Annotated in this window: 50 protein-coding genes, 2 pseudogenes and 1 riboswitch (2 of these 53 only partly in view); of the genes and pseudogenes, 19 read left to right on the top strand and 33 right to left on the bottom strand. The window is 60.8% G+C overall.

Features of this window, described 5'->3' with window-relative positions; all coding sequences use genetic code 11:
• On the top strand, positions 1–400 hold the end of the coding sequence (locus tag A7X77_RS20010; RefSeq protein ID WP_064684588.1) for a LysR family transcriptional regulator. 497 nt of this gene lie to the left of the window's left edge; 400 of the gene's 897 nt are visible here — the last part of the coding sequence; the start codon falls outside the window, past its left edge; the stop codon is at positions 398–400.
• Positions 401–631: 231 nt separating this feature from the next.
• Here A7X77_RS20010 and A7X77_RS20005 read toward each other — a convergent pair whose 3' ends face one another.
• The 5 genes from A7X77_RS20005 to A7X77_RS19985 form a co-directional block, all read right to left on the bottom strand.
• The gene (locus A7X77_RS20005) at positions 632–1,765 is read right to left on the bottom strand and encodes an ABC transporter ATP-binding protein (protein WP_064684587.1); all 1,134 of its coding nucleotides are present in this window, start codon (positions 1,763–1,765) and stop codon (positions 632–634) included.
• Positions 1,766–1,856: 91 nt separating this feature from the next.
• Positions 1,857–3,062 carry an ABC transporter substrate-binding protein gene (locus A7X77_RS20000; protein ID WP_064684586.1) on the bottom strand — a complete coding sequence of 402 codons (1,206 nt, stop codon included), beginning with the start codon at positions 3,060–3,062 and terminating at the stop codon, positions 1,857–1,859.
• 73 nt (positions 3,063–3,135) lie between these two features.
• Positions 3,136–3,993, bottom strand: coding sequence for a carbohydrate ABC transporter permease (locus A7X77_RS19995; protein WP_064684585.1), 858 nt, complete (start codon positions 3,991–3,993; stop codon positions 3,136–3,138).
• The gene (locus A7X77_RS19990; RefSeq protein WP_064684584.1) at positions 3,990–4,874 is read right to left on the bottom strand and encodes a carbohydrate ABC transporter permease; all 885 of its coding nucleotides are present in this window, start codon (positions 4,872–4,874) and stop codon (positions 3,990–3,992) included. The genes A7X77_RS19995 and A7X77_RS19990 overlap by 4 nt, the downstream gene beginning before the upstream one ends.
• Before the next feature lie 13 nt (positions 4,875–4,887).
• The gene (locus A7X77_RS19985; protein WP_064684583.1) at positions 4,888–6,045 is read right to left on the bottom strand and encodes a Gfo/Idh/MocA family protein; all 1,158 of its coding nucleotides are present in this window, start codon (positions 6,043–6,045) and stop codon (positions 4,888–4,890) included.
• A 331-nt stretch (positions 6,046–6,376) separates the two neighbouring features.
• Here A7X77_RS19985 and yghX point away from each other — a divergent pair, with 331 nt between their 5' ends.
• Complete coding sequence (gene yghX, locus A7X77_RS19980) at positions 6,377–7,264, top strand: YghX family hydrolase (RefSeq protein ID WP_064684582.1); 888 nt, start codon at positions 6,377–6,379, stop codon at positions 7,262–7,264.
• Between the two features lie 59 nt (positions 7,265–7,323).
• On the opposite strand, the gene A7X77_RS19975 is transcribed toward yghX, so the two are convergent.
• Positions 7,324–7,764, bottom strand: a complete 441-nt coding sequence (locus tag A7X77_RS19975) for a DMT family transporter (RefSeq protein WP_064684581.1) — start codon at positions 7,762–7,764, stop codon at positions 7,324–7,326.
• Positions 7,761–8,246, bottom strand: coding sequence for a DMT family transporter (locus A7X77_RS19970; protein ID WP_064684580.1), 486 nt, complete (start codon positions 8,244–8,246; stop codon positions 7,761–7,763). Before A7X77_RS19970 ends, A7X77_RS19975 begins: the two co-directional genes overlap by 4 nt.
• Before the next feature lie 295 nt (positions 8,247–8,541).
• On the opposite strand from A7X77_RS19970, the gene A7X77_RS19965 reads away from it, so the two are divergent.
• Positions 8,542–9,354: a pirin family protein gene (locus A7X77_RS19965; RefSeq protein WP_064684579.1), complete on the top strand. Its 813-nt coding sequence runs from the start codon at positions 8,542–8,544 to the stop codon at positions 9,352–9,354.
• A gap of 249 nt (positions 9,355–9,603) precedes the next feature.
• Entirely contained in the window at positions 9,604–9,828 is a 225-nt protein-coding gene (locus tag A7X77_RS19960) for a hypothetical protein (RefSeq protein WP_064684578.1), read from the top strand.
• Positions 9,829–10,135: 307 nt separating this feature from the next.
• Here the strand turns inward: A7X77_RS19960 and A7X77_RS34290 are convergent, their stop codons facing one another.
• Complete coding sequence (locus tag A7X77_RS34290) at positions 10,136–10,336, bottom strand: hypothetical protein (protein WP_064684714.1); 201 nt, start codon at positions 10,334–10,336, stop codon at positions 10,136–10,138.
• 664 nt (positions 10,337–11,000) lie between these two features.
• Between A7X77_RS34290 and A7X77_RS19950 the strand changes: the two genes are divergently transcribed.
• Together A7X77_RS19950 and A7X77_RS33135 are read left to right on the top strand one after the other, a co-directional pair.
• Entirely contained in the window at positions 11,001–12,143 is a 1,143-nt protein-coding gene (locus A7X77_RS19950; RefSeq protein ID WP_064684577.1) for a helix-turn-helix domain-containing protein, read from the top strand.
• A gap of 114 nt (positions 12,144–12,257) precedes the next feature.
• Positions 12,258–12,411 (top strand): annotated as a pseudogene (locus A7X77_RS33135) (IS30 family transposase); the annotation flags it as partial.
• Positions 12,412–12,490: 79 nt separating this feature from the next.
• Here the strand turns inward: A7X77_RS33135 and A7X77_RS19945 are convergent.
• A complete protein-coding gene (locus tag A7X77_RS19945) occupies positions 12,491–13,087 on the bottom strand; it encodes a TetR/AcrR family transcriptional regulator (RefSeq protein WP_064684576.1) in 597 nt (198 codons plus the stop codon).
• Positions 13,088–13,209: 122 nt separating this feature from the next.
• On the opposite strand from A7X77_RS19945, the gene A7X77_RS19940 reads away from it, so the two are divergent.
• The 4 genes from A7X77_RS19940 to A7X77_RS19925 all read left to right on the top strand — a co-directional run bounded on the left by A7X77_RS19940 (position 13,210) and on the right by A7X77_RS19925 (position 17,437).
• On the top strand, positions 13,210–14,433 hold the full coding sequence (locus A7X77_RS19940; RefSeq protein ID WP_064684575.1) for an MFS transporter: 1,224 nt from the start codon (positions 13,210–13,212) through the stop codon (positions 14,431–14,433).
• A 277-nt stretch (positions 14,434–14,710) separates the two neighbouring features.
• Positions 14,711–15,766: an aldo/keto reductase gene (locus tag A7X77_RS19935; protein ID WP_156668134.1), complete on the top strand. Its 1,056-nt coding sequence runs from the start codon at positions 14,711–14,713 to the stop codon at positions 15,764–15,766.
• The gene (locus A7X77_RS19930) at positions 15,736–16,446 is read left to right on the top strand and encodes a formylglycine-generating enzyme family protein (protein WP_064684574.1); all 711 of its coding nucleotides are present in this window, start codon (positions 15,736–15,738) and stop codon (positions 16,444–16,446) included. The genes A7X77_RS19935 and A7X77_RS19930 overlap by 31 nt, the downstream gene beginning before the upstream one ends.
• 136 nt (positions 16,447–16,582) lie before the next feature.
• Complete coding sequence (locus A7X77_RS19925; protein ID WP_064684573.1) at positions 16,583–17,437, top strand: helix-turn-helix domain-containing protein; 855 nt, start codon at positions 16,583–16,585, stop codon at positions 17,435–17,437.
• A gap of 372 nt (positions 17,438–17,809) precedes the next feature.
• Here A7X77_RS19925 and A7X77_RS33130 read toward each other — a convergent pair.
• Together A7X77_RS33130 and A7X77_RS19915 are read right to left on the bottom strand one after the other, a co-directional pair.
• Positions 17,810–17,920, bottom strand: a pseudogene (locus A7X77_RS33130) (amino acid ABC transporter ATP-binding protein); the annotation flags it as partial.
• A 75-nt stretch (positions 17,921–17,995) separates the two neighbouring features.
• Positions 17,996–18,403 (bottom strand): carboxymuconolactone decarboxylase family protein, encoded by a 408-nt coding sequence (locus tag A7X77_RS19915; protein ID WP_064684571.1) that lies wholly within the window; start codon positions 18,401–18,403, stop codon positions 17,996–17,998.
• Between the two features lie 290 nt (positions 18,404–18,693).
• Between A7X77_RS19915 and A7X77_RS19910 the strand changes: the two genes are divergently transcribed.
• The gene (locus A7X77_RS19910; RefSeq protein WP_064684570.1) at positions 18,694–19,623 is read left to right on the top strand and encodes a TauD/TfdA dioxygenase family protein; all 930 of its coding nucleotides are present in this window, start codon (positions 18,694–18,696) and stop codon (positions 19,621–19,623) included.
• 49 nt (positions 19,624–19,672) lie between these two features.
• Here the strand turns inward: A7X77_RS19910 and aspA are convergent, their stop codons facing one another.
• From aspA to A7X77_RS19850, 12 genes are all read right to left on the bottom strand, one after another.
• Positions 19,673–21,100 (bottom strand): aspartate ammonia-lyase, encoded by a 1,428-nt coding sequence (gene aspA / locus A7X77_RS19905; RefSeq protein WP_064684569.1) that lies wholly within the window; start codon positions 21,098–21,100, stop codon positions 19,673–19,675.
• A gap of 99 nt (positions 21,101–21,199) precedes the next feature.
• Positions 21,200–22,303, bottom strand: coding sequence for an asparaginase (locus A7X77_RS19900; protein ID WP_064684568.1), 1,104 nt, complete (start codon positions 22,301–22,303; stop codon positions 21,200–21,202).
• A gap of 71 nt (positions 22,304–22,374) precedes the next feature.
• A complete protein-coding gene (locus A7X77_RS19895; RefSeq protein WP_064684567.1) occupies positions 22,375–23,847 on the bottom strand; it encodes an amino acid permease in 1,473 nt (490 codons plus the stop codon).
• 192 nt (positions 23,848–24,039) lie between these two features.
• Positions 24,040–24,741, bottom strand: coding sequence for a FadR/GntR family transcriptional regulator (locus tag A7X77_RS19890; protein ID WP_064684566.1), 702 nt, complete (start codon positions 24,739–24,741; stop codon positions 24,040–24,042).
• Positions 24,742–24,793: 52 nt separating this feature from the next.
• On the bottom strand, positions 24,794–25,513 hold the full coding sequence (locus tag A7X77_RS19885; RefSeq protein WP_064684712.1) for a FadR/GntR family transcriptional regulator: 720 nt from the start codon (positions 25,511–25,513) through the stop codon (positions 24,794–24,796).
• 85 nt (positions 25,514–25,598) lie between these two features.
• The gene (locus A7X77_RS19880) at positions 25,599–26,420 is read right to left on the bottom strand and encodes a bifunctional allantoicase/(S)-ureidoglycine aminohydrolase (RefSeq protein WP_064684565.1); all 822 of its coding nucleotides are present in this window, start codon (positions 26,418–26,420) and stop codon (positions 25,599–25,601) included.
• Positions 26,421–26,498: 78 nt separating this feature from the next.
• Positions 26,499–28,334, bottom strand: coding sequence for an ABC transporter ATP-binding protein (locus A7X77_RS19875; protein ID WP_064684564.1), 1,836 nt, complete (start codon positions 28,332–28,334; stop codon positions 26,499–26,501).
• Positions 28,335–28,367: 33 nt separating this feature from the next.
• The gene (locus tag A7X77_RS19870) at positions 28,368–29,564 is read right to left on the bottom strand and encodes an aminotransferase class V-fold PLP-dependent enzyme (protein ID WP_064684563.1); all 1,197 of its coding nucleotides are present in this window, start codon (positions 29,562–29,564) and stop codon (positions 28,368–28,370) included.
• Between the two features lie 69 nt (positions 29,565–29,633).
• The gene (locus tag A7X77_RS19865) at positions 29,634–30,146 is read right to left on the bottom strand and encodes a RidA family protein (protein WP_004672416.1); all 513 of its coding nucleotides are present in this window, start codon (positions 30,144–30,146) and stop codon (positions 29,634–29,636) included.
• A gap of 69 nt (positions 30,147–30,215) precedes the next feature.
• A complete protein-coding gene (locus tag A7X77_RS19860) occupies positions 30,216–31,085 on the bottom strand; it encodes an ABC transporter permease (protein WP_064684562.1) in 870 nt (289 codons plus the stop codon).
• Positions 31,085–32,026 (bottom strand): ABC transporter permease, encoded by a 942-nt coding sequence (locus A7X77_RS19855; RefSeq protein WP_064684561.1) that lies wholly within the window; start codon positions 32,024–32,026, stop codon positions 31,085–31,087. Before A7X77_RS19855 ends, A7X77_RS19860 begins: the two co-directional genes overlap by 1 nt.
• An 80-nt stretch (positions 32,027–32,106) precedes the next feature.
• The gene (locus A7X77_RS19850) at positions 32,107–33,633 is read right to left on the bottom strand and encodes an ABC transporter substrate-binding protein (RefSeq protein ID WP_064684560.1); all 1,527 of its coding nucleotides are present in this window, start codon (positions 33,631–33,633) and stop codon (positions 32,107–32,109) included.
• A gap of 222 nt (positions 33,634–33,855) precedes the next feature.
• On the opposite strand from A7X77_RS19850, the gene A7X77_RS19845 reads away from it, so the two are divergent.
• A complete protein-coding gene (locus A7X77_RS19845; RefSeq protein WP_064684559.1) occupies positions 33,856–34,440 on the top strand; it encodes a DUF1349 domain-containing protein in 585 nt (194 codons plus the stop codon).
• A 49-nt stretch (positions 34,441–34,489) separates the two neighbouring features.
• Here A7X77_RS19845 and A7X77_RS19840 read toward each other — a convergent pair whose 3' ends face one another.
• The 4 genes from A7X77_RS19840 to A7X77_RS34435 form a co-directional block, all read right to left on the bottom strand.
• Positions 34,490–34,954, bottom strand: coding sequence for a hypothetical protein (locus tag A7X77_RS19840; RefSeq protein WP_064684558.1), 465 nt, complete (start codon positions 34,952–34,954; stop codon positions 34,490–34,492).
• 49 nt (positions 34,955–35,003) lie between these two features.
• Positions 35,004–35,405, bottom strand: a complete 402-nt coding sequence (locus A7X77_RS19835; RefSeq protein WP_064684557.1) for a hypothetical protein — start codon at positions 35,403–35,405, stop codon at positions 35,004–35,006.
• 148 nt (positions 35,406–35,553) lie between these two features.
• Positions 35,554–35,901 carry a hypothetical protein gene (locus A7X77_RS19830; protein WP_064684556.1) on the bottom strand — a complete coding sequence of 116 codons (348 nt, stop codon included), beginning with the start codon at positions 35,899–35,901 and terminating at the stop codon, positions 35,554–35,556.
• Between the two features lie 3 nt (positions 35,902–35,904).
• Entirely contained in the window at positions 35,905–36,000 is a 96-nt protein-coding gene (locus A7X77_RS34435) for a hypothetical protein (protein WP_432431346.1), read from the bottom strand.
• A gap of 131 nt (positions 36,001–36,131) precedes the next feature.
• On the opposite strand from A7X77_RS34435, the gene A7X77_RS19820 reads away from it, so the two are divergent.
• A protein-coding gene (locus A7X77_RS19820) for an IS3 family transposase (protein ID WP_156668133.1) occupies positions 36,132–37,219 on the top strand; the annotation gives its coding sequence in 2 pieces (ribosomal slippage) (positions 36,132–36,393 and positions 36,393–37,219; 1,089 coding nt in all).
• Between the two features lie 360 nt (positions 37,220–37,579).
• Here the strand turns inward: A7X77_RS19820 and A7X77_RS19810 are convergent.
• From A7X77_RS19810 to A7X77_RS19785, 6 genes are all read right to left on the bottom strand, one after another.
• On the bottom strand, positions 37,580–37,981 hold the full coding sequence (locus tag A7X77_RS19810; RefSeq protein ID WP_064684553.1) for a hypothetical protein: 402 nt from the start codon (positions 37,979–37,981) through the stop codon (positions 37,580–37,582).
• A gap of 4 nt (positions 37,982–37,985) precedes the next feature.
• Positions 37,986–46,889, bottom strand: coding sequence for a hemagglutinin repeat-containing protein (locus A7X77_RS19805; RefSeq protein ID WP_245293773.1), 8,904 nt, complete (start codon positions 46,887–46,889; stop codon positions 37,986–37,988).
• A 91-nt stretch (positions 46,890–46,980) separates the two neighbouring features.
• Positions 46,981–47,535, bottom strand: a complete 555-nt coding sequence (locus tag A7X77_RS19800) for a hypothetical protein (protein ID WP_064684552.1) — start codon at positions 47,533–47,535, stop codon at positions 46,981–46,983.
• Positions 47,536–47,576: 41 nt separating this feature from the next.
• Entirely contained in the window at positions 47,577–48,044 is a 468-nt protein-coding gene (locus A7X77_RS19795) for a hypothetical protein (protein WP_064684551.1), read from the bottom strand.
• 13 nt (positions 48,045–48,057) lie between these two features.
• Positions 48,058–49,779 carry a ShlB/FhaC/HecB family hemolysin secretion/activation protein gene (locus A7X77_RS19790; RefSeq protein ID WP_064684550.1) on the bottom strand — a complete coding sequence of 574 codons (1,722 nt, stop codon included), beginning with the start codon at positions 49,777–49,779 and terminating at the stop codon, positions 48,058–48,060.
• A 12-nt stretch (positions 49,780–49,791) separates the two neighbouring features.
• Entirely contained in the window at positions 49,792–50,373 is a 582-nt protein-coding gene (locus tag A7X77_RS19785) for an invasion associated locus B family protein (protein ID WP_064684549.1), read from the bottom strand.
• 679 nt (positions 50,374–51,052) lie between these two features.
• Positions 51,053–51,149, top strand: a riboswitch (TPP riboswitch).
• A 42-nt stretch (positions 51,150–51,191) separates the two neighbouring features.
• On the opposite strand from A7X77_RS19785, the gene thiM reads away from it, so the two are divergent.
• The 6 genes from thiM to A7X77_RS19755 all read left to right on the top strand — a co-directional run.
• Positions 51,192–51,995, top strand: a complete 804-nt coding sequence (thiM, locus tag A7X77_RS19780) for a hydroxyethylthiazole kinase (protein ID WP_064684548.1) — start codon at positions 51,192–51,194, stop codon at positions 51,993–51,995.
• On the top strand, positions 51,992–52,627 hold the full coding sequence (thiE, locus tag A7X77_RS19775; protein ID WP_064684547.1) for a thiamine phosphate synthase: 636 nt from the start codon (positions 51,992–51,994) through the stop codon (positions 52,625–52,627). Before thiM ends, thiE begins: the two co-directional genes overlap by 4 nt.
• Positions 52,624–53,433 (top strand): bifunctional hydroxymethylpyrimidine kinase/phosphomethylpyrimidine kinase, encoded by an 810-nt coding sequence (gene thiD, locus A7X77_RS19770; RefSeq protein ID WP_064684546.1) that lies wholly within the window; start codon positions 52,624–52,626, stop codon positions 53,431–53,433. The genes thiE and thiD overlap by 4 nt, the downstream gene beginning before the upstream one ends.
• Before the next feature lie 215 nt (positions 53,434–53,648).
• Positions 53,649–54,128, top strand: coding sequence for a GNAT family N-acetyltransferase (locus A7X77_RS19765; RefSeq protein ID WP_064684545.1), 480 nt, complete (start codon positions 53,649–53,651; stop codon positions 54,126–54,128).
• Positions 54,129–54,152: 24 nt separating this feature from the next.
• On the top strand, positions 54,153–55,175 hold the full coding sequence (locus tag A7X77_RS19760) for a glycoside hydrolase family 3 N-terminal domain-containing protein (RefSeq protein ID WP_064684544.1): 1,023 nt from the start codon (positions 54,153–54,155) through the stop codon (positions 55,173–55,175).
• A gap of 44 nt (positions 55,176–55,219) precedes the next feature.
• A protein-coding gene (locus A7X77_RS19755) for an ABC transporter substrate-binding protein (RefSeq protein WP_064684543.1) crosses the window boundary here: on the top strand, positions 55,220–56,821 show its 5' portion. 45 nt of this gene lie beyond the right edge of the window; only the first 1,602 of its 1,647 coding nucleotides appear in the window; the start codon lies at positions 55,220–55,222; the stop codon falls past the right edge of the window.

Below are 56,821 nucleotides of genomic sequence, written 5' to 3'. Positions count from 1 at the left end.
CGCCAGCCCCGACTATCTCGCCCGCCGGGGCGTCCCGCGTCGGCCGGAAGATCTTGTCAGACATGACGGCATCAGCTTCCAAGGCTTTGCGACCGCGCCGGAATGGCGCTATCGCCGGGACGGTCCGGCCTTCACCATCGAGCCGCGCCCGAAACTCGCGGTCAACACGACGGAGGCGGCCATCCAGGCTGCAATGGCCGGTATCGGCATTATCCGCGTACTGTCTTACCAGATTTCCGATCAGTTGCGCTCCGGCGCTCTGCAGGAATTGCTGACGGAGTTCGCGCCGGAACCGCTGCCGGTGAACGTTCTGCATGGACCAGCATATCCCCTGTCGCTGAAGGTGCGCTGCTTCCTCGACTGGATCGTGCCGCGCCTACGCGCCCAGCTGGCGGACTAAAGCGCTCGTCGCCCGGACGCGTCTCGGTTGATGACAGCAGGCGCATCGGCCCGAATGAGGGCGCGGCTGGCCTTTCCTAGCGCGCCACGTGTCGGCGTTATCGAAAGAGCTGAACAAGCGGCGCAATCCAGCCATACTACCGAAGTCCGCAACCGGCCGAGTCCGGCCCGTGGTAGCCAACACCGAGGGGTCATTTCGGCCAGGCCGAACCGCCGCCGCCGAACCAGCCGCTCAAGCCGCCGTAGGATTGATCACGTTCATATCGATTTCCGTCAGTTCCACGCGCCGCTCAAACGCAATGCCCACCTCGTCGAACAGATGGCAGTCGGCGGCATTGATGCCGGTGGCAACGGGCGCATCGGCGCGGATGCCGACGCTGCCGGGCAGCATGGCGCAGAAATTCTCACCCTCGCCGTTGAGCGAGGCATAGGCGACGGTATTAGCGCCGAGCCGTTCGATGACCGTCGGCGTCACGGTGAAGACGATATCGCCGCCGTTCAGCTGGATATGCTCCGGGCGGATGCCGAGCGTCAGGGTCTTGCCTGATATGCCGTCGCGCGGCGTCACCGGCAGAACGGCGGTCTGGCCGAGATAATCGACTTCGACGCCGGCGGCGCTGACGCCCTTGCAGGTCACCGGCAGGAAATTCATTTTCGGGTTGCCGATGAAGCCGGCGACGAACTGGTTGGCGGGCTTGTGATAAAGCTCCAGCGGCGCGCCGGTCTGCGAGATATTGCCGGCGTCGAGCACGACGATGCGGTCGGCCATCGTCATGGCTTCGACCTGGTCGTGCGTGACATAGATCATCGTCGCCTTCAGCTGCCGGTGCAGCTTGGCAAGCTCGATGCGCATATCGGCGCGCAGCGCGGCGTCGAGGTTGGAGAGCGGCTCGTCGAACAGGAAGATCTTCGGTTCGCGCACGATGGCACGGCCGATCGCGACGCGCTGGCGCTGGCCACCGGACAGCATGCCGGGCTTCTGCTGCAGCCGCTGGTCGAGATGCAGGATGCGGGCCGCATTCTCGACCTTGGCCTTGAGCTTTGCCTCTTCCATCTTCTCGACGCGAAGCGGGAAGGCGATATTCTCGAAGACAGTCATATGCGGATAGAGCGCGTAGGACTGGAACACCATGGCGATGCCGCGCTTGACCGGCGGCAGGTCGTTGACCCTGACGCCGTCGATGACGATGTCACCCGCGGTCGTCGCGTCGAGACCGGCGATCATGCGCAGGAGCGTGGACTTGCCGCAGCCCGACGGGCCAACGAAGACGACAAACTCGCCATTCCGAACTTCGAGCTGCACGCCCTTCAGAACTTCGTAGTCGCCATAGAATTTCTGAACATCGTTGAGAAGGAGCTGTCCCAAAAATCTGTCTCCGCCGGCGGCCTTCGTCGCACATTCGATAGAGGGGAGGGGCCGCGGCTTGTGCCGCGACCCCAGGGAGATTCAGGAGTCCTTACTTGAAGGCTTCGATTTCGCCGGCAGCCTTCTTCAGCGCAGCTTCCGGTTCGGCCTTGCCAGTGACGACCGACTGGATCATCTCGATCATCGAGTTCTGGAAGCCCTTATAGTCGGTGAAGAGCGGCTCGGGACCACCATAGTTGATGCCTTCGATCAGAGGCTTCCAGTAGGGGTCCTTGGCGACGAATTCGTCGACCTTTGCCGAGGGACGCAGCGGGGTGAGGCCGGCGCCGCCCTGCAATTCGTATTCCGACTGAACATCCGGCGAGGTGATGAACTTGGCGAATTCGGTCGCCTTCTCCTCGACGCCGGAACCCTTGAAGATCGCCAGGCTGTCGGTGATTAGCAGCGTGCCCGGGCCCTTGGCATCGGGACCGAGCGGCAGCGTCGTAATGCCCCAGTTGATCTTCGTCTCCTTCAGGCGGGTGGCGGCGCCCGAGCCGGCCTGGATCATGGCGACCTTGCCGTCGAGGAAGATGGCGCGGACTTCGTTCTGCTCGTAGGCCGTCGGGCCTTCTTCGGAGTAGGGGACGATATCCTTGTAGGCCTTGAGCGCAGCGAGAATCTGCGGACTGTCGAGCGTGATGTTGCCTTCGGCATCGATCACCTTGCCGTTGTTCGTGTAAACCCAATGCATGAACTGGTGCATCGTGTTGTCGAAGGTCTTGGCGACGAGGCCGAAGCCCGGAATGCCGGTCTTTTCCTTGATGGTCTTTGCCATCTCGATTTCTTCAGCCCAGGTCTTCGGCGGCTTCTCGGGATCGAGGCCGGCCTGCTTGAAGAGGTCCTTGTTCCAGTAAAGCGCCTTGGTGGAGAAGGCGATCGGAACGCCCCACTGCGTGCCCTCGAAGGTCACCGTGTCGACGATATTGGGATAGTAGCTCTTCTTTTCCTCATCCGTCATCGGCACCTGAACGATAAGGTCGTTCTGGGCGAACTCCTTCAGCGTGCGCGAGCCGACATAGGCCATGGCAACCGGCGTGCCGGCGGCCGCCAGCGTCGTTGCCTTGTCCTGGCACTGCGCCCAGCCGACGACTTCAGGCGTGACCTTCCAGCCGGCGTTCTTTTCTTCCCATTGCTTGATATATTTGGTGTGGACCGGGTCGATCGTGTCGCCGCAATAGATCCAGCTGATTTCCTTGTCGGCCGCATGGGCAGTGACCGCGGTCAGTGCCGTCGAACCGAGCAGGGCGAGCGCCATAAGGCCTGTCTTGATTGTTATGCTCACGTCGTGACTCCCATTGTGGTTGTTAGCTGTTCACTCGTTTTTGCTCTTATTGTTTCACCGCACCGGCGGTCAGACCGCCGACGAGGTAACGCTGAAGGAAGAAGATGACGACCATCGCCGGCGCGATGCCGACGAAGGAAGCCGCCATCAGTTCGTTCCAGATGACCTCCTGCTTGCCGAAGTAAGCAAAGAGCCCCACCGGCAAGGGCATGTATTCGGTCTTCGAGTTGAAGGTCAGCGCGAAGATGAATTGCTGGGCGTAAGCGCCGATGAAGGTGGTGATGGCGACGACGATGATTCCCGGCATCGCAATCGGCAGGATGACGCGGCGAAGCGTGTAGAAGTGGCTGGCGCCATCCATATAGGCAGCTTCGTTCAACTCCTGGGGAATGCGGATCATATAGGTGCGCAGCAGCCAGATCGCCGACGGGATGAGGAAGGCGACGCCCGGCACGATCATGGCGAGATAGGTGTTGAGCACACCCATGTTGCGCATCAGCCGGAAGAGCGGGATCAGGAGCACGGCGCCGGAGAACATGTTCACCGTCAGGAAGGCGCCGAGCAGGATCCCCATGCCCCTGAATTCGAACTTGGCGAAGGCATAGGCGGCCGGGATGACGAGGCAGAGCACGATCAGCGTGACGATGGTCGAGATGAAGAAGGAATTGAAGATATAGCGCGCAAACCCCGGCACGCTGATCCACATCGTCCGATAGGCTTCGAACGAGCCGTTCTCCGGCCAGAAGCGGTAGGGCGAGGAGAAGAGCTGGGCGAGTGGCTTCAGCGACACCAGGAAGCCCTCCACGAAGGGCGCCAGCACGAAGAATAGAAACAAGGCGATGCCGCAATAGATCAGGATGATCTCCCACCAGCGGTAACGGTCGATCATGGCAGCATTGCTCATGCGCGCTTCTCCGGGTTGAGGCGGCGGGTGACGCGGAAATAGGCGAAGCAGAAGAGCGACAGGAAGATGCAGATCAAGACGGCGCGCGCCGCCCCTTCCCCGTATTTCTTCGAGCCGATCGCCGTCTGGTAGGTGTCGATGATCATCGTCGTCGTCTCGCCGCTCGGGCCGCCCTGCGTCAGGATCCAGATAATGTCGAAGGAGTTGAAGGTGGCGATCAGCGACAGCATCGACATGGTGATGATGGCGGGCACCATCAGCGGCAGGGTGATGCGGCGAAAGCGGTACCAGCGGCCGGCGCCGTCGGTCCAGGCGGCCTCGTAGAGATCTTTCGGGATCGACTGGATCGCGGCCAGAAAGTAGATCGTCACCAGCGGCACGCCGATCCACACGTCGGTGACGATCGTTGCCCAGAAGGCAGTGCTGCCATAGGCGAGGAAGGCGACCGGGCCGTCGACGAGGCCGAAGCGCTGCAGCAGGCCCGAGATCATCCCGAACTGGCCATTATACATCCAGCCCCACATGAAGATGCCGATGGCCATCGGCACGATCCATGGCGGCATGGTCAAAAGCCGGAACAAAGAGCGGCCCGGTACGGCGGCATTCAGCATGCAGGCGCCGAAGGTGCCGATCACCATTTTCAGGGCGACGGAGAAGAAGGTCCAGACGAAGGTGCGAATGATGACTTCCGCGAAACGTTCGTTGAAGATCTTCTCGTAGTTGACCCAGCCGACCCAATTGGTGGTCTTTCGCAGCGACGCATCGGTGAAGGAGAGAATGAACGTGTCGACCAGGGGATAGGCGACGATGGCAAGAACATAGATAACGGCCGGAAGGAGAAGGATCCAGGCGAAGATGAAGGCGCTTCTTTGAACACTCATCTTGCCGCCGTCCTCAAGCCGCTCTGGCGTGAAGGGCTTCGTCGAAGCGGTCCCAGATGGGACGCAGGTCGACGACCGTTTTCTTCATCCTCGCTTCGTCCATCGCCAGCGCCAGGATGCCGGCTTCGAGCGCGTTCAGCGTGGACACGGGCAGTTCGAGCCCGGTGCGCACGCTTTCGAGCAGATCGCTCGCCATCTGCTCATCGGCGCCGTAATGCTGGGAGAGCTCGGTGGCGGCATATTTGTTTTCGACGATCTTGTTGCCGGTCAGCTGTTCGTGCACGTCGAGATAGCCGCGGACAAAATCGCCTTCGGCCATGCCGCGCGAGCCCATGATGGCGAAGCGGCGGAACTGGTCGGGCACGTTGAGATTGGTGTGGAAGTTCATGCCGACGCCATTTTCATATTCGACGATCGCCACCTGGTAATCGATGATGTCGGCATCGCTGTCGAAGACCTTGTCCGAGCCCATCCAGCCGCTCGGCTTGCGATGGAACAGCTCGAGGTCGTTGATGCCCTCGCGCGCCGGGTCGTTGGCCGGAATGAAGCTCTTGCGGCCGCCGAAACTGGCCACCCGCTCCGGCCTCGCGCCGACGACACCATTATAAAGGTCTAGATCGTGGCAGCATTTCTCCAGCATGAAACTGCCGGAATAGCGCTCGTAGCGGCGCCAGTCGCGCATGAAGAAGGCGCCGTGATAGGGCTCGATATGCTCGGATGCCTCGATCGAGACGATCTGGCCGAGTTTGCCCTCGGCCTGGATGGCGCGCAGATCCTTGTAAAGAGGAGAATAACGCAGCACCAGGCCGACCATCAGCCGCTCATGGCCGAACTTCGCCATCAGATGGGCAAGCTCGATGCTTTCGGCGATCGTCGTGACGATCGGTTTTTCGCAGAAGACCTTAAGGCCAGCTTGCAGCCCGAGCCTGATGTGACCGAGATGCATGTGATTGGGCGAGCCGATCATCAGCAGATCGAGCTTTTCGGAGGCGATGAGCTCTTCCGGCGAAGAATAGGCCTTGCCGGCGGAAATGCCCTTTTCCGTCAAACCCGTAAGGCCGGCAGGATCGGGGTCCACATAGCCGACGATGTCGAAGCTGCTATCGATCGCTTTGAAGACATAGCCGAGATAGCCGAGCCGGAATCCGAGCCCGATGATTCCCACTTTCATGCCGATCAAGTTCCCAATTTAAGTAATTTATTTTCTTTAAGTTGGGACAAAAATTGGAAGGCGTCAATAGAAAACGGGCCGCAAGACGCGAGCGTGAAATTAATTTTCATAAGTCGGTAGGCGGCTTTCGATTAGCCGGTGTCCACGGCGGGGATGCGAAGCACCTGATGGAATGGGCGCATCGTCAAGCCAAGCGGCGCAGATGCCAGGCAGGAGTGCAACTGGCGGCAATTGCGCCGGCAAGCTCACGCCAATCTCGCGAAATATTGAAAAGTCGAGCGCGCCTGCCTGTGTAGGATGGGGGAGAACCCGAGGCCCAGGAGGAGCCATCATGACCCGCATGACCGCCAAGGATTTCCCACAGGAACTGCTCGAACTCTACGATTATTATGCGCATGGGAAGATTACCAAGCGCGAGTTTCTCGACCGCGCCGCCAAATTCGCCGTCGGCGGCGTGACCGCAGCCGCCATTCTGTCGTCGCTGAGCCCGAATTATGCACTGGCGACCCAGGTCGAGGCGACCGATCCGGATATCTCCGCCGAATACATCACCTATCCTTCGCCGAAAGGAAACGGCGATGTCCGCGGCTATCTCGTTCGCCCCAAAAACGCCACCGGCAAGGTCGCCGCCGTCGTGGTCGTGCATGAGAACCGGGGCCTCAATCCCTATATCGAGGATGTGGCACGGCGCGTGGCGAAAGCCGGCTTCATCGCGCTGGCGCCCGACGGCCTCACCTCGGTCGGCGGCTACCCCGGCAATGACGAAAAGGGGCGCGAACTCCAGCAGAAGGTCGACCCGGAAAAGCTGATGAACGACTTCTTCGCGGCAGTCGAATATCTGATGAAGAGCGACCTCACCACCGGCAAGGTCGGCATCGTCGGCTTCTGCTACGGCGGCGGTGTCGCCAACGCGGCGGCGGTCGCCTATCCCGAACTTGCCGCCGCCGTGCCGTTCTACGGCAGGCAGCCGCGCGCCGAGGACGTGCCGAAGATCAAGGCGCCATTGCTTCTCCACTATGCCGGGCTGGACAAGGGCGTCAACGAAGGCTGGCCGGCCTATGAAGCCGCGCTGAAATCAGCGGGCAAGACCTACGAGGCCCATATCTACCCCGACGTCAATCACGGTTTCCACAATGATACCACGCCGCGCTACGACGAGGCGGCTGCCAAGCTCGCCTGGCAGCGGACGGTCGACTGGTTTACCAAATACCTGGCTTGAGAATGCAGTGACCAGTGGGCGGGGAGCGATCCCCGCCGACTGGCAAACGTCATGTCCGGCTATTGCGAACGGTCGACCTTGCGCCGTCCCCGGCTGACGATCATTCCGCCGACGATGAGGAGAATTCCGCCGGCGTTCGCCCAGAACGAGGCCGGCACGGCATTGATATAATCAAACGCCACCCCCGTGACCATCTGCCCGCCGATGATCAGCAGAGCCGAATTGACCGCGCCGATCCGCGCAATCGCCCAACTGCCGGCCGCCACGAAGACAACGCCGAGCGGGCCGCCGAGATAGGCATACCAGGGCGCCTCGGCGGCGCCCGCCGGAAGCAGCCCTCCGACGAAGAGACCGAGGCAGGTCAGTGCGGCGAAACCTATCGCGTGATTCCAGAAGGATGCGATCAGCGGCGTCGTGGAGATGCTCAACCGCCCATTGAGCTGACGGCTGAGGCCCACGAGCACGCCGCCGAGGCAAGCGAGGAGTACGAAGAGCGTCACGCCGCACCTCGCCCGAACAGGATGATCAGCGCCGCCCCCGCGACGACCAGACTGAGCGCCGCGATATCGCGGGTATCGGGATGCCGCTTTTGCATGCCGAACAGCCCCCAGCTATCGGCCGCGAGGCTGAAGACGACCTGGCCTGCCAGGCCCAAGGCCAAGGTGCCGGAAAGCCCGAGCGGTGAATTGACCGTCGTCGAGGTCAGCATCACCGTTGCCGCGCCGGAGAGCCCGCCAAGATAGGCCCATAGAGGCGCGCGCAGGCTTTGTTCCGGCTTTGGCCTGCGCCGCCGGTGGACCAGCAGGAGAAGAATGACGGCTGCGATGATGCCGGTGCCGTGCGCGGTCCAGGACGAAAACAGCGGATTCCCGTAGCGTGCCAGCTCGCCGTTCAGGTGAACCATGAAAGTCAGGAGGCCGCCCGTGGCAAAAGCGCCGGCAAAGTAGATCGGATGCGGATTTCGTGCGGCGTCGGTGGTCATTGGAGATCCCGTCAGCGAATCGGTTGCGGCGGATTTTTCAGATTGCCACTAGAGCATGATGCCGAAAAGCGTGAGCGGTTTTCGGACGACATCATGCTCTAACTCTTTAATTGAGAACAGGATTCGGATTTTAGGCCGACTTGGCCTAAAATCCGAATCCTGTTCCAGGGCCATTCATCGGCATCGTCAGCAAGACGATTACCACCGTCTGCCCGTTGGCGGTGTTCGAGCCCCGCAGCGCTTCGTGATCGATTGATAGCGGCAGGAGTTCAGCCTGGCAGGCATGGAGGACGCGATGCTGCTCAAGGGCGAACGAACATTCGTGGTGCGGGATGCTGGAGGCTTCGTCGCGCACGTCAACATGCCAGGATGGCTGAAGCCGAAACCGCTTGACCACGGTCACGGCCCTCTCGCCATGGTCGTCGAATCCCTCCTGGTCCCCGGCCGCCTGATCGCGATGCATGAGCACAGGGACGACGAGATCGTCTCCTGGGTGCCGGAAGGCGTGATGCGCCATGACGACAAGGCTACCGGCCGGCTGGTGGTCGACCGCGACCATCTGATGGTGATGAATGCCGGAACAGGCTTCTGGCATTCCGAGGAGACGCTGGCCTCCGATCCGCCGCTGCGGATGCTGCAGATCCTCATCCGTCCGCGAGCGGCCGGTCTCGCGCCGAAAATCCAATACGGCCCGATCCCCGCGGCCGCGGCGAATGTCTGGCGGCATCTGGTCGGCCGGGAAGGGGAGGGCGCGCCGTTTTATGTCCGCAGCGCCGTCGACATCTTCGATATCCGGCTGGACGCGGGCGCACGAGCGGAATTCCCGCACAGGCAAGGCAGGGATCTCTATTTCTACGCCTTCAGCGGCGTCGTCCTTGTCGACGGGCAGAGCTTTGCCGAAAGCGAGCAGGGGCTGCATTTGTCCGATGCCAGACTCCAAGCAGAGGCGAAGAGCTCAAGCCTCCTGGTCGCCTTTCTGCTCGATCCGAACGCGCCGTTCGCCAGGCAGGGAACGGTCGGCGACCACAGGAAGATCCCGCCGGCCATCATCATTCGCGCGTTTCTGAAATGGCGGAAATTTCGCCAGATGTTGCGGCGCGCTTCATAGCAGCGCCCTCTGTTCGATGATTACCGCAAGTCGCTTCCGCTTTCGGCAATTGTGCGGTAGCCTGTGCGTTCGTTCATCGCGCGAAGGTTTCGCTGCGACCGCAGAGACGCCGATGATGGGGCGAGTTGCGACCGTCCGGCGTTCGGAACAGTTTTCGTCAGCCGTGATAAGGCTGAAAAAGCGATTGTGAACGGAACAAGCATGCCTGCAATTGGGTTTCGAACCTTAGCGTTCAAAAGGAGGAGCATTATGCCGACGGTTGCTGCGACACCCATCACTCCGCCCGACCAGCACGTTGTCACCGCCCGCGAAGCCATCGAGCCGCTTTATGAAAAGCTCGAGCTTCAAACGGAATCGCTCGTTCTCTCCGCAGCGCTGGAAGCAGGATGGTCTCCTGATGAGGCAACGGAAGCGCTGGCGGCACTCAGACTGCAGGACGCACTCTCCATCCTCGACGAACGAACCGGCCAGTAAGCTCGAGAACAAATCGACGAGATCGGGTAGTCGATATCTTAGGATCGCGGCTGCTTCCTCGATCTCATTTTATGCGGACGATCATTCCCGCTGGTGTACGACCCGACCGTCGCCACCCATCTCCGGCGCGGCGATGGATGTGATGGAACTCACTGCGGGCCTGACACAGCTGCCGTCTCATTGAGACAGCTGCGATCATTTTTCTAAAGCGCGTCGCATCAAATTTAATTCATGCGACGCGCTTCAGCTCATTGTTTTGAGGCATGTCGTTGTCCCGGAACCGCTGCACATTTCCGGGCGACACGCATCAATGCGGTCGAAGCTTTTTGGTCGCGATCAGCATGACGAGATCTTCGGAGGCATCTGCGAGCGCCAATGCCAATTCAGCAGCCGACCATCCATGTTTCTGCAAACTAACGAGCATCTCAACCATTGCGACTTCGACCTCTCGTCTGCAGCTCGAAAGCGGCTTCAATTCGATATGTTCCTCATCACATGCAGTAGTCATCTTAGCCTCCATTCTGCCACATGGGCAGCGTCGCAAAAATTCGCCAGTGGGTGGATATAGTAAGGGTTGCGTGCAAGCCTCGGGCTCATTACGCATCGACACAGACGGCCTCGGCTGCGCGCAACCCTTCGCGCGCCATCAGTTGCCGATGTCCGGCCTCAGGAGCGTCTCGCATGAATGTGAGCAGGGAAAACCCGCACGACCGGCGATAGGAATTTTTCCTGGCGCCTGCTGGTTGTGCGGAGAAGAACTCCTGTCGCAAGCCGACGATCGCGCAAAGCGCGCACGAATATTGCCCAGATAGTTCACGACCTATCCTCCTGTTCTCGCATTTGTTGTTTTGAATAACTGTCGTTTCACGTTGAGGGTGCTTTGAAACTGCATTGCACCGGCAAGTGAGCTTTTTGGAATTTCCGAACGTTTTCGGAATTAACCATTGCTTAATTAGATACAGCAACAGGACGGAATTGTCGTTATCGCCGCATCCTGAAAATTATCGGTGCGTCCATTTCTGCTCGCATAGGAATATGATAAGTAGCTTATGCACGTAGAGCTTCAGTCGATTCGGTTCCATCGGATGGGTTGCGCGGACGTTTCAACCGCGAAAGCGATTGCTTGCTTCAGTTTCAACAGCCCCGGATCGGCTATGCGCTGGAGGAATTGGATGGTCGCGGAGTCTGGAGATGACCCGGCTGCTGGACGGGAGTGGCCGGCCCATTTGGAGCGGCGGCGCTGGCCGCGCGAACCGTCCCCGCAGAAAGAACATCGGGCGGACGTTCCGCCGGCACTGGTGCCGTTGCAATTTTCGACGCAAGACCTGCCGCCGAAAGAACAGTTCCAGTCCTGGCGATCCCACATGGCGCCGCTTGTGGACGTTCATCTGCCGGACGGAAAATCAGAGGACGACGGTTTTCTTGGGGAACAGACCGGCTGGCATCTCGGCGATATCCTCATCGTTCAGCAGCGCGCGCAGGCATGCAGCTATATTCGCGATCAGGCCATGCTGCGATCGAGCCCAATCGATCACTGGAATGTCGGCATACTGCGCAGCGGCCGGGCCTGGACCGAGGCCAATCGCCATGTAACGGAGACCGGCCCGGGCGAGATATTTTTCAGGTCGCTTGGTTATCCGTACCGCGGGCGGATGACCGATTCAGTCGCTGTGCTCGTCTTCCTGCCCTATGAGCAGTTGACCCATGATGCAAGTCTTCTGCAGAACGCCAACAACACCGTCCTCTCCGGCAGCCTGGCTGAATTGCTCGTCAGCTATATCAACGGCCTGGAAGCGAACCTCAGCAATTTGACGGTGGAGGAGGTGCCGCGGATCATACGGACGATCGGCGATATGGTCGTTGCATGCGCTGCATCGTCCACAAGTTTGGATCGCGCTCAGGAACAGGCCAATATGGGGCTGATGGAGCGGGCGCATCGCTATATTCACCTCAATCTTCATTCCGATAGCTTGACGCCGGAGGTCATGTGCCGTGCGCTGGGCATCTCGCGGACGCGGCTCTACCAATTGTTCGAAACGAGCGGAGGCGTCTTCAATTACATTCGCAAACGTCGATTGCTGCAGGCCTATGCGGATCTCACCAACCCGACCGACAACAGGCCGATCTCGGAAATTGCCGAGGCCGCCGGCTTCGACGTTGCAGCCAATTTCACGCGCGCCTTCAGCCACGAATTCGGGCTCAGCCCGCGTGAGGTCCGAAAGACCATCGCCACCGAGCGCCCTGCCATCCCCGCAACTCGTTCCATGCGACATTTTGGGACAACGATCGGCGATTGGCTGACGCTGAAGCGTTGATGCGGAAACGTGCCAATGTTGTCGAATATTTTCAATGCGTTATGCGGCTGCGTTTGCTTAACGCGTTCAAGTTCCATAAGATAGATTACGCCGCATTGACAATTTAAAGTTGCGCTGCCTGACTGCTATTTGCAGCTGAACCTCGCCGATCGCCGTCGCCTGCACCAGCCTGTGGAACGCAAGGTGCCGGTCAATGAGATGGCGCGCCAACTCGGCCGGCAAGACGCATAGTGGCTACTTCTCGACGGTTGCCGACGATCTCCGCCAGCCCTAGCTGACTTTTCTGGCCTGGGCGCGCCTTTCTGCGATCTGGCTGGCGATCGTACCAACAAGTCGACAGCGCCAGCTTAGTCAATTTTATTGGTGCGCAGGCCTTCCAAAAAGGTTCGAAAACTCTCTACAGCCCGCTTCGCGATGGCATCCGGATTTTCGGCATTAGCGATCCATTGCGCCGCACTGCTGCTGGCAGCGTTGATCAGGCGAGCACCGGCTTCAGGGTCGATATCGACGATGACGCCTTCTTGTTTCAAGGTCTCGAGACTTTGGGCAACCGCGGCGATGCAGCCGTTTGCATTCGGCCACTGCGATGGATCACCGAGGACGGCCGGCCCATCGCGAAACATGATGCGCTGAAGTTCCGGCTCCAGCGCCATTAGGACGTAACCAATATTCTCGTCCACGAATCCCTGCCAGCGCGTCGATGCCATAGAAGAGATCTCGCAGAGTCGGGCCGTCATCTCGCTGTCGATCTCGGCTACGACAGCCGCGAACAGTCCCTTCTTGTCGCCGAAGTGATGATAAAGAGCGCCGCGCGTCAGTCCGGCTTCACCCGTAAAGTCGTCCATGGAAGATTCGGCGTAACCAGAGGCACCAAATGCTCTTCGGCCTGCAGCCAAGAGCTTGGCCCGAGTCTCAGCAATCATTTCATTACGTGACCTGCGCATAGGTCCTCCATCATCCATTCTCATACGCATCGTATGTTAATTGACATACGCCGTGCATTTGATTACACATTTGCATACGTTGCGTATGTACGTGGCGTTTAGCTCTAACACGGAACACGCCGATGCATAATCCATATGTAGAAATTTTCCGCGCGCCCGGAACCAAAGGCTTTTCCGCTGCAGGTTTCTTCGCCCGCCTTCCAATAGCGATGGCGCCGATTGGTATCGTCGCCATGCTTTCTCAAACTCATGGAGAATATTGGCTCGCGGGCGCTGTCTCCGCGACCTTTGCGCTGACCAACGCCGTGATCTCCCCGCAGATTTCGCGGCAGGTGGATCAGTTGGGCCAACGCGCCGTCCTGATCCCCACCACCGTCGTCTCGGTGATCGCATTCGGGACGTTGATCGCGGCCGCAAACCAGGGTTGGCCTTCGTGGACGCTGTTCCTCTCGGCACTCTTTGCGGCAACAATGCCCAGTATTCCAGCAATGCTGCGTGCCCGCTGGACAGAGATCTTCCGCGACAGACCTGAGCTTAATACAGCCTTCGCCTTTGAATCCGCTGCGGACGAACTTGTCTATATCGCTGGCGCATCGCTTTCTGTCGGCCTAGCCGTCTCGCTCTTCCCGGAGGCCGGCATGATCGTGAGCACTCTTTTCATGGCGCTCGGCAGTTTTGCCTTTCTCGTGCAGCGGTCGACAGAACCGAAAGTGCGCCCGGTCGACATGGGCACCAACCATCGGTCGGCAATCTGGTTGCGCCCGGTCCAGATTATCACGCTCGCGTTGGTCTTTGTCGGCTCTACCTTCGCCACGGCTGAGGTCAGCGCTGTTGCAATTACCAAAGAACTCGGGCGGCCTGAAGCGGCCAGCCTCGTCATCGGCGTTTATGCCATTGGCTCTTTCATGGTTGGCCTCATAATCGGAGCAATAAACCCCAAGCTGGCCCTCCAGCGCCAACTGCTAATCGCTGTCGGCGTGCTTGCGCTCACCGCTCTACCACTTCTTGTCGCGAGCAGTTCTGTCTGGTTCCTTGCCTTCGCAGTCTTCGTGAGCGGCATCGCCATCTCACCCGTCTTCATCACCGCCTTCGGGCTCATCGAGCGCCGCGTGCCGGAATCGATGCTGACGGAAGGTGTGACCTGGGTTATGACCGGCATTGGTATCGGTATGGCGCTCGGCGCCTTCGTCTCCGGCTGGGTGGTCGACACTTACGGCCCGAGCAATGGTTTTTGGGTTTCGGTCGCAGCCAGCTTGTCTGCGGTACTGATCGTAGTCGTGGGTCAGCAGAGTCTCACTGGAGACCGAGCAATGGCGCCGCTCCCGCTCAGGCAACCTGCAGAGTGATACAACCGCGTTCCCCGTCTTCGCTTTCGCTCGCCGCGGGTAGAAGTACGCCTTACGGCGAGCAGTCGCACGCCTTGATGCGAATCGAAGCCCTGGTCACGAAGCTCGCTTCTGGTGCGGCAAAGCATGAGGCCGTCCGTGTTCTTCGCGAACAGGATGCCATGCGGCCTGCTGGGTCACAAAATTGGTCAGGATCAGGCAGATGATCAGGATCGGGCGCGCATGGCGTCGCGGTGCAGCTTAACGTTCCTGTTGCGACAACAGGAGATCTTCCGAGATGATGTCAGAATATGCAACAAAACGCCGGACGTTGCTGGCCGGTGCAGCGACCACTGCAGCGGCATCTATGCTTGGCTTGTCGCTCTCGCCGCGACGGGTGGCAGCCCAGCAACCGGCCCGCACTCCGATCCTGCGACCGATCCCAAAAACGGGCGAGATGATCCCGGTGATCGGTCTCGGTACATTCGAGACCTTCGACATTCGCCCTGGCGACCCCCGGGGCGATGTGCGCGAAGTGATCCGGCTGTTCCACGAGAACGGCGGGCGGGTCATAGATACATCTCCGCTCTATGGCATGGCGGAAACCTGCGTCGGCGACTTCATTACCGATCTCGGCATCGCCGACGACATCTTCATCACCAACAAGACGTGGACCACGGGCGACTACCTATCGGACAACAGCCATTCGGAGCGGCAGCTGAGGCAGTCGCGGGAAAGGCTCTGGCGCAACCAGCTTGACGTGCTGCAGGTTCATAGCCTCGAAAACCATGACCAGGTGCGCCATTGGCTCGCCCAGAAAAAAGCCGAAGGCGCTGTCCGGTATGTCGGCATCACCCAATGGAGCCCCGAATATTACGACACGATGGAGCGTCTCGTGAACACAGGTACGCTGGACTTCGTGCAGATCGCCTATACGATCATTACGAGAGCTGCCGAACAGAGGCTCCTCGACGCCTGTGCGGCGAACGGCGTTGCGGTCCAGATCAACATTCCCTTCGAGAAGGCGAGGCTGTTCACGCCGGTCGCCCGGCAGCCGGTCCCGGATTTCGCGCGTGAGATCGGTATTGAGACATGGGCGCAATATTTCCTGAAATGGATCATTTCCCATCCGGCCGTGACCAATGTCATCCCCGCAACCAGCCGGCCGCAGCATCTCCTCGACAACATGGCAGCGCTCTACGGCGACCTTCCCGATCGGGCGATGCGTAAACGGATGGCTGACCACTACACGAGCCTGACAGGCGTCGCGGAAGTGCTTAAACAACCTCCTTATCCCGGTAAGAAATATGGCGGCGTCGTAACATGGCCTTTCCCGCAAGCGCAGCGTACCTGACATTGATCTTGCTCGTAGCACCGGCTGCTGCCATCGCGGGGAGTGATCGGGTATCGATTGCGGGCTTTGAGATAGACCGGAGCGAAGTTACCATTCGTGACTTCGCCGCCTTCACGAAAGCGAAGGGGCTGAAGACGGCCGCCGAAAGCAAGGGCGGCGGACATGAGTGGGGCGACGGCTGGCACCGCCGTTACGGCTGGACTTATCTGTCCCCCTATGGTGAACCACCGCAAAGCATGGATGAGCCCGCCGTCCATGTCAGCTGGCACGAGGCTCGGGCTTACTGTGTTTCGGTCGGCGGCCGCCTGCCGACACGCGAGGAATGGCAAGATGCCGCCTATCGGGAACATGGCGGCGGAACGGCGGCAGGCTTCGCCACAGGCACTACCTATCCCTTCCCGACAGGCGCTAAGCCCGAAGGCGCGAACACGAGCAACGCTGATCAATGGCCCCGGCATGCTTCCCGCGGTTTGACAAGACCGGGCGTGAACGGTCTCTACGACATGGGCGGCAACGTTTGGGAATGGCTTGCGGATCGGGACGGTGCGAACGCCCTCACCGCCGGCGGTTCATGGTGGTATGGGCCTGAGAAGATGCGGAAAGAAGCGATGCAGTGGAAGCCGGCGGATTTCTACGTCGTCTACATCGGATTCCGCTGCGCCTATGATCTGAAGTTCTAACTCCTGCCTCACACGATATTGAACGACTCTGGCTGCAATCTGCCGGTTTTCAGGGTGATCTACTTCCATTCAGTCATACCTTCGGTAGCATATTCGTCGATGAACGAAGCGGAATGTGTGGCTGGAGTTAGGCGCGATGCAACAGACGACCGGAACCAAAGGCTGGGAGCTGACCAAGCCACCGCAAGATCATCTGCGCGTGGAGTGGGCGGGCGGGCGCTTCGAAACAGCCCATCGCGGCCTCACCGGAGAAGTCGAGGGGAAGATCTCACCGGACTTCCATCTGATCATGGTGACCCTGAATGGCGGCGCTACGCATCATGCGTTTCGAAATGACGACGGATGTCGCTATGAGGGCCGCGATCGGAAAGGCATGGTGTCTTTTTTGCCGGCGGGCTGCAATCGCGAACTCGTGCTCCGCGACGTAGCCTGGGAGTGGGGAGCGATCGCGATCGACCCGACATTGGGGAATCCAATGCTGCGCAAGGTGGGGTCGCACGTTGTCGGCCGCGACGACTTCATCTTTGGAATGACGGCACAAATGAGCGGCCTATTCCGCCACGAGGGCAGCCTGGACGCAACCTATTGCTCGGCCATGACTCTCGCCCTGTCCGAATATATTATCCGCCGAGTCGCCGCGCCCGCCGTCATCAGGACAGCGGCCAAATATGCACTTACAAAAAGGCAACTTGCCGATACCTATGGAAGGATTGACGCGAGACTGGATCAGCCGATTTTGATTTCCGACCTGTCGGCCCCGCTTGGCGTCTCCGAGGGGCATTTCTTTCGCGCGTTTCGCGGAGCGACAGGCCAGACACCGCTGGAGGCGATCTCCAGCCGCCGCATGGAGCATGCAGCCCTGCTCCTCCAAAAGACCGACCTTCCTATAACCGAGATTGCGGCACACTGCGGAATCGAGAGTCCCAGTCATTTCGCGAGATTGTTTCGCGCCTTCAAAGGCCATTCGCCCTCACGTTGGCGAAAGCGGTGACCTCGGCGGTCGCCGCAAGCTTTGGGTTAGCCGCTTCGGAGAGATCAATAGCGAAGAGCCGGTTGCCGGGCGGAAGGTCCTTCACTGTTCTACCACCTTGCGGTCGTTCGCCGAGGCGCTCGGTCACGAAGGCGGTCCTGCCGTCCGGCGCCAGTTTCAGGACCTCGGGGGCAGGTCACGGAATTTGAGACGGATAGCCTGCTTTGGATCACGTGACCCTTTCAACTCGACAGGATGGTCAGTAGTTGCCGGCTGAATCCCAGCGAGAATATGTGGCGATTGCGCGAGTGCCGTGCCGGTACAAGCCAACAGGGCATCAAGCGTACCCCTGGTGAGACGAAAGGCGCTTTGCATTCTCCCTCTCCATCGGCAGATATTTCCCTGGTTCATGAAGAACGTCTGAGTGGCGACGCGCCGGGCGAAGCCCATTTCGTGGGTGACGAGAATCATCGTCATGCCGTCGCGAGCGAGCTGCTCCATCACCATACCCGACCGCTGATTTGGATGCGGAGTATGCATCCTCCGCCTTGATGGGAATGAACCGCAGTCCGTCATTTCCTATCCCACCTCGAATTCCGGATCGGGCGGAACCTGCATGGCGAGAGCGAGATGATTTGTCTGCGCGGCAAGCCCGATGATCGTCAGGAGTTCGCCGTGTTGGGCATCGGTCATCCCCCGCGCACGGGCGGCTGCGGTGTGGGATTGAACGCAGTACTGGCAGGCATTGGCTGTCGACACCGCTATGTAGATCATCTCGCGCGCCAACGGATCGATGGCGCCTTCGACCGTCATGACCGATTTGAGCGTCTCCCATACCCGCTTGAGATTTGCGGGGTCATTTGCAAGAGCACGCCAGAAATTGTTGATGAAATCGGTCTTGCGTGTCGCCCTGATGTCATCGAACACGGCTTGCACGGCCGGAATGGCTGCGGCCTCTTGATCCGACAGAAGTTTGACTGTTGCCATCGAAAGTTCCTTTCCGGCGCCGATCTACGGCCTCAAGCGTGATGTTGCTCGGCGATCGCACGCCGCCGACGGAAGATAGGAAGAAACGGCAACCGCCGCCAGCCTCCCGGCTGGCAAGGAAATCGAAGCGGCTGTTTCACGAAAACAGGCAAAATTAGAAAATATTGTCTACAGATTTTATAGATTATGCGGTTCCATAGCCCTGTCGAGTTCAGCGCTGAGATTTCGAACGCCCAATGGATGGGTGCATGTGACCTGCCGACTTCTTCCAAATCAAACAGGAGACTTCCATGAGCAATCCGGTTCTCGTCAACCAAACCATTCCCGAGTCCGATATCGTCCCACTGACCGGCCGTGTCGGAGCCGCAATCAAAGGTATTCGCCTTAGCGGAGAGCTTTCGGATGCAACGGTAGCAGCCATCAACCAGCTTCTCCTGAAGCACAAGGTCATCTTCTTCCGCGATCAGGGACATCTTGACGATCCCGAACAGGAAGCTTTCGCACGCCGCCTCGGCGATCTCGTGCCGCATCCAACCCAGGGACCGGTCTCAGGCACGGCTTCCATCCTCAATCTCGATTCCAGCCGCGGTGGCGGCAGGGCGGACCAGTGGCACACCGACGTCACCTTCGTAGATGCCTATCCCAAATTCTCCGTGCTTCGCGGCGTCGTCATCCCGGCGGCCGGCGGCGACACGATCTGGTCCAACACCCATGCCGCCTATGAAAGTCTGCCGGCACCGCTGAAACTGTTGGCGGACAATTTATGGGCCATTCACAGCAATGCCTACGACTATGCCGCCGTGCGCCCTCGCGCCAGTGCCGAAGAGAAGAAGCATTTCGAGGAAGTTTTCACCTCGACCATCTACGAGACCGAGCATCCTGTTGTCCGTGTCCATCCGGAAACCGGGGAAAGATCGCTGCTGCTCGGCAACTTCGTTCAGCGCCTTGTCGGCCTGTCGAAGAGCGACTCCGTAAAACTCTACGAGGTGTTCCAGTCCTACGTCACCGCCCCGGAAAATACCGTGCGCTGGCGCTGGAGAGCCGGAGATGTGGCGATCTGGGACAATCGCGCCACCCAGCACTATGCCGTCAACGATTATGGCGACCAGCACCGCGTCGTGCACCGCGCCACCGTCGACGGCGACGTCCCCGTCAGCATCGACGGCCGCCGCAGCGTCACCCACATCAAGGCTGCCAAGCCGCAAGCAAAGGCGGCGTGATCAGTTCCAGAGAGTGTCGCCGCCCGGAAGCAAAGTGAGCCGCACGCCTTTACGAGAAGGAAAGCTTCTCGCTCGGCCGGGTCAGCGTTTCCGGGCGCAGCACCGCATCGAGATGCTCCTTCTGCATCAGGCCGCGTTCGAGAAGGATTTCGTAGACCCCCCGTCCCGAATGGTGCGCTTCCAGCGCAACCTCGGTGGCGTTGCGATAGCCGATATAGGGATTGAGCGCCGTCACGATGCCGATCGATTGCTCGACCATCTGCCGCAGCCTTTCGCGGTTGGCGGTAATGCCTCGAATGCAATTCGCCTCGAGCGTCAGGCAGGCATTGGTCAGATGGCTCAGGCTGCGGTAGAGGCTGTAGAAGATCACCGGCTCGAAGGCGTTCAGCTGCAGCTGGCCGGCCTCCGCGGCCATGGTGATCGTCACGTCATTGCCGATCACTTCGAAGGCGACCTGGTTGACGACCTCCGGGATAACAGGGTTGACCTTACCGGGCATGATCGAGGAGCCAGCTTGGCGTGCCGGCAGATTGATCTCGTTGAAGCCGGCGCGCGGCCCCGAGGACAGAAGCCGCAGGTCGTTGCAGGTTTTGGAAAGCTTGACCGCCACACGCTTGAGAACGCCCGAAAGCTGCACGAAGGAGCCGCAATCCTGCGTCGCCTCCACCAGGTCGGGTGACGTCACCAGATCGACGCCGACGATCTCGGACAGGCGCTCACGCACCAGCGCCGCATAACGAGGATGAGCAGTGATGCCGGTGCCGATCGCCGTTGCGCCGAGATTGATCTCGCGGATCAACGACACCGCTTCCGAAAGGCGCGCCTCGTCCTCCGCCAGCATCAGCGCGTAGGTTCCGAATTCCTGGCCGAGCGTCATCGGCACGGCGTCCTGCAACTGGGTGCGGCCCATCTTGAGGACGTCGGCGAACTCGACCGCCTTGACCTCGAACGCCCGGCGCAGGATCGCCATGGCATCGACCAGACGGTGAACGCCGATCCATGCGGCAAGCTTCAACGCTGTCGGATAGACGTCGTTGGTGGATTGCGAGAGATTGACGTGCTCGTTCGGATGCAGGTGCTCGTACTCGCCGCGGCGATGTCCCAGTATTTCGAGCGCCCGATTGGCAATCACCTCGTTGGCGTTCATGTTGGTCGAGGTTCCCGCCCCGCCCTGGATCAGATCGACGACAAAATGGTCGTGCAGCGCCCCGTCGCGGATTTCGATGCAGGCCGCAATGATGGCGTCGGCCCGCTCCCGATCCAGAAGGCCGAGGCTAACATTGGCCTCAGCCGCCGCCTGCTTGATCGCCGCCAGGGATGCGATCAGATCCGCCGATTCCTTCAGGGTCTGGCCGGTAATGGGAAAATTCTCGACCGCGCGCAGCGTATGCACGCCGTAATAGGCAGAGGCCGGTACGTCGCGATCGCCGATCAGGTCGTGCTCAACGCGGATAGCAGTCATATCGGATGTCGTCATGGCAGAAGCTTTCGAGAGGGCGCTGCGAGCACGTATTGCCGCGGCAGGCTGAAGACGAGGTTCGGGCGGGACGCGGCGGAACGGCCGCGTCCGCAGGCGTCATCGGGCCAGAGCGGCAGGACGAGGATCGTCCCCGCCCGGCTTCGATCCACGCAGCGTGAACGGAAAGGACACGCCGCCTGTCGTAACACCCATCGTGTTCACGCGCTGGGGATGATGGAACGGCGCGAGCTGGCTTCGGATATCCGGCGAGCCGATGCCGAGCCGCTCGAGGAGCTCCGTTACGACGGCGTAAAGGATTTCAAGATTGCCGTCCTCGATCTTGACCGAGATGCCGAGCGCACCGTCCGTTCCCAATCGCCGGGTTGCATCCGAGGCCCGCACGCCGATTGCGTAGCTGGCATCGGCCCCGAGCTTGCCGATGAGGGCGCCGTCGAATGCGCGCATCAGCAGCGTGCAATAGCGTCCCTCGCCCGCAACCATGTCAGGGTGGCGCGCCATTGCATGGAAGATGCGGGCCAATGCCGGCCCCCGCGTCGGCGAAGCCTCGCCCGCCCCTTCCCCGTCCGCTGCCGCGGCAAGCTTGGCATAGATGCGGGCCAGGCGGTCCAGCGGAAAGGCGGGAGTCGGGAGATTGCATCCGTCGATCCCCCATTCGACCTGCCGGACGTCCAGATCGCAGAGTTCGGCGACGGTGCGTTTGACCCTCTCCTGCATCGGATGATCCGGCAGGTGGTAGCCTTCCATGCCTGCCCCGATCGCCCGGGCGCCGGCAAGCATGCCGACGTGTTTGCCCGAGCAATTGCTGCAGACTGCCGTCGGGATAAAATCCTGCCTGATCCAGGCGCGGTTCACCGTTTCCGACAGCGAAGGATGGCCGCCGCAGCGAAGGTTGGCCTCCTCGGCCTTGATCTTAGACAGCATGGTTCGCGTCCGCGCGATATGCCGCTCTTCGCTGCTGTGGGACGCGCACATCAGCGCAATATCCGCATCATCGAAGCCGAAACGCTCGACGCCCTCCGTCTCCAGGATGGCGAGCGCCTGCGCCGGCTTGGCGGCGGAGCGGGCAAGCGTCATACGCGCCGGATTTCCGAGCGTGTAGAGCAGCCTGCCCTTGGCATCGACGACAGCCGCGTGGACGCGATGACTGTTCTCGACGATCCCGCCACGATCGGTGACGACGAAATCCTCACTCGGGGTCATGTCTTTCTCCATTTATGCCGCACCCCGGCGGCGGCTGCGCCGCCGGGGCAAGCTCGGATTCTCGATCGATGTCAGGCGAGATCGAAACCGCCGCGATCCTCGCCCTGTTCGGCGGCGAGCATGTGGATGCGCTCCCGCATCAAGAGCCAGCCGACCACCAGCGCCGGAATGATCAGAGCCAGAGAGGCGACCGTATAGGTTCCGACGGGATAGTCGAGGGCCATCAGGATCACGACGACGGCGAGGAAGCCCAGGGTCAGCAAGCCGGTATAAGGCGCGCCGAACATCCGGAATTCAGGCCGTGACAGCTTGCCCTGCCGCGACAGCTGCCACAACTTGAGCTGGCAGAGCACGATCACGCCCCACGCCGCGATGATGCCGAGAGCGGCGACATTCAGACCGATCTCGAAGGCTTCTGCCGGAACGACGGCGTTCAGCACGACGCCGAAGGCGGTCACGACAGCCGTCACCGCAATGCCGACATAGGGCACGCCGGATCGGTTCATCTTCGCCAGTGCCGCCGGGGCCGAACCCGAAATCGCCATGGAATGCAGGATGCGGCCGGTCGAATAGAGGCCGGCATTGAGCGACGACAGAACGGCGGTCAGCACCACGAGGTTCATGACGACATCGGCGCCCTGGATGCCGATCTTGCCGAAGAAGGTCACGAACGGACTCTCGCCGCCCTTATAGGCGGTATAAGGCAGCAGCAGCGACAGCAGCAGGACCGAGCCGACATAGAAGATCACCAGGCGCAGCACGACCGTCCGGATCGCCCGCGGCATGACCGTGCGGGCATTTTCGGTTTCGCCGGCGGCGGTGCCGATCAGCTCGATCGAGGCATAGGCGAAGACCACGCCCTGGATCACCACGAGAGCCGGCAGGACGCTGTTCGGGAACACCCCGCCGAAATCGGTGATCGTGTTCAGGCCCGGAACATGGCCATCGATCGGCGTGCCCGTGACGACGAAGTAGACGGCGACGATCAGGAAGACGACGAGGGCAAGGACCTTGACGAGGCTGAACCAGAATTCCAGTTCCCCGAAGACCTTTACCGACAGGAGGTTCATCGAGAGGACGAGGACCAGCGCCGCCAGCGCAAACACCCACTGATCGATCATCGCGATCCACGGGACATAGGCCTTGAAGAAATTCATGTAGAGGGCGACCGCGGTGACGTCGGCGACCGCCGTCATCGCCCAGGTCAGCCAATACATCCAGCCGACCGCGAAGGCGAGCTTTTCGCCGTAAAATTCGCGGGCATAGGAGACGAACGAGCCCGAGGTCGGGCGATGGACGATCAGTTCGCCGAGAGCCCTCAGAACGAGAAAAGCGAAAAAGCCGCACAAGGCATAGACCAGCACAAGTGCCGGACCGGCAGCGGCAAGCCGGCCGCCGGCGCCGAGAAACAGCCCCGTGCCGATGGCGCCGCCGATGGCGATCATCTGGATCTGCCGCGGCTTCAGCGCCTTGTGGTAACCGAGGTCCTCCTCGGCAAAGACCTGGCGATCGGCCTCGCTTCTGTTGGATTGCATCACTGTCATTTCTCCTCCCTATCCATGGGTTCGGCAACCTCCCGGCCGCCCCTCCGCGCAGATGCCATAAAGATGTTAATCTGCTATGCGGTCTGACAGGTTTGGCGATTAAAGGAAAAACTACCTTGCAGTCAAGGATTTTTGCTCTGCTATTTGTGGATGCTTAACCGACGGCCTGGGGAGAGGTCTTTACCGGCAGGATTACATCGAGCCGATGATGCGGCTGACAGCCGCCTCGACTTTTTTGAGATGAATTTCCATCGCCGCCTGGGCCTCGGCCTCCGCCCCTTTGCGGATGGCTTCGACGATGGCGCGATGCTCTTCATTCGATTCCTGACGCCTCGGCCCCAAGGCGGTCAGCAGCCCGGATTGTCGCGCCATCGCCTCGCGGACGTCATCGACGATGTCGCGAAAGACGGCATTCTTCGATGCCTCGGCAATCAGCCCGTGAAAATCCGAATCCAGCCGCACCCACGCCTCGGTATCTTCTTCCTGCTCCATCCGGTCGCACAGCGCCAGCAGCCGGGACAGCTCATCGTCGCTCCGGCGCAGCGCCGCCCAGCCGGCAGCGGAGACCTCGACGAAGGCTCGCGCCTCCATCAGATCACGCGCCGAATAATTGCCGTAGCGAATATCTCCGTCGCCTGCGGCGGTAAGCACATAGGTCCCGCTTCCGGTGCGCGTCTCCGTCAGCCCCAAAATCTGCAGCGAGCGCAGCGCTTCCCGCACGATCGGACGGCTGACACCGTATTTTGCCGCGAGCTTGGCTTCCGACGGCAGCTTGGAACCGGCGGTAAAGCGGCCGGACAGAATGAGATTGCGCAACTCCTCGAAAACCAGTTCCGAGGCGCTTTTTCGACTGAGGATCGCGGTGTCGGAAAGCCAGCTTTGTAGATCGTTCATCGCTTTGCATTCGATCGGCAGCGACCCGGATATCCGGGCGCGACATTGGAAATCATATCGTCAGCGGCGCTTTCTCTTCACCAGCAATGCCGATGATGGAACGCTTGACCTCCAGCAGGTGCTCCGCCATGGCGGCGCGCGCAGCCCGTTGGCTGCCTGCGGCGATGGCCTCCAGAATGCGGCGGTGCTCGGCGTTGGAGGCTTTGCGCCGGCCGCGAACGTGCTCCACCAGTTCCGACTGCGTCGAAAGAGCGCCGCGGACATCGGCGACAACCTTCCGGAAGATCGCGTTGCCCGAGGCTTCGGCGATCTCTCCATGAAACTCAGCGTCCATCCGCACCCATGTCTGAATGTCCTCCTCCTCGTCCATCCGGTCGCACAAGGATAAGAGCGACGCCAGCTGCGCGTTCGAGCGCCGCAATGCCGCCCAGCCCGCAGCCGGGATCTCGATGCAGGGGCGCGCCTCCATCAGGTCGCGGGCGGAATAGGCGCCGCCGCCGAGCTGCCGCGCCGGGCTTTCCGAAACGACGAAAGTGCCCCGGCCGGTCCTGGTCTGCGTAAAGCCAAGCGTCTGCAGCGAGCGGAGCGCCTCCCGCACGATCGCCCGGCTGATGCCGTAACGTTCGGCGAGTTGCACCTCCGCGGGAAGACGGGTTCCGAGCGCCAGTTTCCGACTGACAATGGCCGTGCGGATATCTTCGAAGACCGCTTCGGCAGCGTTTCTCCGGCCTATCTCTTTCTTCTCCGACAGCCATGAATCCATATCCTGCATCGAAGGACGATGCGGGCATTCGAGAGAGCTGTCAAGCAACCGGACAGGTGCGCGCAGACGCGCCGGCAGCATGCCGACGCGTGGCCTACCAGAGCTTCATGTGACGGTTGACGTCCTTGTACAGCAGGTAGCGGAAGCGGCCGGGGCCGCCGGCGTAGCAGGCCTGCGGGCAGAAGGCGCGCAGCCACATGAAATCGCCGGCCTCGACTTCGACCCAGTCCTGGTTGAGGCGATAGACCGCCTTGCCTTCCAGCACATAGAGCCCGTGCTCCATGACATGGGTTTCCATGAAGGGGATCACCGCGCCCGGTTCCAGCGTGACGATATTGACGTGCATGTCATAGCGCACATCGGCAGGGTCGATGAAGCGGGTTGTGCCCCAGCGGCCGTCGGTGTCGGGCATGGCCCGGATCGGATGGTCGTCCTCATGCGTGACGATCGCCGGCGGCGACTCCAGCCCCTCGACCTCCTGGAACGCCTTGCGGATCCAGTGGAAAATCACAGCAGCCGAGCCATCGTTCTTCAGGCGCCAGGCCGAACCGGCAGGAATATAGACGAAGGAGCCGGCGCGCAGCGTATGGCTGACACCTTCGAGCTCCACCGTCATGCCGCCTTCGACGACAAAGAGCACTGCCTCGGCCCGCTTGTCCGGTTCCGGCCGGTCGCTTCCGCCGCCCGGCTGAACCTCCATCACATATTGCGAGAAGGTCTCGGAGAAGCCGGAAAGCGGACGGGAGAGGACCCATGCCCGCGTGCCCGTCCAATGCGGCAGGAGGCTGGTGACGATATCGCTCATGACGCCGCGGGGGATGACCGCGTAAGCCGTGGTGAACACCGCCCTGCCGGAAAGCAGCTGGGTCTGCGGCGGCAAACCGCCGAGCTTCGAAAAATAATCTGTCTTGTTCATCGGTCCGGACTTCCAAGCATTTGTTTCTGCATCTGCTTTATGCGCCGCCGGCCTGTTAAGCAACTGCCAAGACTGGCGCTACCGGTTGGCCATCACCAGATGGCCCGGCCCGACTTCACGATAGAGGGTGGCCGGAGGCTGGTAGTCGACGGCACGCATCGGGCTCTTGATTTCGTCATTCGCCACCATGCGTTTTTCGTGTCGCCGGTCGGGATCGGGCACCGGCACGGCGGCGATGAGTTTCCTCGTATAGGGATGTTGCGGATTTTCGAAGACGGCGGCGCGCGGGCCGATCTCGACGATCTCGCCGAGATACATCACCGCCACGCGGTGGCTGACGCGCTCGACCACCGCCATGTCGTGCGAGATGAACAGGAAGGCGAGATTGAGGCTCTGCTGCAGGTCCAGCATCAGGTTGATGACCTGCGCCTTGATCGACACGTCAAGCGCCGACACGCTTTCGTCGGCGACGATGACCTTGGGCTGCAAAGCGAGCGCCCGGGCGATGCAGATGCGCTGGCGCTGACCGCCGGAAAATTCATGCGGGTAACGCGAAGCCATATCCGGGGATAGACCGACCTTGACCAGCAGATCGGCGACGACATCCTTTGCCTCTCTCGCGCTGCCCATCCTGTGCTCAAGATAGGGCTCGGCAATCGCCGCCCCCACCGTCATGCGCGGATTGAGGCTGGCGAAGGGATCCTGGAAAATCATCTGCACGGATTTGCGCATCTCGCGCAAATCCTTCCGGTCGAGGCCGAGCACCTCCCTGCCCTCGACGAGAACCGAGCCCGCCTGCGGCTCGATGAGACGCATGATGGCGCGGCCCGTCGTCGATTTGCCGCAGCCGGATTCACCGACCAGCGACAGGGTTTCGCCGGCATGAAGATCGAAGGAGACGTTTTCGACCGCATGCACCCGGCTGGTCAGCCGGCCGAACAGGCCGGAATGGATATCGAAACGCTTGGTAAGGTTCTTGACCTCAAGCACCGGCGTCGCGGCGACGGTATCGGCGGCTTCGGCCGGTATGTCCGATTCGCCCGTCGCCGTATTGACCACGGGAAACCGCAGCGGCCGCTGACGGCCCTGCATCGAGCCGAGCACCGGCACGGCCGACAGCAGCGCCCTGGTGTAAGGATGTTTGCCGCGGTGAAAAATATCGGCGGTGGGGCCGCTCTCGACCTGTTCGCCGCGATACATCACCACCGTGCGGTCAGCGATCTCGGCGACCACACCCATGTCATGGGTGATGAAGAGAACCGAAGTCCCCTCCTCTTCCTGCAGCATCTTGATGAGATCGAGGATCTGGCCCTGGATCGTTACGTCGAGCGCCGTCGTCGGCTCGTCGGCGATCAGGAGTTTCGGCCGGCTGGCAAGCGCCATGGCGATCATCACCCGCTGGCGCATGCCGCCGGAGAAACGATGCGGATATTCGTCGAAGCGCGTGGCGGCCGAGGGGATGCGGACCTTTTCCAGCAGCCTGATCGTTTCGGCCCTGGCATCTGCCTTGCTCATATCGGAGTGGCAGAGCAGCGCTTCGGAAATCTGATCTCCGATCGTGAAGAGCGGATTGAGCGATGTCATCGGCTCCTGGAAGATCATCGCCACCTCATTGCCGCGCACCTGCCGCATGGCCTGTTCGGGCAAGGCGAGGAGGTCACGCCCGCCGAGCATGACGCGACCCTCGATGCGGCTGACCTCCGCCTGCAGCAGCCGCATGATCGACAGCGACGTGACGCTCTTGCCCGAGCCGGATTCGCCGACGATCGCCACGGTTTCGCCGGGCGCAACGGTGAAGGAAACGTCGCGCACCACAGGCTTCCAGGCGCCGTCGACCAGAAAGGACGTCGTCAGCCCCTCGACGGAAAGAACGGGGATGGCGGTCTCGATCGATTGTGCTTGGACGCTGCCCATGTCGGCTCCTCTACGGCGGATGAGAACGGCGGATCAATCCGGCCAGCGCAGCAAGCCGTCGAAGCGATGCCTGCTGCGGTTTTCGATCGGGGTTGCGATGATCTCGTTGGAAGCGCGCGCCTTGTCGAGTTCCTCGGCCAGGCGGTTTGCGACGATGACCTCCTGGCCGGGATGCAGGTTGCACGGGTCGAGATAGAAGTAGCGGTGCTCCACTTCATGGTCGCGCACGATGATCGGCGGGTTGCCCCTCGCCAGCGCATCGGCGAGATCCCAGGCGGTGATATGCGCCTGTTCGGGATCGACGATCAGCCGCAGCCGGTCGAGCGGATTGTTGGTCGGGTCGGGTTCGATCAGCGCGGTGATGCCGGGGCGACCGTCAAGCGTGCGTTTCCACAGGTTGAGATAGCCGGTCTCGCGTTCCCGGATGCCGGCATGGTCGCGGCGTTCCCAGGCTTCGAGAGCCGCCATGACGCCGAAGATGCTTTCCTTGCCGACCTTCATGCCGCGGCCGATGCCCATATTCTGCAGGAAGGCATGGCGCACCAGCTCCTTGCGACCGGCGACGATGCCCGAGGTCGGGCCGCCGAGGAACTTGTGGCCGGAGTAGAGCGCGATATCGGCCCCCTGCTCCAGGAAAATCCTCAGATCATATTCCGAGGCCGCATCGACGATAACAGGCACGCCCCTGGCATGGGCGATCTCGACGAATTCCTTGAGGTTCAGCAGGCCGTAATCGACGACATGATGGGAGACAACATAGACGGCCGCGGCGGTCTTGTCGGTGATCGCCTTCTCCATGTGGAAGCGATGCGTCGAGGTCGCCTGCCCCACCAGCACGACCTTGCCGCCGGCAAGCCGGATCGCCTGATCGACAGGGGCGCCGTAGCTCACCACATGGCCCATCTGCACCAGCACCTCGTTCTTCTCGGGCACCGCATCCGGCAGCTTCTCGATCGCCAGCAGATTGTCGCCGGTGATCGCGCCGGCGACGGCAAGCGAAATGCCGGCCGAGCAGGAGGCGGTGACGAAGCCGGCCTCGCCGCCGGTGAGGCGGGCGATGACGCTGCTCGCCCTGCGCTGCAGGTCGTTGATCTCGACGAAGTGCGGCAGGATCGCTGTCATTGCGGCGATCGCCTCCGGAACGACGATCGAGGCGCCGAGGCTCGTCATCGTACCCGAGACGTTGATGACGGGGCGGAGGCCGATCGATGGTCTCATATCAGTGGACATGAAGTTCTCCAGAATTCTGGCTCGGGGAGCGGGGCATGGGTGACGCCGCTCCAAGTATGGAAATTCCCGTCAGCCATGCAAGGCGACGATGGCCTCGATCTCGACGGTGATGTTGCCGGGCAGCGAGCCGAAGCCGACGGCCGAGCGGGCATGTTCGCCGGCCGCGCCGAAGACGGCGATCAGCAGATCCGAGCAGCCATTGATGACACTCGGATGATCTTCGAACTCAGGCACGGCATTGACCATGCCGAGCAGCTTGACCACCCGCTTGACGCGGGAGAGATCGCCAAGCGCCTCCTGCATGACCGCAAGCAGGTTGATGCCCGTCAGCCGCGCATGCCGGTAGGCCTCCTCGACACCGACGCCGCCGCCGACCTTGCCCGCATGCAGGAAGCCGTCGGCCTCGCGCGGCCCCTGACCGGAGAGGTAGAGCATATTGCCCTCCACCACATGCGTCACGAAATTGGCGATCGGCGGCGGCGGCGGCGGCAGCTTTATGCCGAGGGCGGCTAACCGTTGGTAAGGCGAGTTCTCGACCTTGCCGGCGGCGTTGGGAAATTGATTCACGCAAACTCCTGTCATGCGAATTTTGGATTGGCGAATTTTGGATTGGCGAATTTGGTTTTGGATTGGCCGATTTAGGTCGGCGGATTAAAGGTCCTTGCGAAGTCTTGGATCGAGCATGTCCCTCAGGCCGTCGCCGACCATCTGCAGCGACAGCACCGAGAGGATGATGGCGACACCGGGAAACAGCGTCATCCAGTCGGCCTGGCCGATATATTGCCGGCCGGCAGCGATCATCGTTCCCCAGGTTGGGATTTCCGGGCTGACGCCGAGGCCGAGGAAGGAGAGGCCGGCTTCGGCGAGCATCGCGCTGGCGAAAAGGAAGGTGGCCTGCACCAGGATCGGCGACAACAGGTTACGCAGCACATGCCGGGTCATGATGTGGAAGGTGGAAATGCCGAGCGCCTTCGCCGCCTCGACATAGGGAAGCTCGCGAATGACGAGCGTCGAGGCGCGGACGATGCGGGCAAGCCGCGGGGAATAGACGATCGACAGCGCGATGATGACCGTCGTCAATGATGGGCCGAGGGCGGCGACGAGGGCGATGGCCAGCAGAATATCCGGGAAAGCCATCATCGCATCGATCAGCCGGGCGATCGGCGTGTCGAGCTTCTGGAAAAAGCCCGCAAGCAGGCCGAGCGTCACGCCGATCACTGCCGACAGGCTGACGACCGCCGCACCGACGAGCAGCGACAGACGGCCGGCAAAGATCGTCCGCGAGAAAACGTCGCGGCCGAACTCGTCGGTGCCGAAGAAGAAAGTACCGCCTGGCGGCTTCAGCCGGTTGACGATGGAAAGCTTGGACGGCGAATAGGGCGCGACAAAGGGCGCGAAGACCGCCAGCAGCACGAAGATCGTCAGGATCAGCAGGCCGAAGGCCACCGTCTTGCGCTTCAGCAGGCGGCGGACGAATTTGCTGCCTTCGCTCTCGGCGGGCTTGATTGCGATATCGGCCATCAGTAGCGCACCCTCGGATCGACCAGCAGATAGAGCATGTCGATGGCAAAATTGATCAGCACATAGAGGGCGGCGATGACAAGCAGCGCCCCCTGGATGACGGGATAGTCGCGGCGCAGCACCGCCGAGACGACGAGATTGCCGACGCCCGGCAGGCCGAAGACGGTCTCGGTAACGACGGCGCCTGAAATCAGCACCGCCGCCGTCAGGCCGAGCACCGTCAGGATCGGGATCAGTGCATTCTTCAGCGCGTGCTTGAGGATGACCTTGCGCTCGATCAGCCCCTTGGCGCGGGCCGTACGGATATAATCGTCGCCGAGCACATCGAGCATCGAGGCGCGGGTGAAACGCAGGATCAGCGCCGAGGAGACGATGCCGAGCGCAAAGGCCGGCAGCGTCAGATGATGCATCCGGTCGAGGAAGCTCGAGCCCGGCCCCCCATAACCCGAGACCGGGAAAAGGTTGAGCCGGACGGCGAAAAACTGCATCAGGATGAGGCCGAGCCAGAAGCTCGGAATGCTGGCGGCGAACATGGCGAGCGTCGTCGCCGTCTGGTCGACGAAGGAGCCGCGCCGATAGGCGGCGTAAATGCCGATCGGCAGGGCGATGATGCTGGCGATGACGAGCGAAAACAGCGTCAGGAAGAAGGTCGGTTCGGCGCGGTCGAGCAGAGCCGAGGTCACCGGCATGTTGAGGAAGATCGACTGACCGAGATCGCCCTTCAGCAACTGGCCGATATAATAGACATACTGCAGGCCGAGCGACTGATCGAGCCCGAGCCGGGCTCTCAGATCGGCAATATCCTGCGGCGTCGCATCCGGCCCGAGCATGACGGCGGCCGGATCACCCGGCGTCACACGCACGATGACGAAGACGATCGTGACGACCAGAAACATCACGATGATCATGCCGAACAGGCGCTGGAGGATGTAGCGGATCATGAATGCTGGCCTTCAAGCCCTTGCAGATGCGGCAGAAAAGACCGGCACCGGCCACGAAGGCTCGGTGCCGGCGGCGATGCTTACTTGTTGATCGAGGCGTTCCAGAAATACGGCCACGGAGCCGGATCGACACCTTCGAGCTTGACCGACTTTGCCGAGACGGCGTTGAAATCGCCGATCTTCATGAATGGCGCGTCTGTATAGACGGCCTTCTGGACATCGGCCCAGAGCGCCACGCGCTTCTTCGGATCGACTTCCGAGGTGAAGGCGTCGACCGCGGCCTTGCGGGCCGGCGTATCCCACCAGCCGGGAGAGCTGGTCGAGAGCGAACCGATGAGGGCCGGCTCCGGCAGGAAGGGGCTGTGGGTGATGTAGATATCCCAGAGCTTCGGATCGGTGCGGCGCTGCGTCAGCGTCGCCCAGTCCACCACCTGCATATCGACGGTGAAGCCGGCAAGCTTCAGATATTCGGCGGCGACCTGCGCCATCTTGTAATGGAACTCGTACTGGCGGCTGGTCAGGATGCGGATCGGCTCGCCATTGTAGCCGGCCTTCTTGGCGGCAGCCGCCGCCCCTTCCGGATCGGCGACGTTATAGGCGCCTTCGACGCCGGCATCCGTCGACCAGGCAAAGGTCTTGGGATAGATCGAGCCGTCGAGCGCGTAAAAATCCGTGCCGCCGAAGGCTGCGGCCAGCATGTCTTCCATGCTGAGCGCCTGACGGATCGCCTTGCGAACCTCGATATTCGCAGCAGCACCTTCCTTGGTGTTGAAGACGAAGACCGGGTAGCCGAAGGGCTTCAGCATGACCGGCTGCGAGGCGGTGGAGGCCTTCAGCTTGTCGTAGGATTCGACCGGGATCGAATCGACATAATCATACTGGCCGGATACGGCGGCCTCGACGCGGGTGTTCGGATCCGGCACCGGCACGAAGCGGATTTCATCGAGATATTGGTGGCGGGCGCCGCCATAACCATTGCTGTCGCCTTCGCGCGACTTGTAGCCCTCGAAGCGGACGAGCTGGATATACTGGTCGGCCTTGCGCTCCTTCAGCATATAGGGGCCGGTGCCGATGAACTCCTTCATCGGCTCGTCCTGCTTTTCAGAAGGGATGATGATCGCCGCCGAATTGTTGAAGGCGAGCAGCGAGGTCAGCGGCGCATAGGGCTGCTTCAGCATGATGGTGACGGTCGAGGGATCGGTGGCGGCGATCTTGTCGATGAAGCCCGCCACCTGCTTGCCGCGCGAGGCGATCTTCATCCAGCGGTTAAGCGAGGCGACGACATCCTCGGACGTCATGTCTGTATTGTCGTGGAACTTGATGCCGGTCCTGAGCTTGATCGCATAGGTTTTGCCGTCGGCGCTGATCTCGGGCAGGCTCTCGGCGAGGAGCGGCGTGACGTTCCAGCTCTTGTCGAAAGTATAGAGCGTCTCGAAAATATGCTGCGTGACGATGCCGACGAGATCGGCCGTCGACGACATCGGATCGAGCGTCGGCGGCTCACCGATCGTCGCGACATTGATGACGCCGCCCTTTTCCTGGGCAAACAGGGTCGAAGGCAGGGCGATAAGCGCAGTGCCGAGCAGGAATGCGACAAGCGTTTTCATATGAGGGCTCCCGGTTAAGTTCCACAATTATGTAATTCATCTTTTTACAACAGAATAAGAGATGAAGTGATCGTGTCAAGCGGAAGCCGTGGATTATGTCGTGAGACGAGGGTCGCAACGGCAAACAGCGCGCGAACCGCATGTGCGGCTGGCCGCCTGCGCGAAGCTCGCGCATTATGCGAAGAATCGGCAGCGCCACGGCTTCAAGAAAGCGAGAATAGAATGAGCATCGATTTCAACGACGGAAAATGGCTGAACGAACCGGAAAGCTGGCACGCCGACGAAACCGGCCTGACGCTGACAACAGGCGAGAAGACCGATTTCTGGCGGGAAACCTATTACGGCTTCACCCGCGACAGCGGCCACTTCCTCGCCTTCCCCACCGCCGACAGCTTCACCGCGCAGATCCGCGTACAGGGCGAGTTCCGCACCCTCTACGACCAGGCCGGCCTAATGGTGCGCCTCGACGAAAAACGCTGGGTCAAGACCGGCGTCGAATTCACCGACGGCGAAGCCTTCCTCAGCACCGTCGTCACCGACGGCCAATCCGACTGGTCGGTGTCACAGCCCTTCAGGCAACTCGACGACTTCCACATCCGCGTCACCGTAGCGAACGGAGCGATGCGCATCCAGGCCTCCCGCGATGGACGCCACTGGCCGCTGCTGCGGTTAGCGCCCTTCCCGGCTGCCGATTGCTATGAGGTGGGGCCGACAGCCTGTACGCCGGAGCGCAGCGGTTTGAGGGTGCGGTTTTCGGAGTTTTCGGTTGGGCCAGCGATTACGACGGGGCTGCATGATTTGACTTAGGAGTTCCGGAATGCAGTCAAGTCGCACTCAGAGGCGCCGACAACAATAACTACAAATCATGAGTCTCTGCGCGATAACCCTTCTCAATGCGCTCAATCAGCAACGGTGCACTGATGATACCGCGGACCGGATATTTCTTGTCCTCATCAGAAAGGCCTCGAGTCAGCATCACTTCTGTTTCGCCATTCCATAACCACCAAGGCCCCCGCCGCCCTTCCCTATCCCGGGTACTGGTCCGAAAGGTGGGAAAGCCGGAATTTGCAGCGGACACACTACTGTTTCCGACATTTGCCACCAGGCCTTCGCCAACTGCCTTTTGGACAGGAAAGAATGCGGAAAACAACACAGGAGAAGCTACTACTTCGGCGAGATTGTTGGGTCTGTCGGCACGAAAGCCATCGAATACACGAAGCAGATGCCCATAGCGCGAATGCTTATGGGTGACCTGAGCGTAGGAGCCGCCTTTCGAGGTTAAAATTTGAATTATGTCCCCAATTTTGATGCGCTTGGTCATACAGAATTGGGTTCCGTTTTTTCCCGTGCCATTTGAGGTGAGTGCTATGCTATTCCAGAAAGCAGATATCCAGTCGATCTACCTTCCAGGAAACCATTTTCCCGCGGAGGGACCCAAAATCTTTGGAGAAGGCATCATCATCAAATGAGAGCGAACCGCAATCAATCTTTCCATCAGTCAATATACCCACTATTAAGTATGAATAACCTTTTCCGATCCGGCAAATTGATGGAGATTCATTTTCGGCCCCCTCGATAATATAATCACCAAAGACAGACGCGATAAGTTCTACCTGATATACCTCTCCAATATGAGTTGGATACGGCATATAACTAGCAAAGCACGTTAACCTTTCTCCTTGAATGAGTACAGAAACCTCTTCCTCAACTTCATCCCCAATTTTTTCTAACACCGCAGAATATTCATTTTTATAGGCCTTATTATTATCCATGGGATCTCCATTAAGCATTTTCCAGAAGCTGTTACGTGATCTGCGCCTCCGAAAACTTCGATGCCTTCATCGTCTTCCGTTCCTTTCCCAGCCAGGAAAACCCACCGGAAAACTCTAACCAAAACTGGTCCAGTTTGAAGGGTTCAGATCACATGTGCTTTAACTCGACAATGTATTTCGGATCACACCTGGAGTCGGCCGCAAGCAAATCGAACAGAGATTTCCAAATATGACTATAAGTTGAAAATGACTCCTCTTGGCGAGCTTTATTATAAGCATGCCCCGCCGCCCTTACGAAGGCGTTAAATCCCGCCCTGCTTTGTCTATGGAGAGTGATAAACGGCATTCCTTGATCCTCTAAAGTTTCATATATTTCTTTCTTAAACACTTCGTCTTTGCCATCAAACTCGTCCCTGATTTTCTCGACCAAGTAGAATAACGCGAACGAACCCAGAGGGAGCCCGACTTTATCGGAAATTAAGATTGAACCTGCCATTTTTTACCTCATGAGAATAAGCTTACTTTTTTGCGAAATCGACAACCCATCGATCAAGTTAAGCAGTAATTCTTGATTCTTCTGCGTCAGGAAACGCATGTCCAAAGGCACAATATCCGCCTTGTCGATATGCAGATGAAGGTTCTCGGTAAACGCAGAGGGTAATCCTCCCCGCGAATAGAGGGCTTTAAAAGTAGAATTTTCTCGGCAAGATGCTCGAGGAGATTTTGATGAAGAAGAGTCGATTTAGCGAAGCCCAGATCATGGCTGTGTTGCGCCAGGCGGAAGGTGGAGTGCCGTTACCTGACCTGTGCAGGGAACATGGCATCAGCACCGCCAGCTTTTACAAATGGCGTGCAAAGTATGGCGGCATGGACGCCTCGATGATGAGCCAGATGAAGGCTCTGGAGGAAGAGAACCGACGATTGAAGCGGATGTATGCGGACTTGAGCATGCAAGCCGATCTGCTGAAAGAGGCTCTCGGAAAAAAATGACACGGTCATCTCAGCGCCGAGAGCTGGCCGAGAAAGCACTGGCGCATCGCGGTGTGAGCATCGCGCTGGCATGCCGGACGTTTGGCGTCAGCGAAACCTGTTATCGGTATAGCCCTCAGCGCAATGCCGATAACGAGCAGATCGCCGATCTGTTGCTGGGGCTTGTGAAGGTAAAGAAGACGTGGGGTTTTGGCCTGTGCTTCCTCCATATGCGCAATGTCCAGGGTCATCGCTGGAACCACAAACGTGTCTACCGCATCTACCGGGAGCTTGAACTGAACCTCAGGATCAGGCCTCGTCGGCGGTTGAAACGGGAGAAGCCTGATGAACTGGCGGTGCCGGATGCGCCGAACATGGTCTGGTCGATGGACTTCATGGCGGATCGTTTGGCGGACGGCCGCCAGTTCAGGCTTTTGAATGTGTTGGACGACTTCAACCGCGAAGGTCTGGGCATCGAGGCCGACTTCTCGCTGCCCGCTGAGCGGGTCGTGCGCAGTCTCAACCAGATCATCGAATGGCGAGGCAAACCACTGGCGATCAGGGTTGATAACGGCCCGGAATATGTCAGTTCGACGCTCATCGAATGGGCTGAGACCCAAGGGATCGCGTTGAACTACATCCAGCCCGGCAAGCCTCAGCAGAACGCCTACGTCGAGCGTTACAATCGAACGGTCCGGCATGAATGGCTTGATCTGTATATTTTTGACAGCATAATGGAGGTGCAGGAGATCGCCACGGAGTGGCTTTGGTCATATAACCACGAACGGCCCAATATGGGTATTGGCGGCATCACACCCGCTCAGAAACTGAAAAGGGCCGCGTGAATTCTACCGCTGAACCCTGTTAAAACGGGGAGGATTACCCCCGGCAGCGGTGGCGCGGGTTCGTCTTGAGAAGGCAACTACCGACCTAGCATCTGAGCACCGGTTCGGCGGGCCAGAAGACGCGTCCAGCGAGATTGACATGTTGGAAGAAGCGACGGCCCTCACCCGTGCAGCAGCGCACCGGAAATAAGGCATGGATCGTCCTGTCCGAGTGCTGCTCGATGTCAACGTCTTCATCGGCAACATAATGGCGCACGACCGTGGTCATAAAGGAACTGCAACCCAGGCCCTGGTGTCGATCGTGAGCAGCCAAAAATGGGGCATAGATGATAGAGCTCAGCTAGTCACTCGTTCGAGACCTCATGTCACCATCAGCGGCTCTGCGGTTTTGAAAGCAGCAAGCAATCGTGCCACATCTGATTCATCAACAGGTATCGGTTGAGATTTCGCAGAGTTAAAATGCACCATAAACTCTTCAGGCATTCGTATTTTATACTTCTCTACCCAATGCAGTATTATTCCATCCCAGAAATAAACTCCATCCGAGAACACGACGTTCCGAACCAAATCAACGGGGTTATACGGATCTGGCGTGGGGCTGACAAACTCAATGATAACCAGCCCGCGACGTAAATAGGTCGCAACTTCCTCTGCGAATGACGCAGGCATTGTATTTATATTTTCTTTGATACTCTGAGCATGTATTGCGACATCAGAGTATTGCCTTTCTCTGTATAGTACTAAGCGCTTTGGGCTATCCATTACATCATTTTCCGCTTGGGTAAAACATTTGCCAGATAGGCTTTATATCTGGCCGCGGCACTTGCCCTATTCCAAATACATCAGTGTCGAAAACCCACTTATCCGCAGCCGAGTCCCAAGCCACGGGTCTGCTCGGTGCGAACACAGGAGCCTTCAATTCGTCGGCCAATTGTTGCGCAGTGCCACTTGTCCCACTCCAGCAGGAGGCAAAGCAGACCTGGCTGCCCTGCGTATAACTGGGATTAGCTCTTACCGCTTCAGCAATTTGTGCCGGGTTCGTTTCCCGACCGTTGACGAATGGGATTCCTCCAATCTCGTCATAATCCAAGCCCCCATGGACAATCACATTGTGACCATTTCCGGTATCAATCGCGTTATAGAAGTTCCGCTTTGTCGCAAGATCGTCTCCAACTGCTGTGCTTATGGCATTATGATAAACGCCGTCGCCAGATGCAGTTGTACTATCTAAGAAAGCGTCGTCCGTCTTAGTTACATTACCTCCTGGATCGCTCGGAAGGCCATCAGAAAAATTACCTGCCTTAAATCTTGTGAATAACGTAAGCACCTGCACGAGGGCGAGAGGGTCGCCATTGTTAGCCTTCGCGATAAGCGACGGGATGGCGGTGAAGCCCGAAGGATCACCAACGAGAAGACCAATGAGCTTTGACGCGTCGCGTTTTTCCTCCTCGGACAGCTTATTGAATCCATCGGGCGCCATAATTTTCAAGATTTGTACCAAGCCACCATTGTCTTGCAGATCTTTGAGAGCGGCTTGATATTGATCTTCGGGAAGAAGCCACGAGGCTGTGCCACTATAACTAGAAAGCGCTGCAAGCATGTTGGCGAACACAGCATCGCAACCATCCGCTTGGAAGCCGCTTGGCCTGCAAGCCACATAAGCATCCTGCTGCTGTTTATCTTTTGCCTCGAGCTGTGATTTCTCTGCGCACGCCCCGCTATTGGGATCCTTGGAGGCGGCACACGCTGCTTTGGCAGCATTCAGCGCATCATTGTCGGCATGATCGAGATAATTATACTGATACTGCGCGGCACCATATGACGCGCCCTCTCCGCCACCAACGGCGCCCCCTGCTAGTGCCGCCAGGCTTTCTCCGATCAGGGCAGCAAGCTGTTGGCCCTCTGCGGTCCCCTCAAAGCTAGTCCCTTTCAGCATGCCCTTGACGAGTTTGGCGATCGCGGGTGTTAGCAACGACGAAGTTGCCGCGCCAAGTGCGCCCTTAAGTGCGCCTTCCCAGCCGTTAACGCCGCCGAGAATGCCGGAGCCGATAGTGTGCAGGAGCACACGACCAGCTCCCCCTTCCTTCCAGTAGTCCATTCCTGTCTGGTCTTGGTTCTCGGCAGCTTGCTTGTAGAGTTCGCTGGCAATGTCACCGACCAACCCAGCCATCGTCTTTTGCGCTGCCTGCAGGTCCGCCTGCGTTCTGTACTGATCGCGCAAAATGTTCTGCAGGTCCGGCAGGCCGGGCAGTGAGGTATTGGTGTTTTCTGTATCGCGGCGGATTGTGCCGATATCCTGCGTCTGCTGCGCCGGATCGGTGATGGTGATGCCAATATTGGCGCCGATTGCCGAGTAGGCCCTACCGGTCTCCTTCTCGCCAGCCTTGACAGGTGGTGCCGGGCTCAGGCCACTGGTGCTAATCGACCCACCGTACGTGGCTGCCTTCCAGGTCGAATGCGTGTCGATGTCGGTTACCGTCAGGGTGCCGGTCGATATGCTGTTGACGGCCGCTGCCGCCTGGCTGGTGATCAGTCCTCCTACCAGTGTCGTCTGCTTCTCGACGTTGAGGATGAGACCACCGGTGCCAGCATGGATGCCGGATTGCTCAGAAACGACGGCGGCATCGCCCTTGGCATTCTGCGTGACACCGGAGATGCCGGAGGAGCCGAAACCGATCTGGCCCGAGAGATTGAGCTGATCGGCCTTGGCCTTGGACGTATCGACCTGGCTCTCGATCAACAGGTTCCGGACGTCGGCGATGACGGAGTTGCCGGTGACAGCGGCCCCCTTCAAGGTTAGATCGTTGGTGACGATGGCGACCTCGCCGGCACCGTTAATATGGGCGTTCATATGGCCGATGTCGGTCGAGCTGGAGCCGCCTTTGCCGTAAGATCCACTAACACCGACGCTGGCATCGCAGTTTTTCTTTGCCGTACTGCAACCGAAGTTGACGCCGACCCCTGCGCCCCATGAGCTGTTCGAACTGGTCGACTCCGATGTTCCAATGGCCGCGTTCAGGTTGATGTTGCCATTCGCCGCCGACAGGAGGATGTCGCCGGCCAGTAGATCGTCGGAGGTGGTCGGCAGGCCGAATTTGTCGTAGCCGGCCACTATCTGGGTTCCGTCGCTGGTGATGGATCCGTTCTGTGCGTCCATTGTGATGGAGCGGCCAGCACGGATATCCGTAACGACGGGTGCAGATATCGTCGAGGAAGATGCGCTCTGCTGATGGTTGATACCGGCATTCAAACCGATGCTGAAGGAAAGGCCCTTGCCGTCGGCGACGTTGTCGGAGACGCCCTTCAGGTCCTTGATACCCTGATAGAAGCTGAGACCGGCGATCGCACTGTTGGTCAGCCCGTTGACGCCGCCGGGATCGGACAGGCGTTCGGTCCCTCTCATAATGCTGTTAGCCGCGCTTCCCAACTGGCTGGAAACGGAGAGCGTCACACCGGCGAAGGTCTTCTCGTGCACCTCCTGATAATTGGTGACGTCATTGGCTGACATCAGATTGATGTCATTTTTCGCAAGCAGATTGACGTCACGCTCGGCCGAGGCCCCCGCAGCCTGCAGATTGATGTTGTTGCCGGCGAAGATGTTGAGATCGCGGCCAGCGGTCAGCATCGACGAAGCATTGGTGTCCGACTGCGCGGTGCTGCCGTCCTTGCTCGTCTGTGCGCCGATGCCGACCGAGAAGCCGCCATTGCCGGCAGAGAAGGACAGGCCGAAGCCGGACTTCTTCTCCTCTTCGGATTGCGAGAAGCTCTCCGCGCCGGGCGTCACGTTGACGTCGCGAGCTGCCGACAAGCTAATGTCTCGCTCGGCATCGACGGACGAGCCCATGATGTTCAGATCGGTCGTCTTCGCCGTGAGGTTGACGTCCTCGCCAGCAGAAAGGGCTGAGCCGACATTGAGGGTCGATGCCTGAGCGCCCTTGTTTTGCTGGCTGCCATAGATCGAAATGAAGCCGCCACCGCCGCCGACGCCTAAGCCGGACTTCTTATGTTGCTCCTCGAGTTCGTGCGTCTCCTGCGCCCCGATGATCGAAACGCTGTCAGCCGCGACATTAATCGAGCCGTCGGCATCGACCTTTGAACCGGCAATAATCGCTGCCCTGCCTGCGTCGAGATTGATGTCACCGCTGGCGCTCAGCTGAGAGCCGACCGTCGTCTCGTCGTAACTCTTGTGGCTGGACGAGCCTTTGGACAGGAAGCCGCTGCGCGAGCCCTTGTCGTCCTTGGTACTGGTATCCATTCCGGAGGCGATGATGAGGTCGCCCTTGGTGGTGATGTTCAGATTGGCATCATGGTCCTCGTCGCCGGCTATCACCTTCGAGGCCGAGATGACCGTGTCCTTACCGGAGGTGATGTCGACGCCGCCAGCGCCGCTGATCGATGAGCCGACGGCTGTCGTCGTTTCCAGATGGGTGGTCGTCTTCTCGCTCGTGCCGAGGAAACCGCCCTTGCTGCTGAGCTTGGTGTCGAGGGTCGCGGTGTCGGTGGCTTCGGCGATCGTCACGTCGCCATCGGCCTTGAGGCCAACCTTGCCGTCGGCGGCAACCTTGCTGCCGACGATGTTGAGATCATGATCGCCGCCGCCGTTGCCCGCCGTCACCGAGAGATCGCCGCCGGCGGATATCTCCGAGCCGACATGGGTGATCGACGAGGCGGACTTCTTGCCGAAGGTGGAGGCCGATTGCTCCTGGGCGGCAGTGATGTTGATATCGTCGCCGGCGGAAAGCGTGACATTGCCACCGCCCTTGACCGAGGAGCCGGAGAGCAGGATGTCGTCGCCTGATTTGATCGTCGCATTCGTGCCTGATGAAAGCTGCGATTGCTGCTGGTCGGTGGAGAGGGTTCTGGTGTAGCCGGACTGGTTGTTGCGGGCGACATCGGTCGAGACGACGGCCACCGAGCCGTTGTCGGCGGTCACGTCAAGCGTCGTACCCGCCTTGGCGGAACTGCCGATGACGTTGACATTGTCGGCAGCCTTGATCGTCAGGGCTCCGCCGCTGGCGATCTGGGTGCCGGTGGCATTTTGCTGACCGCTGTTCTCAACCTTGGCGGCTCCGAGCGTGACATTGGTGCCGGTGAGCTGGGCGGAGCCGCCGGCGTTCACCTTGACGCCCTTCAGCGCCAGATCGCCGCTGCCGCCGGCAAGCTGCACGTTGCCCGATGCCGTCACACCGGCATTGGTGTTGACCATGTTCTGGCCGCCGAGCGTCATGGTCTGGGCCGCGAGCGTGATGCCGTTGGTGGCATTGAGCGCCGTGTCGCCGCGCGACAGGAACGTTCCGCTGCCCTGAATGGTCTTGCCGGTGATGGTAAGGCCGCCGGCGGAGGCGATCAGGCCGGAATTGTCTAGATCGTCGACATTCATGTTGACCGAGCCGCCCGCCATGGCGGCGCCGGCGCCGCTGAGCTTCTTCCGGTCGGCGGCGGCGACATAAACGACGGGTGCGAGCACCTGGACGCCGTCGATCGTCTGCCACTGGTAGAGGACGATCGACTTGGTGAGCGCGGCCGCCTGCTCAGGCGTGATACCCTGGCCGACGGCCAGGCCGTGATCCTTCGCATAGTCGGCACCGTTGTCGAGCAGCGTCTTCATCTGCTCGATCGCGCTGTTGCCGGCAATGAAGGTGCTTCTGCCGAGGCCTTCGCCGACGAGCTGGCGCAACTGCGTGTCGATCAGCTGGTTCTCGAAATAGGCATCGCCCAGGAACGGAACCGTCGTCTCCGGCACGTAGCCGATGCGGTCCATGAAATAGCCGGAGCCGTAGAACTTGCTGACATCGAGGAAGTCGCCGCGGGTTTCGAACAGGAATATCTGGTGAGGGATGTTCCCGCCGACGCCGCCCGATTGCGGTTTGGCGGCCGCCTCAAGGGCTGCGCCGTCGAGGCGGATGCGTTCGGCAATATCGCCGAGGCCGGAAAGCGGGTTGCCGCCGCCGAGGCCGGTGTTGACGGTGAACAATGCGCCGCCCGCGGTCAGGCCGGTGAGCGCCGACAACGGATCACCGGGATTGCTGGTGGCCGTGACGCTGGCGCCGCCGGCCATCGAGCCGGCCGCCGACGTATTATTGACGCTGCCGAAATCGACGGAGAGCGCGCCGCCGGCCTTGATGTTGGCCGAGACGCCGCCGATCGCCTGGACGGAGCTGACGATCGTCGAGCCGTTGGCGATGTTCTTCGAGGGATTGGCGGTGCCGTTGGCATTATAGGCTGTGCAGGCGCCTTGGGCGCTGCAGGTCGTCGTCGTCGTGCGAAAAAGGGTGACACCGGTGTTGGTCAGCGTCGAGCCCTTCAGCGTCGCGTCGCCGCCGGCCTCGATCGAGCTGTAGGCATTGCTGAGATTGGTGGCGTCGATGGTGAGGTTGCGGCTCGCCCGGATCGTCGCTTCCGGGCTGAGTGTGCCGATCAGGCGGTCCTCATAGACCGACTGGCTGAGGTGGGACGACCAATCCCATGTGTAGGTGGTGCTCTCGTCCGAGCCGCTGAAATTGACCTCGTCGACGATGAAATAACGCGATGGATTGTTGGGATCGGCAACCGGATTGCCGTTGGCATCCCGCGGCACGCGGGCCCTGATCCAGTCGATGATCGGCCCGACCTTCTCCGGCCCATCGGCCGAGATCCACGTCCATGCACGATAGGTCGTACCATCGGCGAGCGTCGCCTTCGACCAGAGCAGCGGCTGATAATCCTGCCACAGCCCCGGATCGACGCCGGCATAGAGCTGGTACATGTTCTGATCGGCGGTCTCGAGGTAGCCGAAAGGCAGGCCGGCGGCGGCGGGATTGAGCGTGAAACCGGTGACGACGCCCGACGAAACCAGCGTCCCGGTCGTCCATTGCGGCGTGACGGCCCGCCGGTTGTTCAGATTGGCCGTCAGGATGGACATGTTATTTCCAGCCTGGATCAGGCTGGAAATATTGGTCACGCCGGCGTTTCTCTGTCCCGATGTCGCTCCGGCGATCTCAAGATCGTGGCCGGCGAGGATGGCGCCCTGATTGTTGGTGAGCGTTCCGCCGATCAACAGGCCGGCGTCTTGGCCGGCATAGGCAAGGCCGGTGGCGCTGTTGGTGAAATTGCCCGAGATGTTGAGCTTCAGGTCATCTTTGGCGGCCAATTGTCCGGCATTGGTCAGCGACTGCAGCGTCAGCGTCAGGTCGTCGGCGGCGAGCAGCGCGGTGCTGCTTGAGGTGGAGAGGCCGTCGGCATTGATGGTGATGTCGCCGGAGCCGCCGGAACCGGTGACGGCGTTGATGGTGGCGCCGCTGAGATCAGCCGTGCCCGAGAGATTGAGGGCGAAGCCGCCGAGGGTGAGGCTGTTGTTGCTGAGATTGGCGCTATCGGCATTCAGCGTCAGCGTGCCGCCGGCGGCGATATTGCTGGCCGCGCCATTCGAGAGATCGATATTGGTCGTGGTCAGCGTCAGGTTGCCGGCGGTGCTGGTCGGATTGCCATAGCTGATCTGGCCCGAAGCCGTGAGCGCCGCGCTGCTGCGGCTCTGCAGCTTGGCATAGGCGATGTTCTGGCTCGCATCGGCTGAAAGATCACCACTGCTCAGCAGCGCGTCCCCGATGGCGATCGAACCATTCGTGGCGGCAAGGCTCATGCCGCCCGCCTGCTGCAGCACCAGCGTGCCATTGGCCGATTGGGCGGTGGCGACGAAATCGACGCCGGAAGCGATGCCTCCAGCCTGTATGGCCGGACCCGTGACCGAAATGTCGCCCGCGGCAAGAAGCTGGCCGCTGATCGAGGTATCGGCGCTGACCGAAACGTTTCCATGGCCGCTGACGTTGTCGGCCTGGAAACGGCCGGCATCGACCAGGAGCGCGCCGGCGGCAATGAGAGTGTCAACATCAACGTTCCCGCTGACGCCTGCATCCAGCGTAAGATCGCCCGACGCGCCGAGGATGGCAGCGCCGTCCGGCGAAGCGGCGCTGGCCGCAAAGTCGAGACCGGCGACGATCGCCTCGGCCGAAATAGTCCCACCGGTGATCGACACGTTGCCGGCGCTGAGGATCTGGCCGCTGACATCAGTGGTGGCGTCGATGGTGATGGCACCATGCGCGGTCACCGACGCGGCCGTCAGGGCAACCGCCGTAACCGACGTATCGCCGGCCGACAGGAGTCCTTCGACATCGATCGCACCGCTACCGGCAACAAGCCGGATGTCCCCGGCGCTGCCGAGAACCGTACCACCGTTTGCCGCAGCGTTCGTCGCGGCCGCATCGAGACCGGAGACGATCGTTGCGGCTGAGATCGAACGGCCGGTCGCGGTCACATTGCCCGCGGCCAGCATGTCGCCGGAGATGCCGATATCGGCGCCGGCAGACAGCGTGAGGCCACTGCTGCTGACGAGCGAGGCTGCGGAGATCGCGCCTGATGTCGCGGTCATCGTCAGCGCATCGCCACTCTTGGCGCCGCCGCCGACCTGAATATCGCCGGATGTGCTGGTCAAAGTGAGCGCATTGCCGGCCACGACACTGCCGGCGGCGATGCCGGCCGCCGACGTCATCTCAACATTGGCAGCACTGTTCACCTCCCCGCCGACACTCAGCAGGCCGCTGCCGCTCGACAGCAGAATGTTATCATCGGCTGCAACCGTATCGAGGGTGATGCCCTGCTCCGCCTGAACCGCGACCTTCGCCTTCGACGTGACCTTGGAAGCCGTCACCTTCGCCTTCGAGGATACCGAAACGCCCTGCTCGCCGGAGACATTACCGAGCGAGATCTTGCCGTCGGCCGACAGCGAAAGCTCGCCCGCATTGGCGGCCATGTCGCCGCGCATGCGCACGCCGGCGCCCTTTTCGGTCACCACCATCTTGATGCGGCCGGCCTGCATTGCGCCAAGCGCCGAACCGTCGATCGCATATTCCGGCGTACCTGATGTCGCCGCAAGCGGCGTGGCGTTGCCGGTGGCATAATCGAATTGATTGCGACCGGCCGTGACACGAAGGTCCTTGCCGTAAACCGGGCCGTTGACGGTGACTGAGCGCGAAACGATATCGAAAAGGTCCACCGCGCCAGGTCCGGCAGCGAAGTTGCCGCCGTTAGGTCCGATCGTGACATCGCCGCCGTTGACCGTGAATCCCTTCAACGCGCCGTCCACGCCGATATCGGGAACGCCCGTCGTCAGCGTCGCATGCGGCGTGTTGATGAAGCCGCAGCCGTCGCAGGTGATGCCGTTCGGGTTGGCGATGATGACATCGGCGCGGCCGCCGAACACCTCGATCGCGCCGTTCAATGCCGAGCGGTTGCCGCTGGTGACTTCGTTGAGAATGACCGATGCCGGCGCCGATGTATTGAGATTGGGATTGCCGGGCGTGATGCCGCCGAGATTGGAGGTGCCGATCTCGCCCTTGAAGTTGTTAAGGATCAGCCCCGGCGTGCCGACATTGAAATTGTCGTATTTGTTGTGCGATAGACCCTGGCTGTTCGGGGTGACGATGTCGATGAGCGGCACGCCGTTGGGTGCCGCGCCGACGCCCGGCTGATTGGCGGCAGGCGCCGAGGTGCTTGCCGAGACCGACTGAGCATTGGCCAGCATCGGCTGGAGGACCAGCAGCGCGCTGAGCACGAGCGCAAGCGAGCGATGGGCAAGCCTGCCTAGCCGGCAGCCACGACCCTTACCATTCGAACCAAGGCCGGTTTTTTCACGCATCGTTTCGTCTTTCCAAACGCACAACTGGTTTTTGTCTCGACATCAATAACCGCCCGGCGCTGCCTTGCCGGCAGCGCCTCGCTTCGTCTCATTATTTCTGGGTGAGCCAGGTCTTCACATTGCGGGTGAAGGACTTGGAGAGCCTTTGGGCGAGAGCATCCTCTCCCTGCGACTGCGCGGCATTGATGGCCATGGCAATGACGATGCCGATTTCCCCATCTCCCCTCACGCCTTTGTCTTCGCCGCGAATGCTCTGGGCTTCGGCTATCAGCTGGCCTGTCTTGGCATCCTCCAGCCTTACCGTTCCCTGGATGTAGCTGTCGTTCCCGGCAATCACGCGTCCTGCCTTGCTCGACACATCGACCCTATGCAGGGTCACGATCAGACGGCCCTTGACCGGACCACCGGGCAGGCCGGTCAGCTCGCGCGCCATGGTGCTCTGCAGTGTGCGCACCACCGCCGGCAGCTGCGGGTCCGGCTTTGTGCGGTCGAAAAAGCCGCCCATGGTGATATCGGGCGCCGTCTCGACGCGGATCTGCGATACCGAGGTTTTCTTGAGGGCCGAGACCAGCCGGGGATCTGACGTGACGCAGGAGGCCAATGTCGCAGCCAACAGCAGAAGGGTTAGAAAACGCACGATACGCATAGGCAACTCCAGGATTCTTTAGTGCAATTGGTCTGCAGAACTCAGTTCCGGCTGTCCGACGACGAGGCCGGCTTGGCCTTGCTGTCGAGATGCTTGTAGAGCTCGGTCAGCTGGGACTTCGGGGCCGGGCATCCCTTCGATTTGGCGATGCTTGTCAGGACATTGTTCCTGTTTCGCAACGCGTCGATCTCGACCTTCTCCGGCGATTTCGGGTCCATGAAAAACAGCGCCGGCAGGAACAGCAGCACACCGGTCGCCCCAAGCACGATGTTCTTGCCCTGCGCATCGGTGCGCTCCTTCACCGTCGAGGTGATCTGCCGTTCGTTCGCCTCGAATTCGCGGGTGATGCCGGCGCAGTCGAAGGCGCTGTCGGTCGGATTGGTCGACGCGACCGGACGGGCCTCGCGTCCGGCGCAGCCGGCAAGAGCGATGGAAAGGGAAAGGATCAGCGCCGTCGGCCGCGAAAGGCTTTTGCCGCGCTTGATCGTCGAAGTGTCGTGGGTGGTCATTGTCTTGCTTTCGTTACCAATGCGCAGATGCGCTGAAATAGAAGAGCCCGCCGTCGACATGGTCGACGCTGCTGGCAAGGATGTCGGAATAGCCGAGGTCGGCGCTGATATTGCCGCCGACGGCACGGATACCGGCCGTCCAGCCGGCAAGATCGCCGCCTGTCATGTCGAAGCGCTTTTGCGCGTAGACGTGGCCGTAGTCGAAGCCGAGATAGGGGCGCAGTTCGCCGAACGCCTTGGCGGCGGCGCCGCCGCTTTCGTTGGATTTCGTTCTCCAGACGATCTCGTTGTGGCTGAACACGCCATTATTGCCGAAGAGCACGCTTTCGCGGGTGCCGCGGACATTGCTGTAGCTGCCGAGGGACATCTGCTCGGCGCCGAGAAGATTATCAGGGGAATATTGGCCGCTGACGAGCGACGTCAGCTCGAACTGGCGGCCGATGGCCTGGAAGGGCTGCGTGACGGTGATGGTGGCGTTGAATTTCGAAAATCGCGGATCGGCATCTCCCGCGCCGGGCTCCCCTGCCTTGACGGCATCGAAAAGACCGAGCCCCCTGTCGTAGCTGGCGTCGAACACCCAGATGCCGCCGAACATCCGCCGGGAATGGGAAATGCCGATCTCGCCGACCGTATAGCGGCGGCTGCCGACCTCGATCAGATTGCCGAGCAGGAAGTTGTTCGTCTGCTTGTAGGTGAGGCTGCTGCGGACCGTCGTGATCGAATCCTTGCCGCGCATGACGACGCGATCGATGCCGAGGCCGGCCTGCCCTGAATTGCCGGAGGTTTCGAGCGTGCTGAAGTTGCCTTCGACGGCGCTTTCATATTGGTACCAGGAGCCGTTCAGCGAAACGGTGGAATAACCGTAAGGGACGCTGACGCTGCCGGAATAGCTGTTGCCATAGCCGTTTCCGTCATCGCTCCACGGATAGTCCGGACCGCTGTGTTCATAAGAAAAGTTCCACTGGTCGTTGATGCCGAGCAGATCGTCGTAGCCGAGCGAGGCCGAGCTTCTGGAAAAACCGGTGCTTTCCTGCCCCATATTGCTGTTGCCGAAAGAGACATGCCAGGGCGGTCCGGGGCGGTTCTCGATATTGAGGATGGAGGTTCCGTCCTTGGCGCCGGGCAGCATGGCCGACTTGGCGTCGTTGGCCTGCAGCCGGTTCATCTGATCGAGCCCCTGCTCGATATCGCGGATATTGACGACCCGGCCGATCAGGCCGGGAAAAGCGGTTGCCAGCGAAGCGTTGCCGGCGACCTTTTGGCCGTTGAGATAAATATCCGACAGCGTGCCTTCGACGACGAGCAGCCGCAGGATCCTGGTCTTTTTGATATCCTGCTGCGGCACATAGGCGCGTGAGGTCATATAGCCATGGTCGATGTAGAGGTGCGTGACATCCCTGAGGACGGCGTTGATCTCGGCAAGGCCGATGCAGCGGTTGCCGTAGGGCGCCGTCACCTTGCCGATATCCTGTGCCGAGAGCAGGTTCGCCCCGTCGATTTCGACCCGGGTGATGTCGAAACAGGCACCATTCCCCTGGCCGCCGGGCAAAGGCCGGTCTTCCGCGCCCGCGCCGCCGCCCGGTGTCGCGCGCCGCAGGGCGTCCAGCCGCTGCGACTGCGACCGCTCCTCCTGACGGCGGTTGAAATCATCGGCCGGCGATTGCGCATAAGCAGGCGTGACAGCCGTCACGAGGACGGCGCCGGCGAGCAGGCAGTATCGAATTTCTGTGGTCATGGTGAAATTCGGCTACTTCGCGGCAGTGGATTGGAGTTCGTCGAGGGCCGGGCTCAGCCCTTTGAGCGAAAAGCGGATATTGACGTCCTGGCCATTCATTAGCCGCACCAGCCCTTCGGCGATCGAGCCCTTGCGCAGCGCTGCCGTCGTCTTCGCATCCAAGGCCTGCTGCGCCCAGCATCCGGCCTCGTTACAATTGCGATAATCGAGTTTTGCGAGGGGCTTGCCGTCCGCTTTGATCGCCAGGCCGGAGGGGAGGAAGACGTTGAGCGGCAGAAGCGCGGTCAGCATCAGCCGCGGTTTGCTCTTGCCTTGAGAAGTGGCCGGCGTGGTGGCGATCGTCAGGACATTGACGTTCTTGCCATCCTTGGCGACTTGCGCCACCTGCGCGACTTCGCAGGCTGCGGTGTCGCCGGAGCCCGTGCAGCGATAGTACCAGTCGTCGAATTTCTGCGATTTGATGGCCGGCGCCTGGCCTTGAACCACCGCATCGGGAGATTGCGAAAGGGACGGGCTGGAACAACCGAGGAATACCAGGAGGGAGGCGACGGTCCGGAGACCTCCCTTCATGCGGTTTATCGAAAATTTGCCCATCAAAAATACAACTTCAGGAGGATTTTATTTGCGTGCAGTGCCATATCGCTACAATCGCGCTCACCGTCAACCTGAACGTGTCAGAACGGTAAAGTTTCGGTTAGATATTTACGTCGCGTTTCCAGTAGCCAAGTCCCTGCATTCGCCGGACTCTTGACAGAAATTACCGGCAAATCCGAGACTCGGCAGTACTGAAATAACGAAAACGATAAGACAACATTCAACTTACGCGGAGCTGTCCAAATGCCCGCCTGCATTGAAAATACGGATAGGCAAACGCGAAGGGTGAATAAAATAATACAATTTGAAATTAAGATAGCCTGCAATCAGAAGAGTGCCTCATCTTCCAAGAAGATTTGCCGGCCGCCCGTCGCACCTTCCCCGAATAAACACTGAAACTGCGGCAGATCACGCAGGTATTGCGTCACCATCAAATATAAAGGTGTATTTCATCTGAATTGCACCCATGGTTGCTGCTGTTATTCCTGACCAAAAAGGGAGGCAAAGGCCGGGCGTTCCGGGACGCCTTCGGGCAATGCTGCTGTCGCAACCCGAATCATTGGGCTCTCCGGCTGGCAAGATCCGCTGATCATCCGCCCCTAACCATGGCTCAGTCGCCCTCAGCCGCGAATGTCATTTTCGGGATGACAGCCGCGCCCTTCTCTGCGAAAAAGAGGGCGATGAGAGACAGGGGCGTTCGTCGACAGACGGGCTGAGAAGAACCCTTCGAACCTGAACCGGATAATGCCGGCGGAGGGAGTCGCTCGGGGCATCGCCGTAGACGCCGCCCCGCGCCTGCCCCGCCTGAAAGGGGCGCCATGCAGAGCAAGACCACCTCGGGAGCCATGCTGGAGGCGATGCGGGAGAAGCCGCCGCTCGTCCACTGCATCACCAATTATGTCGCCATGAACATCGCTGCCAATGTTCTGCTTGCAGCCGGCGCCTCGCCGGCCATGGTGCACGCGCCTGAGGAAGCCGGCGAATTCGCCGGCATTGCGAGCGCGCTGACCGTCAATATCGGCACGCTGTCGACGCAGTGGATCGACGGCATGCTGGCGGCGGCAAAGGCGGCGGCATCATCAGGCAGGCCCTGGGTGCTCGATCCGGTCGCCCATTATGCCACGGCTTTCCGCCGCAATGCGGTCGCCGATCTCCTGGCGCTCACGCCGACGATCATCCGCGGCAACGCTTCCGAGATCATCGCGCTTGCCGGCGGAGAGAGCCGCGGCCAGGGCGTCGACAGCCGCGATCCAGTCGAGCAGGCGGAAGAGTCGGCGCGATGGCTCGCCGAGCGGCAGCGGGCGGTCGTCGCCGTCACCGGCGCGGTCGATTTCGTGACCGATGGTGAAAGAGCCGTGCGCATCAAAGGCGGATCTGTCCTGATGCCGCAGGTCACCGCGCTCGGCTGCTCGCTCACCTGCCTGGTCGGCGCCTTCGCCGCCGCAGTGCCCGAGGATACGTTCGGCGCGACGGTCGCAGCACTCGCAACCTTCGCGGTTGCCGGCGAGGATGCCGCACTCGGAGCGGCCGGCCCCGGTTCCTTTTCCTGGCGTTTCCTCGATGCGCTAGCCGCGCTCGACGGTGAAACGCTCGATGCCAGGGCAAGGATATCGGCCGCATGAAGACTTTCGACCTTTCGCTCTATCTCGTCCTCGACCCCGACCTCTGCGCCGGGACCGGCATGGTCGAGACCGCCCGCCTCGCCGTTGCCGGCGGGGCGACGATGGTGCAGCTGCGCGACAAACAGGCCGGCACGGCGCGCATGATCGAGACCGGCCACGCCTTGAAGCAGGCGCTCGTTGGCACCGGCGCGCTCCTCGTCGTCAATGACGATGTCGAGGCTGCCATCGCCATCGCCGCAGACGGCCTGCATATCGGCCAGGAGGATATGAACGCGCGCACCGCGCGGAGCATGATCGGCCCCGAGATGATCCTCGGCCTCTCGGTCGAGACCGAGGCACTCGCCGCCGCCGTCGATGCCGATCTCGTCGATTATGCCGGCGTCGGACCGGTGTTTGCGACGCCGACCAAGGCCGACCACAAGCAGCCGATCGGCTTTGACGGGCTTGCCAGGCTGGTGAAGGCTTCGCCGGTGCCGTCCGTTGCCATCGGCGGCCTCAAGGCTGACCATGTCGCCGAAGTGTTTGCTGCCGGCGCCAGAGGGCTTGCCGTCGTCTCCGCCATCTGCGGCACGCCGGACCCGGAAGCGGCCACGCGCCGCATAGCCGCAGAAATCCGAAAGGTCCCCGCATGATCCGCAACGTCCTTTCCATCGCCGGTTCCGATCCCTCCGGCGGCGCCGGTATCCAGGCCGATCTCAAGGCCTTTTCCGCCCGCGGCGTCTACGGCATGGCGGTGCTGACCGCACTGACGGCGCAGAACACCCAAGGCGTCACCGGCGTGCATCTGGTGCCGCCTCCATTCGTCGCCGACCAGATCGATGCCGTCTTTGCCGATGTGCGCGTCGACGCCGTAAAGATCGGCATGATCGCCAATGCGGCCATCGCCGAGGCCGTCGCCGCAGCGCTCGCCGATCGACGCGGCATCCCAGCCGTGCTCGACCCGGTGATGATCGCCAAGGGCGGTGCCGCCTTGCTCGCGCCTGACGCGGTCGACGTGCTGACCCGGCGGCTGCTGCCGCTTGCCACGCTTCTCACGCCAAATCTGCCGGAAGCCGCCGCTCTGCTGCACCACCCGGTGGCGACAAACCGGGCCGAGATGGCCGCACAGGCCGAACGGCTGCGCGGCCTCGGTCCGGCCGCAGTACTGGTCAAGGGCGGCCATCTCGACAGCGACGAAAGCCCGGACGTGCTCGCCACCGCCGACGGCCTGTACTGGTTCGAAGCCCGGCGCGTGCCGACGAAGAACACCCACGGCACCGGCTGCACGCTTTCGAGCGCGCTGGCGGCCGAACTCGCCAAAGGCGCATCGGCGCGAGAGGCCGTCGCCATCGCCAAGGATTACCTGGCCGGCGCGGTCGCGGCCGCCGGAAAGCTCAGCGTCGGCTCTGGCCACGGCCCCGTGCAGCATTTTCACGCGCTTTGGACCGAAGGCCAATAGGCGCTCGCATCGGCGAGGAATGCCTATCGAGACGGCCCGGCTTCTGCCGGGCCGTTTTGCATCTACCCTACAGTCACGTGAAGCCGGAGCGAGACCGTCAGGCACCGCCACGCCTCATCTGAAAATCCCTGTTGACAAGCCCTCCGAGATGGCCAAGTCTATGACATTAAAAGGGGATATATTCCACAATAACGGCATGCTTGGAGGAGAGACAGGTGCCAGACCTGCTTGTGAGCTTATATTCCGACAGGCTCGACGAATTGAAAGAACGAGCCGGCCTCGTCGGCGCCGCCATCCGTCCGGCTCTTCCTCCGGAACTGCATCTTGTCGTCAACTGGGTTCGCGAGCGCTTCAGCGAGAACTGGGCGAGCGAAGTCTCAGTCGCCCTTTCCCGCCAGCCCGTTGCCTGCCTGATCGCCGTCGAAGGCGGCAAGCTGCTCGGCTTTGCCTGCTATGACACAACGGCGCGCGGCTTCTTCGGCCCGACCGGCGTCGATCCCGAAGCCCGCGGCAAGGGCATCGGCCTCGCCCTATTTTCCTCCTGCCTCCAGACCATGAAGACGCTAGGCCATGCCTATGCCTTCATCGGCGATGCGGGGCCTGTCGATTTCTACGCCAGAACAGCCGGCGCGATCGCCATTCCTGCCCCTGATAAGGGCATCTACGAAGGCATGCTGAGAAGCGCGCCGAAATGATCATGTGATACGGAGTTTTCAGACTTGTCCTCGACCCCGCTTGCCCTCTTCGTCGGCCTTCCGAACCCCACGATTTCGGAGGATGAATTCGCGCTCTTTCGCGACACCAACCCGCTCGGCCTCTTCGTCGGCCGGCGCAATCAGCGCGAGCCGGAGCAGACGAAACGGCTGATCGAGCGCTTTCGCGAAGCCGTCGGCCGCGACGATGCGCCTGTCTTTACCGACCAGGAAGGCGGCCGCGTCCAGCATCTCGATGCCGGCCCCTGGCCGCTCTTCCGCAGCTTCGGCCAGTTTGCCGAACTGGCGCGCCGCGATTTCGAGCTCGGCAGAAAAGCACTGCGCCTTTCCTCCCGGGCCATGGGCGCGATGATGACGGAACTCGGTCTTTCCAGCGGCTGCTCGCCCGTTCTCGACCTCGTCTTCGAGACGACGAGCACGGTCATCGGCGCCCGCTCCTTCGGCCCCGATCCCGATATCATCGCCGCCCTCGGCCGCGAGGTGGTCGAGGGCCTGCTCGAGACCGGCAACATGCCCGTCATGAAGCACATTCCCGGCCACGGCCGCGCCACCCTCGATTCCCATAAGGAACGACCGGTCGTCGATGCCAGCCGGGAAACGCTCATAGCAACCGATTTCAAGCCTTTCCTGGCGCTGAAGGATACGCCCTGGGCCATGGTCGCCCATGTCGTCTATTCGGCCTACGATAGGGAATTGCCGGCCTCCGTCTCGCCAATCATGCACGACGTCATCCGCAAGGACATGGGTTATGACGGCGTGCTGATCTCCGACTGCATCTTCATGGAATCGCTCGCCGGCACGTTGCCGGAGCGTGTCGCCCAAGTGCTCGATGCGGGCTTCGACATCGCCCTCCACACCCATGGTGACGTCAGGGAAAGCGAAGCCGCCGCGAGAGCCGCGCGCCCGCTGACGGACGCCGCCCTGAAGCGCATCGCCGCCGGCAAGGCCCGACTCGGCAATCTCAAGATCGATTATCGCGCCGCCCACGCTGAGGTCGAAGACATTTTTGCAAGCGCGCTTGTCTCCTGACCGGCGCGCCATCTCTCACCGCATAAGAAAAAGGGGAATAGAATATGAAAAAATATCTTCTTGCAGCCGCAGCACTCACGCTGCTTTCGGGATCCGCCATGGCGCAGACGGTCCTGACGGCGAATATCGAGCCGGCGACGACCTGGGTGCGCAACTTCAACCCGTTCAACCAGACTTCGGCGCGCCAATCGACGCTCGATTTCATCTATGAGCCGCTTGTTATTTTCAACCGCTTCGACAGCAACAAGCCGGTCTATCGCCTGGCCGAAAGCTTCAAGCTGTCCGACGACTTGAAGAGCATCGAGTTCAAGCTGCGCCCGGGCCTGAAATGGTCGGACGGCAAGCCGCTGACCGCAGCCGACGTCAAGTTCACCTATGACTACTTGAAGAAATTCCCGGCCCTCGACTTCGTCAGCATCTGGACCTTCGTCACCGACGTCCAGGCCGTCGACGCCCAGACTGTGCGCTTCACGCTCGCCAATCCGAGCTCGCTTGCCGCCGAGCAGATTTCGCAGCTGCCGATCGTTCCCGAACATGTCTGGAAGGACGTCGCCGATCCCGTCACCTTTGCCAACGAGAACCCGGTCGGCAGCGGCCCGCTGACCGAGGTACCGCGCTTTACCGGCCAGACCTATGACCAGTGCCGCAACCCGCACTATTGGGACAACGCGCATCTGAAGGTCGATTGCATTCGCTTCCCACAGCTTGCCGACAACAATCAGATCCTGACAGCAACGGCCGACGGCACGCTCGACTGGGGGGTCTCCTTTATTCCCGACATCGACAATGTCTATGTCTCGAAGGATCCGGCGCATTTCCACTACTGGTATTCGCCGAGCAGCATGGTCGCCTTCCTATTCAACCTGGAAACAGCGAACGAGAACAACAGGAAGGCCTTCAACGACGTGAAGTTCCGCCGCGCGGTCTCCATGGCGCTCGACCGCAAGACGATGATCGACGTCGCCGGCTACGGCTACCCGACGCTGAACGAAGATCCCGGCCTGATGGGCGAGCTCTACAAGAGCTGGTCGGACCCGTCGGTCAAGGCCGACTTCGGCAAGTTCGCCACCTATGACGCCGACGCCGCCAAGGCGCTGCTCGACGAGGCCGGCTACAAGGACGAGGACGGCGACGGCTTCCGCGACAATCCCGACGGCAGCAAGATCTCCTTCTCGATCATTGTCCCGAACTCCTGGACCGACTGGGTCGACACCGTCAACATCGCTGTCGAAGGCATGCAGGCGGTCGGCATCGATGCCAAGATCGAAACGCCGGAGGAAGCCGTCTGGACCGGCAATCTCATCAACGGCAGCTTCGATGCGGCGATCAACAGCCTGCCGGCTTCGGCCTCGCCCTACTACCCCTACAAGCGCGCCTTCAGCGCTTCGGACAAGGGCAAGACCCGCTTCACCGCGCAGCGCTGGTTCAATCCCGATGTCGAGAAGCTCGTCACCGAGTTCACCCATACCGCAGACCTCGCCAAGCAGAAGGAAGCGATGAACAAGGCGCAGCGCATCGTCGCCGAAAACATGCCTGTCATTCCGGTGTTCAACAATCCGAACTGGTACCAGTACAACACCAAGCGCTTCACCGGCTGGTCGACCAAGGAGAACGCCTTCGTCAATCCGTCGATCTCACGCACCAAT

It is taken from the genome of Rhizobium bangladeshense, from assembly GCF_001662075.1.
Taxonomy (GTDB): domain Bacteria; phylum Pseudomonadota; class Alphaproteobacteria; order Rhizobiales; family Rhizobiaceae; genus Rhizobium; species Rhizobium bangladeshense_B.
The sequence above is the reverse complement of the archived record's forward strand: the minus strand, read 5'-3'. Positions and strand labels throughout refer to the sequence as shown.

What these genes read in the sequence shown, in the direction of transcription:
- A7X77_RS19890 (WP_064684566.1), bottom strand. Translation starts at nt 24,741, where the DNA reads ATGAACGATCTACAAAGCTGGCTTTCCGACACCGCGATCCTCAGTCGA.
- A7X77_RS19990 (WP_064684584.1), bottom strand. Translation starts at nt 4,874, where the DNA reads ATGAGTGTTCAAAGAAGCGCCTTCATCTTCGCCTGGATCCTTCTCCTT.
- aspA (WP_064684569.1), bottom strand. Translation starts at nt 21,100, where the DNA reads ATGACGACATCCGATATGACTGCTATCCGCGTTGAGCACGACCTGATC.
- A7X77_RS19915 (WP_064684571.1), bottom strand. Translation starts at nt 18,403, where the DNA reads ATGGCAACAGTCAAACTTCTGTCGGATCAAGAGGCCGCAGCCATTCCG.
- A7X77_RS19805 (WP_245293773.1), bottom strand. Translation starts at nt 46,889, where the DNA reads ATGCGTGAAAAAACCGGCCTTGGTTCGAATGGTAAGGGTCGTGGCTGC.
- A7X77_RS19840 (WP_064684558.1), bottom strand. Translation starts at nt 34,954, where the DNA reads ATGACCAAGCGCATCAAAATTGGGGACATAATTCAAATTTTAACCTCG.
- A7X77_RS19910 (WP_064684570.1), top strand. Translation starts at nt 18,694, where the DNA reads ATGAGCAATCCGGTTCTCGTCAACCAAACCATTCCCGAGTCCGATATC.
- A7X77_RS34290 (WP_064684714.1), bottom strand. Translation starts at nt 10,336, where the DNA reads ATGACTACTGCATGTGATGAGGAACATATCGAATTGAAGCCGCTTTCG.
- A7X77_RS19845 (WP_064684559.1), top strand. Translation starts at nt 33,856, where the DNA reads ATGAGCATCGATTTCAACGACGGAAAATGGCTGAACGAACCGGAAAGC.
- A7X77_RS19830 (WP_064684556.1), bottom strand. Translation starts at nt 35,901, where the DNA reads ATGGCAGGTTCAATCTTAATTTCCGATAAAGTCGGGCTCCCTCTGGGT.
- yghX (WP_064684582.1), top strand. Translation starts at nt 6,377, where the DNA reads ATGACCCGCATGACCGCCAAGGATTTCCCACAGGAACTGCTCGAACTC.
- A7X77_RS19950 (WP_064684577.1), top strand. Translation starts at nt 11,001, where the DNA reads ATGGTCGCGGAGTCTGGAGATGACCCGGCTGCTGGACGGGAGTGGCCG.
- A7X77_RS19895 (WP_064684567.1), bottom strand. Translation starts at nt 23,847, where the DNA reads ATGACAGTGATGCAATCCAACAGAAGCGAGGCCGATCGCCAGGTCTTT.
- A7X77_RS19885 (WP_064684712.1), bottom strand. Translation starts at nt 25,513, where the DNA reads ATGCAGGATATGGATTCATGGCTGTCGGAGAAGAAAGAGATAGGCCGG.
- A7X77_RS19860 (WP_064684562.1), bottom strand. Translation starts at nt 31,085, where the DNA reads ATGGCCGATATCGCAATCAAGCCCGCCGAGAGCGAAGGCAGCAAATTC.
- A7X77_RS19965 (WP_064684579.1), top strand. Translation starts at nt 8,542, where the DNA reads ATGCTGCTCAAGGGCGAACGAACATTCGTGGTGCGGGATGCTGGAGGC.
- A7X77_RS19925 (WP_064684573.1), top strand. Translation starts at nt 16,583, where the DNA reads ATGCAACAGACGACCGGAACCAAAGGCTGGGAGCTGACCAAGCCACCG.
- A7X77_RS19995 (WP_064684585.1), bottom strand. Translation starts at nt 3,993, where the DNA reads ATGAGCAATGCTGCCATGATCGACCGTTACCGCTGGTGGGAGATCATC.
- A7X77_RS19865 (WP_004672416.1), bottom strand. Translation starts at nt 30,146, where the DNA reads ATGACAGGAGTTTGCGTGAATCAATTTCCCAACGCCGCCGGCAAGGTC.
- A7X77_RS34435 (WP_432431346.1), bottom strand. Translation starts at nt 36,000, where the DNA reads ATGCGTTTCCTGACGCAGAAGAATCAAGAATTACTGCTTAACTTGATC.
- A7X77_RS19800 (WP_064684552.1), bottom strand. Translation starts at nt 47,535, where the DNA reads ATGCGTATCGTGCGTTTTCTAACCCTTCTGCTGTTGGCTGCGACATTG.
- A7X77_RS19985 (WP_064684583.1), bottom strand. Translation starts at nt 6,045, where the DNA reads ATGAAAGTGGGAATCATCGGGCTCGGATTCCGGCTCGGCTATCTCGGC.
- A7X77_RS19875 (WP_064684564.1), bottom strand. Translation starts at nt 28,334, where the DNA reads ATGGGCAGCGTCCAAGCACAATCGATCGAGACCGCCATCCCCGTTCTT.
- A7X77_RS20000 (WP_064684586.1), bottom strand. Translation starts at nt 3,062, where the DNA reads ATGGCGCTCGCCCTGCTCGGTTCGACGGCACTGACCGCGGTCACTGCC.
- A7X77_RS19835 (WP_064684557.1), bottom strand. Translation starts at nt 35,405, where the DNA reads ATGGATAATAATAAGGCCTATAAAAATGAATATTCTGCGGTGTTAGAA.
- A7X77_RS19785 (WP_064684549.1), bottom strand. Translation starts at nt 50,373, where the DNA reads ATGGGCAAATTTTCGATAAACCGCATGAAGGGAGGTCTCCGGACCGTC.
- A7X77_RS19810 (WP_064684553.1), bottom strand. Translation starts at nt 37,981, where the DNA reads ATGGATAGCCCAAAGCGCTTAGTACTATACAGAGAAAGGCAATACTCT.
- A7X77_RS19945 (WP_064684576.1), bottom strand. Translation starts at nt 13,087, where the DNA reads ATGCGCAGGTCACGTAATGAAATGATTGCTGAGACTCGGGCCAAGCTC.
- A7X77_RS19940 (WP_064684575.1), top strand. Translation starts at nt 13,210, where the DNA reads ATGCATAATCCATATGTAGAAATTTTCCGCGCGCCCGGAACCAAAGGC.
- A7X77_RS19970 (WP_064684580.1), bottom strand. Translation starts at nt 8,246, where the DNA reads ATGACCACCGACGCCGCACGAAATCCGCATCCGATCTACTTTGCCGGC.
- A7X77_RS19795 (WP_064684551.1), bottom strand. Translation starts at nt 48,044, where the DNA reads ATGACCACCCACGACACTTCGACGATCAAGCGCGGCAAAAGCCTTTCG.
- A7X77_RS19960 (WP_064684578.1), top strand. Translation starts at nt 9,604, where the DNA reads ATGCCGACGGTTGCTGCGACACCCATCACTCCGCCCGACCAGCACGTT.
- thiD (WP_064684546.1), top strand. Translation starts at nt 52,624, where the DNA reads ATGATCCGCAACGTCCTTTCCATCGCCGGTTCCGATCCCTCCGGCGGC.
- A7X77_RS19855 (WP_064684561.1), bottom strand. Translation starts at nt 32,026, where the DNA reads ATGATCCGCTACATCCTCCAGCGCCTGTTCGGCATGATCATCGTGATG.
- A7X77_RS19900 (WP_064684568.1), bottom strand. Translation starts at nt 22,303, where the DNA reads ATGACCCCGAGTGAGGATTTCGTCGTCACCGATCGTGGCGGGATCGTC.
- A7X77_RS19930 (WP_064684574.1), top strand. Translation starts at nt 15,736, where the DNA reads ATGGCCTTTCCCGCAAGCGCAGCGTACCTGACATTGATCTTGCTCGTA.
- thiE (WP_064684547.1), top strand. Translation starts at nt 51,992, where the DNA reads ATGAAGACTTTCGACCTTTCGCTCTATCTCGTCCTCGACCCCGACCTC.
- A7X77_RS19850 (WP_064684560.1), bottom strand. Translation starts at nt 33,633, where the DNA reads ATGAAAACGCTTGTCGCATTCCTGCTCGGCACTGCGCTTATCGCCCTG.
- A7X77_RS19790 (WP_064684550.1), bottom strand. Translation starts at nt 49,779, where the DNA reads ATGACCACAGAAATTCGATACTGCCTGCTCGCCGGCGCCGTCCTCGTG.
- A7X77_RS19870 (WP_064684563.1), bottom strand. Translation starts at nt 29,564, where the DNA reads ATGTCCACTGATATGAGACCATCGATCGGCCTCCGCCCCGTCATCAAC.
- thiM (WP_064684548.1), top strand. Translation starts at nt 51,192, where the DNA reads ATGCAGAGCAAGACCACCTCGGGAGCCATGCTGGAGGCGATGCGGGAG.
- A7X77_RS19880 (WP_064684565.1), bottom strand. Translation starts at nt 26,420, where the DNA reads ATGAACAAGACAGATTATTTTTCGAAGCTCGGCGGTTTGCCGCCGCAG.
- A7X77_RS19935 (WP_156668134.1), top strand. Translation starts at nt 14,711, where the DNA reads ATGATGTCAGAATATGCAACAAAACGCCGGACGTTGCTGGCCGGTGCA.